57 protein-coding genes are annotated in these 54,982 nt (G+C 72.3%); 30 read left to right on the forward strand and 27 right to left on the reverse strand.

The annotated features are described in order from the left end of the window. Positions 1-126 precede the first annotated feature (126 nt). Both folE and ACIQ1J_RS06730 read left to right on the forward strand, forming a co-directional pair. Positions 127-732: a GTP cyclohydrolase I FolE gene (folE, locus tag ACIQ1J_RS06725; protein WP_403554673.1), complete on the forward strand. Its 606-nt coding sequence runs from the start codon at positions 127-129 to the stop codon at positions 730-732. Positions 733-880: 148 nt separating this feature from the next. Beyond that, positions 881-1,156 (forward strand): hypothetical protein, encoded by a 276-nt coding sequence (locus ACIQ1J_RS06730; RefSeq protein ID WP_403554675.1) that lies wholly within the window; start codon positions 881-883, stop codon positions 1,154-1,156. A gap of 10 nt (positions 1,157-1,166) precedes the next feature. Here ACIQ1J_RS06730 and ACIQ1J_RS06735 read toward each other — a convergent pair whose 3' ends face one another. The 6 genes from ACIQ1J_RS06735 to ACIQ1J_RS06760 form a co-directional block, all read right to left on the reverse strand. Beyond that, positions 1,167-1,655 (reverse strand): DUF3180 domain-containing protein, encoded by a 489-nt coding sequence (locus ACIQ1J_RS06735; RefSeq protein WP_210962629.1) that lies wholly within the window; start codon positions 1,653-1,655, stop codon positions 1,167-1,169. Between the two features lie 59 nt (positions 1,656-1,714). After that, on the reverse strand, positions 1,715-2,326 hold the full coding sequence (folK, locus tag ACIQ1J_RS06740; RefSeq protein WP_403554677.1) for a 2-amino-4-hydroxy-6-hydroxymethyldihydropteridine diphosphokinase: 612 nt from the start codon (positions 2,324-2,326) through the stop codon (positions 1,715-1,717). Next, entirely contained in the window at positions 2,323-2,682 is a 360-nt protein-coding gene (folB, locus tag ACIQ1J_RS06745; RefSeq protein WP_310871989.1) for a dihydroneopterin aldolase, read from the reverse strand. Before folB ends, folK begins: the two co-directional genes overlap by 4 nt. Before the next feature lie 236 nt (positions 2,683-2,918). Next, positions 2,919-3,413 (reverse strand): nuclear transport factor 2 family protein, encoded by a 495-nt coding sequence (locus tag ACIQ1J_RS06750; protein WP_403554679.1) that lies wholly within the window; start codon positions 3,411-3,413, stop codon positions 2,919-2,921. Beyond that, positions 3,410-4,300, reverse strand: a complete 891-nt coding sequence (folP, locus tag ACIQ1J_RS06755; RefSeq protein WP_403554680.1) for a dihydropteroate synthase — start codon at positions 4,298-4,300, stop codon at positions 3,410-3,412. The genes ACIQ1J_RS06750 and folP overlap by 4 nt, the downstream gene beginning before the upstream one ends. An 86-nt stretch (positions 4,301-4,386) precedes the next feature. After that, entirely contained in the window at positions 4,387-6,198 is a 1,812-nt protein-coding gene (locus ACIQ1J_RS06760; protein ID WP_403554682.1) for a phosphatidylglycerol lysyltransferase domain-containing protein, read from the reverse strand. A gap of 217 nt (positions 6,199-6,415) precedes the next feature. Between ACIQ1J_RS06760 and ACIQ1J_RS06765 the strand changes: the two genes are divergently transcribed. Next, the gene (locus ACIQ1J_RS06765) at positions 6,416-7,594 is read left to right on the forward strand and encodes an alpha/beta hydrolase (RefSeq protein WP_403554684.1); all 1,179 of its coding nucleotides are present in this window, start codon (positions 6,416-6,418) and stop codon (positions 7,592-7,594) included. A gap of 113 nt (positions 7,595-7,707) precedes the next feature. Then, entirely contained in the window at positions 7,708-8,967 is a 1,260-nt protein-coding gene (locus ACIQ1J_RS06770; protein WP_403554686.1) for a hypothetical protein, read from the forward strand. A gap of 27 nt (positions 8,968-8,994) precedes the next feature. Here ACIQ1J_RS06770 and ACIQ1J_RS06775 read toward each other — a convergent pair whose 3' ends face one another. Together ACIQ1J_RS06775 and ACIQ1J_RS06780 are read right to left on the reverse strand one after the other, a co-directional pair. Next, a complete protein-coding gene (locus tag ACIQ1J_RS06775) occupies positions 8,995-10,326 on the reverse strand; it encodes a PH domain-containing protein (protein ID WP_403554833.1) in 1,332 nt (443 codons plus the stop codon). 128 nt (positions 10,327-10,454) lie between these two features. Beyond that, positions 10,455-10,985 (reverse strand): PH domain-containing protein, encoded by a 531-nt coding sequence (locus ACIQ1J_RS06780; RefSeq protein ID WP_210962637.1) that lies wholly within the window; start codon positions 10,983-10,985, stop codon positions 10,455-10,457. Positions 10,986-11,016: 31 nt separating this feature from the next. On the opposite strand from ACIQ1J_RS06780, the gene ACIQ1J_RS06785 reads away from it, so the two are divergent. Continuing rightward, positions 11,017-12,168, forward strand: coding sequence for an NADH-quinone oxidoreductase subunit D (locus tag ACIQ1J_RS06785; protein WP_403554688.1), 1,152 nt, complete (start codon positions 11,017-11,019; stop codon positions 12,166-12,168). Here the strand turns inward: ACIQ1J_RS06785 and ACIQ1J_RS06790 are convergent. Continuing rightward, a complete protein-coding gene (locus ACIQ1J_RS06790; protein ID WP_403554690.1) occupies positions 12,133-13,224 on the reverse strand; it encodes an SAM-dependent methyltransferase in 1,092 nt (363 codons plus the stop codon). The genes ACIQ1J_RS06785 and ACIQ1J_RS06790 overlap by 36 nt on opposite strands. A 118-nt stretch (positions 13,225-13,342) precedes the next feature. Here ACIQ1J_RS06790 and ACIQ1J_RS06795 point away from each other — a divergent pair, with 118 nt between their 5' ends. Beyond that, on the forward strand, positions 13,343-14,545 hold the full coding sequence (locus ACIQ1J_RS06795) for a sensor histidine kinase (RefSeq protein ID WP_403554692.1): 1,203 nt from the start codon (positions 13,343-13,345) through the stop codon (positions 14,543-14,545). 69 nt (positions 14,546-14,614) lie between these two features. Continuing rightward, entirely contained in the window at positions 14,615-15,289 is a 675-nt protein-coding gene (locus tag ACIQ1J_RS06800; RefSeq protein ID WP_403554694.1) for a response regulator, read from the forward strand. A gap of 84 nt (positions 15,290-15,373) precedes the next feature. Here the strand turns inward: ACIQ1J_RS06800 and ACIQ1J_RS06805 are convergent, their stop codons facing one another. Continuing rightward, on the reverse strand, positions 15,374-16,480 hold the full coding sequence (locus ACIQ1J_RS06805) for a DUF5937 family protein (protein WP_403554696.1): 1,107 nt from the start codon (positions 16,478-16,480) through the stop codon (positions 15,374-15,376). A 410-nt stretch (positions 16,481-16,890) separates the two neighbouring features. Continuing rightward, on the reverse strand, positions 16,891-18,087 hold the full coding sequence (locus ACIQ1J_RS06810; RefSeq protein ID WP_403554698.1) for a threonine aldolase family protein: 1,197 nt from the start codon (positions 18,085-18,087) through the stop codon (positions 16,891-16,893). 211 nt (positions 18,088-18,298) lie between these two features. Between ACIQ1J_RS06810 and ACIQ1J_RS06815 the strand changes: the two genes are divergently transcribed. The 10 genes from ACIQ1J_RS06815 (at position 18,299) to ACIQ1J_RS06860 (ending at position 26,778) form a co-directional block, all read left to right on the forward strand. Beyond that, the gene (locus tag ACIQ1J_RS06815; protein WP_403554700.1) at positions 18,299-19,435 is read left to right on the forward strand and encodes a Rossmann-like and DUF2520 domain-containing protein; all 1,137 of its coding nucleotides are present in this window, start codon (positions 18,299-18,301) and stop codon (positions 19,433-19,435) included. Next, a complete protein-coding gene (gene panC / locus ACIQ1J_RS06820; protein ID WP_403554702.1) occupies positions 19,432-20,442 on the forward strand; it encodes a pantoate--beta-alanine ligase in 1,011 nt (336 codons plus the stop codon). The genes ACIQ1J_RS06815 and panC overlap by 4 nt, the downstream gene beginning before the upstream one ends. Continuing rightward, entirely contained in the window at positions 20,439-22,172 is a 1,734-nt protein-coding gene (locus ACIQ1J_RS06825) for an L-aspartate oxidase (protein ID WP_403554704.1), read from the forward strand. The genes panC and ACIQ1J_RS06825 overlap by 4 nt, the downstream gene beginning before the upstream one ends. A gap of 5 nt (positions 22,173-22,177) precedes the next feature. Further along, positions 22,178-23,158, forward strand: a complete 981-nt coding sequence (gene nadC, locus ACIQ1J_RS06830) for a carboxylating nicotinate-nucleotide diphosphorylase (RefSeq protein WP_210962669.1) — start codon at positions 22,178-22,180, stop codon at positions 23,156-23,158. Between the two features lie 4 nt (positions 23,159-23,162). Then, a complete protein-coding gene (locus ACIQ1J_RS06835) occupies positions 23,163-23,960 on the forward strand; it encodes a type III pantothenate kinase (protein WP_121748364.1) in 798 nt (265 codons plus the stop codon). Positions 23,961-24,297: 337 nt separating this feature from the next. Next, entirely contained in the window at positions 24,298-24,903 is a 606-nt protein-coding gene (locus tag ACIQ1J_RS06840; RefSeq protein ID WP_403554706.1) for a hypothetical protein, read from the forward strand. A gap of 23 nt (positions 24,904-24,926) precedes the next feature. Beyond that, positions 24,927-25,106 carry a hypothetical protein gene (locus tag ACIQ1J_RS06845; protein WP_279564289.1) on the forward strand — a complete coding sequence of 60 codons (180 nt, stop codon included), beginning with the start codon at positions 24,927-24,929 and terminating at the stop codon, positions 25,104-25,106. 130 nt (positions 25,107-25,236) lie between these two features. Further along, positions 25,237-25,647 (forward strand): BlaI/MecI/CopY family transcriptional regulator, encoded by a 411-nt coding sequence (locus tag ACIQ1J_RS06850; RefSeq protein WP_193776423.1) that lies wholly within the window; start codon positions 25,237-25,239, stop codon positions 25,645-25,647. Positions 25,648-25,656: 9 nt separating this feature from the next. Then, complete coding sequence (locus ACIQ1J_RS06855) at positions 25,657-26,166, forward strand: amino-acid N-acetyltransferase (protein WP_121748368.1); 510 nt, start codon at positions 25,657-25,659, stop codon at positions 26,164-26,166. Positions 26,167-26,442: 276 nt separating this feature from the next. Beyond that, positions 26,443-26,778, forward strand: a complete 336-nt coding sequence (locus ACIQ1J_RS06860) for an Lsr2 family protein (RefSeq protein ID WP_210962649.1) — start codon at positions 26,443-26,445, stop codon at positions 26,776-26,778. A 38-nt stretch (positions 26,779-26,816) separates the two neighbouring features. Here the strand turns inward: ACIQ1J_RS06860 and ACIQ1J_RS06865 are convergent, their stop codons facing one another. After that, complete coding sequence (locus ACIQ1J_RS06865) at positions 26,817-27,560, reverse strand: SCO3374 family protein (RefSeq protein WP_403554710.1); 744 nt, start codon at positions 27,558-27,560, stop codon at positions 26,817-26,819. A gap of 430 nt (positions 27,561-27,990) precedes the next feature. Between ACIQ1J_RS06865 and ACIQ1J_RS06870 the strand changes: the two genes are divergently transcribed. Continuing rightward, positions 27,991-30,516, forward strand: coding sequence for an ATP-dependent Clp protease ATP-binding subunit (locus ACIQ1J_RS06870; RefSeq protein ID WP_210962650.1), 2,526 nt, complete (start codon positions 27,991-27,993; stop codon positions 30,514-30,516). 86 nt (positions 30,517-30,602) lie between these two features. On the opposite strand, the gene ACIQ1J_RS06875 is transcribed toward ACIQ1J_RS06870, so the two are convergent. The 3 genes from ACIQ1J_RS06875 to ACIQ1J_RS06885 all read right to left on the reverse strand — a co-directional run bounded on the left by ACIQ1J_RS06875 (position 30,603) and on the right by ACIQ1J_RS06885 (position 31,916). Beyond that, a complete protein-coding gene (locus ACIQ1J_RS06875) occupies positions 30,603-30,794 on the reverse strand; it encodes a hypothetical protein (protein ID WP_403554841.1) in 192 nt (63 codons plus the stop codon). Then, on the reverse strand, positions 30,791-31,003 hold the full coding sequence (locus tag ACIQ1J_RS06880; RefSeq protein WP_403554843.1) for a hypothetical protein: 213 nt from the start codon (positions 31,001-31,003) through the stop codon (positions 30,791-30,793). The genes ACIQ1J_RS06875 and ACIQ1J_RS06880 overlap by 4 nt, the downstream gene beginning before the upstream one ends. A gap of 259 nt (positions 31,004-31,262) precedes the next feature. Continuing rightward, complete coding sequence (locus tag ACIQ1J_RS06885) at positions 31,263-31,916, reverse strand: HAD family acid phosphatase (RefSeq protein ID WP_403554712.1); 654 nt, start codon at positions 31,914-31,916, stop codon at positions 31,263-31,265. Positions 31,917-32,514: 598 nt separating this feature from the next. Between ACIQ1J_RS06885 and ACIQ1J_RS06890 the strand changes: the two genes are divergently transcribed. Together ACIQ1J_RS06890 and ACIQ1J_RS06895 are read left to right on the forward strand one after the other, a co-directional pair. Beyond that, a complete protein-coding gene (locus tag ACIQ1J_RS06890; RefSeq protein WP_403554714.1) occupies positions 32,515-32,700 on the forward strand; it encodes a hypothetical protein in 186 nt (61 codons plus the stop codon). 398 nt (positions 32,701-33,098) lie between these two features. Further along, positions 33,099-33,767 (forward strand): M23 family metallopeptidase, encoded by a 669-nt coding sequence (locus ACIQ1J_RS06895; RefSeq protein ID WP_403554716.1) that lies wholly within the window; start codon positions 33,099-33,101, stop codon positions 33,765-33,767. 9 nt (positions 33,768-33,776) lie between these two features. Here ACIQ1J_RS06895 and ACIQ1J_RS06900 read toward each other — a convergent pair whose 3' ends face one another. Then, positions 33,777-34,376: a TetR/AcrR family transcriptional regulator gene (locus ACIQ1J_RS06900; RefSeq protein WP_403554718.1), complete on the reverse strand. Its 600-nt coding sequence runs from the start codon at positions 34,374-34,376 to the stop codon at positions 33,777-33,779. 148 nt (positions 34,377-34,524) lie between these two features. Between ACIQ1J_RS06900 and ACIQ1J_RS06905 the strand changes: the two genes are divergently transcribed. Continuing rightward, positions 34,525-36,156, forward strand: a complete 1,632-nt coding sequence (locus ACIQ1J_RS06905; protein ID WP_403554720.1) for an MDR family MFS transporter — start codon at positions 34,525-34,527, stop codon at positions 36,154-36,156. Positions 36,157-36,341: 185 nt separating this feature from the next. Continuing rightward, on the forward strand, positions 36,342-36,827 hold the full coding sequence (locus tag ACIQ1J_RS06910) for a hypothetical protein (protein WP_403554722.1): 486 nt from the start codon (positions 36,342-36,344) through the stop codon (positions 36,825-36,827). Positions 36,828-36,835: 8 nt separating this feature from the next. Here the strand turns inward: ACIQ1J_RS06910 and ACIQ1J_RS06915 are convergent, their stop codons facing one another. Then, complete coding sequence (locus tag ACIQ1J_RS06915; RefSeq protein WP_403554724.1) at positions 36,836-37,213, reverse strand: ATP-binding protein; 378 nt, start codon at positions 37,211-37,213, stop codon at positions 36,836-36,838. Positions 37,214-37,371: 158 nt separating this feature from the next. On the opposite strand from ACIQ1J_RS06915, the gene ACIQ1J_RS06920 reads away from it, so the two are divergent. Together ACIQ1J_RS06920 and ACIQ1J_RS06925 are read left to right on the forward strand one after the other, a co-directional pair. Beyond that, a complete protein-coding gene (locus ACIQ1J_RS06920) occupies positions 37,372-38,211 on the forward strand; it encodes a helix-turn-helix domain-containing protein (RefSeq protein WP_403554726.1) in 840 nt (279 codons plus the stop codon). Then, the gene (locus ACIQ1J_RS06925) at positions 38,180-38,449 is read left to right on the forward strand and encodes a DUF397 domain-containing protein (protein ID WP_403554728.1); all 270 of its coding nucleotides are present in this window, start codon (positions 38,180-38,182) and stop codon (positions 38,447-38,449) included. The genes ACIQ1J_RS06920 and ACIQ1J_RS06925 overlap by 32 nt, the downstream gene beginning before the upstream one ends. Positions 38,450-38,547: 98 nt before the next feature. Here the strand turns inward: ACIQ1J_RS06925 and ACIQ1J_RS06930 are convergent, their stop codons facing one another. Beyond that, a complete protein-coding gene (locus ACIQ1J_RS06930) occupies positions 38,548-39,018 on the reverse strand; it encodes a hypothetical protein (RefSeq protein WP_403554730.1) in 471 nt (156 codons plus the stop codon). A gap of 110 nt (positions 39,019-39,128) precedes the next feature. On the opposite strand from ACIQ1J_RS06930, the gene ACIQ1J_RS06935 reads away from it, so the two are divergent. Together ACIQ1J_RS06935 and ACIQ1J_RS06940 are read left to right on the forward strand one after the other, a co-directional pair. Then, a complete protein-coding gene (locus tag ACIQ1J_RS06935; protein ID WP_403554732.1) occupies positions 39,129-39,539 on the forward strand; it encodes a helix-turn-helix transcriptional regulator in 411 nt (136 codons plus the stop codon). 73 nt (positions 39,540-39,612) lie between these two features. Then, positions 39,613-40,059 carry a VOC family protein gene (locus ACIQ1J_RS06940; protein ID WP_403554734.1) on the forward strand — a complete coding sequence of 149 codons (447 nt, stop codon included), beginning with the start codon at positions 39,613-39,615 and terminating at the stop codon, positions 40,057-40,059. Positions 40,060-40,089: 30 nt separating this feature from the next. On the opposite strand, the gene cseC is transcribed toward ACIQ1J_RS06940, so the two are convergent. From cseC to ACIQ1J_RS06965, 5 genes are all read right to left on the reverse strand, one after another. Next, positions 40,090-41,445 (reverse strand): two-component system sensor histidine kinase CseC, encoded by a 1,356-nt coding sequence (gene cseC, locus ACIQ1J_RS06945; protein ID WP_403554736.1) that lies wholly within the window; start codon positions 41,443-41,445, stop codon positions 40,090-40,092. A 24-nt stretch (positions 41,446-41,469) separates the two neighbouring features. Then, a complete protein-coding gene (gene cseB, locus ACIQ1J_RS06950) occupies positions 41,470-42,174 on the reverse strand; it encodes a two-component system response regulator CseB (protein WP_210964507.1) in 705 nt (234 codons plus the stop codon). A 220-nt stretch (positions 42,175-42,394) separates the two neighbouring features. Then, positions 42,395-43,066 (reverse strand): hypothetical protein, encoded by a 672-nt coding sequence (locus tag ACIQ1J_RS06955; protein ID WP_403554738.1) that lies wholly within the window; start codon positions 43,064-43,066, stop codon positions 42,395-42,397. Continuing rightward, a complete protein-coding gene (locus tag ACIQ1J_RS06960) occupies positions 43,054-43,593 on the reverse strand; it encodes a SigE family RNA polymerase sigma factor (protein ID WP_210964505.1) in 540 nt (179 codons plus the stop codon). Before ACIQ1J_RS06960 ends, ACIQ1J_RS06955 begins: the two co-directional genes overlap by 13 nt. A gap of 270 nt (positions 43,594-43,863) precedes the next feature. Continuing rightward, positions 43,864-44,880: an A/G-specific adenine glycosylase gene (locus ACIQ1J_RS06965; RefSeq protein WP_403554740.1), complete on the reverse strand. Its 1,017-nt coding sequence runs from the start codon at positions 44,878-44,880 to the stop codon at positions 43,864-43,866. Positions 44,881-44,998: 118 nt separating this feature from the next. Between ACIQ1J_RS06965 and ACIQ1J_RS06970 the strand changes: the two genes are divergently transcribed. After that, entirely contained in the window at positions 44,999-46,657 is a 1,659-nt protein-coding gene (locus ACIQ1J_RS06970) for a histidine kinase (RefSeq protein ID WP_403554742.1), read from the forward strand. Further along, positions 46,654-47,325, forward strand: coding sequence for a response regulator (locus ACIQ1J_RS06975; protein WP_403554744.1), 672 nt, complete (start codon positions 46,654-46,656; stop codon positions 47,323-47,325). The genes ACIQ1J_RS06970 and ACIQ1J_RS06975 overlap by 4 nt, the downstream gene beginning before the upstream one ends. A 126-nt stretch (positions 47,326-47,451) precedes the next feature. On the opposite strand, the gene ACIQ1J_RS06980 is transcribed toward ACIQ1J_RS06975, so the two are convergent. Continuing rightward, positions 47,452-48,102 carry a phosphatase PAP2 family protein gene (locus ACIQ1J_RS06980; RefSeq protein WP_403554746.1) on the reverse strand — a complete coding sequence of 217 codons (651 nt, stop codon included), beginning with the start codon at positions 48,100-48,102 and terminating at the stop codon, positions 47,452-47,454. A gap of 174 nt (positions 48,103-48,276) precedes the next feature. On the opposite strand from ACIQ1J_RS06980, the gene ACIQ1J_RS06985 reads away from it, so the two are divergent. Further along, on the forward strand, positions 48,277-49,122 hold the full coding sequence (locus ACIQ1J_RS06985) for a hypothetical protein (RefSeq protein WP_403554748.1): 846 nt from the start codon (positions 48,277-48,279) through the stop codon (positions 49,120-49,122). Positions 49,123-49,248: 126 nt separating this feature from the next. Here ACIQ1J_RS06985 and disA read toward each other — a convergent pair whose 3' ends face one another. Beyond that, positions 49,249-50,373 carry a DNA integrity scanning diadenylate cyclase DisA gene (gene disA / locus ACIQ1J_RS06990; protein ID WP_403554750.1) on the reverse strand — a complete coding sequence of 375 codons (1,125 nt, stop codon included), beginning with the start codon at positions 50,371-50,373 and terminating at the stop codon, positions 49,249-49,251. Positions 50,374-50,454: 81 nt separating this feature from the next. Beyond that, positions 50,455-51,864, reverse strand: a complete 1,410-nt coding sequence (radA, locus tag ACIQ1J_RS06995) for a DNA repair protein RadA (protein WP_403554752.1) — start codon at positions 51,862-51,864, stop codon at positions 50,455-50,457. Positions 51,865-52,257: 393 nt separating this feature from the next. On the opposite strand from radA, the gene ACIQ1J_RS07000 reads away from it, so the two are divergent. After that, a complete protein-coding gene (locus ACIQ1J_RS07000; protein WP_403554754.1) occupies positions 52,258-54,066 on the forward strand; it encodes a hypothetical protein in 1,809 nt (602 codons plus the stop codon). Between the two features lie 103 nt (positions 54,067-54,169). On the opposite strand, the gene ACIQ1J_RS07005 is transcribed toward ACIQ1J_RS07000, so the two are convergent. After that, a complete protein-coding gene (locus tag ACIQ1J_RS07005; RefSeq protein WP_210964498.1) occupies positions 54,170-54,982 on the reverse strand; it encodes a hypothetical protein in 813 nt (270 codons plus the stop codon).

Raw genomic sequence — 54,982 nt, forward strand, 5'->3', positions numbered from 1 at the left:
GAGCCGGCCCCGGCTCCGGAACGAGCCCCGGAGGAACGCCCGGAGAGCTGACCCAGCCACTCCCGGCAGCCCCACCAGGCCCGGAATGTATGCCGACTGCAGTACAGGACAGGAACGAGGCACCAGATGACCGACCCCGTGACGCTGGACGGCGAGGGCCAGATCGGCGAGTTCGACGAGAAGCGGGCCGAGAACGCCGTACGCGAACTGCTGATCGCGGTCGGCGAGGACCCGGACCGCGAGGGTCTCAGGGAGACGCCGGCGCGCGTGGCGCGGGCGTATCGGGAACTCCTGGCGGGACATACGCAGGAGCCCGAGGAAGTACTGACCACGTCGTTCGACATCGGGCATGACGAGATGGTCCTGGTAAAAGACATCGAAATCGTCAGTCTGTGCGAGCATCACATGCTGCCGTTTCATGGTGTAGCCCACATTGGGTACATTCCGGCAGAGAGCGGCAAGATCACAGGTCTGTCGAAGCTGGCGCGGCTGGTTGAGGTCTTCGCCCGTCGTCTGCAGGTGCAGGAACGACTCACCACGCAGGTCGCCGACTCGCTCATGCGGATCCTCGAGGCCCGTGGCGTAATCGTCGTCATCGAGGCCGAGCACATGTGCATGTCGGTGCGCGGGGTTCGTAAGCCGGGTGCCAAGACCACGACGTCGGCGGTGCGCGGTCAGCTTCGGGATGCTACGACCCGAGCCGAGGCAATGAGCCTGATACTGGCACGTTGACGCGATTGTCAGTGATGCCCGGTACCGTCCTTGATCAGTGAGTTGATCGCTGGTCAAGGGGGCTCGCGGTGGGGTACGGACTGCCCGGCAAGCAGACGGTGAACGCTGTCGAGGGGCGCTTACAGGCGCGGAACGTCCAATTGCGCGGATGGGACCGTCGGAGCTGGCGCAGGGGGTGGGTGCACGGTTCACTCCGCGGGTCAACGGACTGGCCTCACATCTGGTCGTGGTCGACAGTTGGACCTCGCGAGACACGTTCAAAGCCGAGCGGCGCCCCCTGCAACTCCGAGAGTCCTGCTGGATCCGGGTCCACGAGGTGCGGTTGCGGACCTCCGTGAGCAAGCCGTTCACCCTCTACAGCCACCGCCTCGGCCCACATCCCGGATTCCTGGTCAACGGAGACCTGGTCCGACAGCCCTGGTAAGCCGTACATGTCACACGGTCGGCGCCGCCCCGGTGCCGTCGTGTTCGTCATCCTCCGGAAGCTTGCAGACGCGCTCCAGGAAGATCGCGGCCGCTATCACGCCGATGCCCGCCACGACCGAGAAGCCGGCGTAGATGGCCTGGTCGCGGCGGGCCGGGATGTCGAGGTACTCCAGCAGGAATACGCCCATGCCGCCGTACATACCGGCGACGAGGGCGGCCACCAGGGCGCTGGCCTGGCCGAAGACGACCGCACGGGCCGCCATCATCGGGTCGACGCCCTTGGCGTCCGGGACACGGTCCCGCTGGGCCTTCAGACGGGCGCGGATCGACAGGGCCGTCGCCAGCAGGATCACGGCGATCAGCGCGAGTACGACGGGGGCGGCCAGGGGGACGCTCGGCAGAGTCCCGATCGAGTTCCACAGACGGGCGCCCGCCCAGGACAGAATCCCGGCCACGACGAACACGCCGGCCAGCACCCTGATGCGCAACTCTTCCACGGTGTCCCGGTGTCCCTTCGGTTCCCCTGCGTGGCGTCCGACCCTGTCGACCTTAACGACTACTCGGGCAGCCGGAGTTCCAGGTCGGCGCGGGGCGCGATGCCGTCCCTGGTGACGGAGGCCAGGAGGTCGGCGACCGGGCCGTGTCCCGGCAGCTGGGCCCCGGGGTCCACGTCGTGCCAGGGGGCGAGCACGAAAGCGCGTTCGTGGGCGCGCGGGTGGGGCAGGGTCAGGTGCGGGTCGTCGGAGACGACCTCGGCGTAGGCGACGATGTCGACGTCGAGGGTGCGCGGGCCCCAGCGCTCGTCGCGGACGCGGTGGAAGGCCTCCTCCACGGCGTGCGCCCGCTCCAGCAGGGAGGACGGGGGCAGGGTGGTCTTGAGGATCACGACCGCGTTGAAGTACGACGGCTGGCTGTCGGGGTCGACGCCCCACGGCTCCGTCTCGTACACCGGCGAGACCCCTTTGACCCGCACGCCCGGGGTGTCCTCCAGCGCGTCGATGGCGCCCTGGAGGGTCTCCAGGCGGTTGCCGAGGTTGGCGCCGAGGGCGATCACCGCGCGCTTGGGGTTGGACAGCGTGGTGTCGGCGGCGTCGACCTGCTCGATGACGGAGGCGGGCACCGGCTGTACGGTCGGGTCGCTGGGACCCCTGGTGAAGGGGGTGCTCATACACGGCTCCGGATGATGGTGACGGTCACGTCGTTGAAGGGAACGGTGATCGGAGCGTCCGGCTTGTGGACGCAGACCTCGACCTCCTCGACCCCTTCGTGTTTCAGGCAGACCTGGGCGATGCGCTCGGCGAGCGTCTCGACCAGGTTGACGGGCTCGCCCTCGACCACGGCCACGACCTCCTCGGCCACGATGCCGTAGTGCACGGTCTTCGCCAGGTCGTCGTCGGCCGCGGCCGGTCGGGTGTCCAGGCCCAGGACGATGTCCACGAGGAAGGTCTGGCCGTCCTCGCGCTCCTTGGGGAACACACCGTGGTGCCCGCGGGCCTTGAGGCCGCGCAGCGCGACACGATCCACGCGAATCACTCCTGCAGTCGTCGGTCTCGGCCGGTGCGCACCGCGTGCGGGCGGTACGCCGACCTCAGTCGAATCTACCCGCGGGCACCGGCAGTGCCGGGCCACGGGGGCGTGGGGCCGGGTGGAGGCCAGGAGGTTTCACCGTGCGTTTGCCCTGGCGGTCCCGGTGGATCACGGGTTGGTAGCCGCCCATACCCGCCGGTCCGTGATTCCAACCACTTCTTGGTTCCCCCGGGTCAGGAAGGTGTCTCCTCGCCCTCCGTCCCGGCCATCACGGGGGAGGCGTGGTGCGACCAGAGTTTCCAGCCGGAGGGCGTGCGCCGGAACGCGTTGGTGGCGACCACGAGCTGGCCCACGAGTGGGCCGAGCTCGTCGCCGCCCTCGGGGGCGGGGCCGCCGCTGAGGATGTTCTCGGTGCAGGTCACCAGGGCGGTGTCGCCGGTCACGGAGACGTGCACGTCGGTGAGGAAGAACTGGATGTAGTCGGTGTTCGCCATGATCAGCGCGTAGGAGCGCAGCACCTCGCCGCGGCCGGTGAGCACCGGCCAGCCGGGGTGCACGCAGGAGACCACGCCGGCGTCGGCCGGGTCGTGGTACGACTCGTCGACGCCCAGGTCGGACGGGGTGAGCCAGAACTCGGACACCTTCTCGAAATCGCCCTGCTCCAGCGCTTCGTAGAAGGCGGTGTTGGCGGCCTCGACCTGCTCCACGTCGATGTGCGGCGCGTTCACCGGGCTCCTTCCGGGCCTCTGCCCGCCGTCCGGGCCCCTTCGACGGCGCGCGCGACCCGTACGGCGTCGGCGGTGGCGCGTACCTCGTGCACGCGTACGGCCCACGCGCCGGCGTGCGCCGCGAGGGCGGACACGGCGGCGGTGGCCGCGTCGCGCTCGCGCGCGGGCGGCGGGGAGGCCCCCGGTCCGGCGAGGACCCGGCCGAGGAAACGCTTGCGGGAAGCGGCGACGAGCAGCGGGCGGCCCAGGCCGTGGAGGCGGTCGAGGTGGGCCAGCAGCACCAGGTCGTGCTCGGCGTCCTTGGAGAAGCCGAGCCCCGGGTCGACGACGACGCGGTCGGGCGAGACGCCGCCCTCGACGACCGCCGCCACGCGCGCGTGCAGCTCGTCCACGACCTCGGCGACGACGTCCTCGTAGCTGCCCCTGACGTTGCCGCCCGCCAGGAGGCCGCGCCAGTGCATGACGACGAAGGGGGCGTCGGCGTCGGCGACGACCGGGATCATCCGGGGGTCGGCGAGGCCGCCGCTGACGTCGTTGACCAGGGCGGCGCCCGCCGCGAGGGCCTGCTCGGCGACCGAGGCGCGCATCGTGTCGACGGAGATCGTGACGCCCTCGGAGGCCAGGCCGCGCACGACCGGGACCACGCGCCTGAGCTCCTCGTCCTCGTCGACGCGGGTCGCGCCGGGACGGGTGGACTCGCCGCCGACGTCCACCAGGTCGGCACCCTCGGCGACCAGGTCGAGGCCGTGCTTGATGGCGGCCGTGGTGTCGAAGAAGCGGCCGCCGTCGGAGAAGGAGTCGGGGGTGACGTTGACGACCCCCATGACCGCGCAGCGGTCCCATGCGGTCAGTCCCGCCAGGTGGCGGCGGCCGGTCTGCTTGCTCATGTGTTCAGCGTAGGCCCCGCAGGTGGCGGTCTTCCCGCGCGGTCCGGCCGTGCGGGGCGGGGCACCGCTTTCCGCACGTGGATCCCTCACGCCGCCCGTGCGCCCTGCTCCGCCACCCGGTGGGCGCACGGGCGGCGCGTGGTGGTGCGGCGGCGCAGGAAGCGGGGCAGGGGCGGGGCGAGGGTGACGAAGCCCTCGGCCTGCATGGCGGCGAAGCCGATCCGGGGCAGGTCGGCGGAGGCGCGGTACACCACGAAACGGGGTTCCCACCGGGGGCGGAACTTGGCGTTGAACCTGTACAGGGACTCGATCTGGAACCACCGGGAGAGGAACACCAGCAGTCCGCGCCAGGCCCGCAGCACCGGCCCCGCGCCGATCTTCTCGCCCCGGGCGAGTGCCGCGCGGAACATGGCGAAGTTCAGCGAGACCCGCGCGATCCCGAGCTTCGGCGCGGCCTGGAGCGCGGCCACGATCAGCAGCTCGTTCATGCCGGGGTCGGCCGAGCGGTCGCGGCGCATCAGGTCGAGCGACACCCCGTCGGTGCCCCACGGCACGAAGTGCAGGATCGCCTTCAGGTCGCCGTACTCGCCGGGCTCGGCCTCCTGCTTGTGCGCGGTGGCTATCAGGCAGTCCCCGTCGGAGGGGTCGCCGATGCGGCCCAGCGCCATGGAGAAGCCCCGCTCGGTGTCGGTGCCGCGCCAGTCGTCGGCGGCGCGGCGGACTCGGTCCAGTTCCGCGCCGCCGAGGTCAGCCACGCGCCGTACCCGGGTCTCGTAACCGGCGCGCTCGATGCGCTTGACCATCTGGCGCACATTGCGCATCGCGCGGCCGGCCAGGGAGAAATCCGCGACGTCCACCACCGCCTCGTCGCCCAGTTCGAGGGCGTCCAGCCCGGTCTCGCGGGTCCACACCTCGCCGCCGGTCTCGGAGCAGCCCATGACGGCGGGCGTCCAGGAGTGGGCGCGGGCCTCGTCCATGAAGCGTTCGATGGCGCCGGGCCAGGCCTCGACGTCGCCGATCGGGTCGCCGCTGGCCAGCATCACGCCGGAGACGACGCGGTACGTCACCGCCGCCTTGCCGCTGGGGGAGAAGACGACGGCCTTGTCCCGGCGCAGCGCGAAGTGGCCGAGGGAGTCGCGGCCGCCGTGCCTGGCCAGCAGGGCCCGCAGGCGGGCCTCGTCGTCCTCGGTGAGGCGGGCGGCGGGGTGTTCGGGGCGGAAGGCCAGGTAGCTGGTGGTGATGGCGGTGAGCAGGCCGAGGGCGCCCAGGGAGAACGCGACCGTCCAGGAGGTGTCGCCCCGGTAGTCGACCGGGCCCTCGACGCCGAACAGGCCGTACAGCACGTGGGTGAGGCGGTCGGCCAGGCTCGGGTCGCCGACCATGCGGTGCGGGTGGGCGTTGACGACGACGAGGCCGAGGACGAGGGAACCGGCGCCCATGAGTACGAAGTTGGCGAGCGCCCGCCACCGGCTGCGCGGGTCGGGCAGCGCCGCGAACTGATCCCGGTGCCGCAGCAGGGGCAGGAGCAGTGCGAGGGAGATCAGCATTCCGATGACGGAGTGCCGGTAGGTGAACTGCGCGACGGCGCCGAGCGGCAGCAGGGCCACGGCGGCCCGCCACGCCCGGCGTTTACGGCGCTTGAGTCCGTGGGCGAGCAGCAGCAACAGCACTCCGGCACTGAGCGAGAGTGCCGCCGCGAACGGGCCGAACGCGCCGGGCAGTACCTCGGCGAGGGCGTGCATGCGGCTGTGCCGGAACCGCGGGAAGACGCCGGCGGCGATGTCCAGCAGGCCCACGAGCGCGCAGGCGCGGCCGACGAGGAGGGGCACGGTCTCCGGGCGGGGGCCGCGCAGCACCCGGCGCACGCTCGTGGGCTTCGTCGGAACCCCACCCGACATTTCCTCATCTGTCCTGACAGACATCGCACCCGTAGTTCTGCGAGAGACCGTGGATCCGGGCCCGATTCGGGCATCCGGCGACATTGCGCCCTCTAGGACGGTGTCTTGCCGGGAGAGGTTCACTCCCGACTTCACAAACCCCGGAGGGTGCGCGGGGGTGGCGGTCCGGGCGGACGGCCCGAACGGACGCATGGAAAGCGCAGGCAGGTAGCAACGCATGGGTCTCACGAGCAACAAGGTGCTGGCGCTGGCGGTCCTGTCCGGCGTGCTGCTGTTCGCCGGCACGGTGTGGCTGTGGCCGCGGCTGGCCCGGCGTACCTGGCGGACAGTCCTCGGGCGGGTGGGACTGCTGTTCGCCACCCAGCTGGCGGTCTTCGCCGCGGTGGGGCTGGTGGCCAACCAGTCCTTCGGGTTCTACGGCAGCTGGGCCGACCTGTTCGGCCGGGAGGACGGCCGGGGCGTGGTCGTCGACCACTCGGCCGACGAAGCCGGCGGCCCGCTTCAGGTCGTCGGCGACCGGCGGGTCGGCCGGGCGGGCGGGGCGTGGCCGGAGGCCGGCGGCCTGATCCAGGAGATACGGGTCGTCGGCCGTACGACGCGGATCGCGTCGCCCGCGTACGTGTACCTGCCGCCGGAGTACTTCCAGGCGCGGCACCGCGCCCGTACGTTCCCCGCGGCCGTCGTCCTGACCGGCTATCCGGGGACCGCGTCGGCGCTGGTGGACAAGCTCCACTACCCGCGTACGGCGTTCGACCTGGCCGAGGCGGGCCGGATGCGGCCGATGATCCTGGTGATGCTGCGGCCCACGGTGGCGCCGCCGCGCGACACGGAGTGCGTGGACGTCCCGGGCGGCCCGCAGACGGAGTCGTTCTTCGCCAAGGACCTGCCCGAGGCCGTGAGGTCCCACTACCGCGTGGACCGCGGGCCGGGCGGCTGGGGTGTCGTCGGCAACTCGACCGGCGGCTACTGCGCCCTGAAGCTCGCCATGCACCATCCCGAGGTGTACGGCGCGGGGGCCGGGCTCTCCGCCTACTACGACGCGCCCAGCGATCCCACCACGGGGGACCTCTTCCAGGGCGACAGGGGACGGAAGAACCGGGCCGACCTGTGGTGGTACCTCAAGAACATGCCCGCGCCCGACACTTCACTGCTCGTCACCAGCAGCAGGTCCGGCGAGACGAACTACAAGGACACGCTGGAGTTCATTGAGCGGGTGAAGGACAGGAAGCCGACGCGGATCTCGTCGATCATCCTGGAAAGCGGCGGGCACAACTTCAATACGTGGCGGCGCGAGATTCCCGCGACCCTGGAGTGGCTCGGCGAGCGGCTCGACGGGGGGCCGACGGACGGCCCGTCGGGCGGTGACGTGCGAACGCCGGAAATGATCTTGAAGTAATTCGCCCGCCGTCGGGCATGTGGATTCCTGATGCCGTGTGAAAGCGTCGGAGATGGCTGTGTTTTTACGGGGCGGGGCGCCAAGATTCGCCTACGCGCGGTAAGTTTCTGGCCATGCCACGTGGACGTCACCGCCATTCCCCGCCCCTGCACAGGCTGCTTCCTCCGTCGGCGATCGCCGGCGTCTCCGTCGTCTGTGCCGTCGGCCCATGGGTGTTCAGCGAAGCGATGGTCGTGCGCTTGCTGGCCGCGGCCGCCGCGGTGACGGCCGTCGTCGGTGCGGTCGTCATGCGTCACTGGGACGCGCAGGCCGGCAGGCGCGTCGCCGACCTCACGCGCGCGCGTGCGAGCGACGAGTGGCGTTACGAGGAACGGGTCGCCGAACTGGAGTCCGACCTGGAGGAGTCGCGCGAGCTGCGCGTGAAGCTGGAGCACCGGCTGCGGGCGAAGCGCACGGAGCTGGCGGGACTGCGCAACGAGCACGCCGCCCTGCTGCGGCGCTACGCCACGGCGGAGACCGAGCGGGCCACCGCGCTGGAAGGCCGCCGCCTGCTGGAGACAGAGGCCGTGCCGCAGGCGCCCGCGCTGCCGGCGGCACGGTCGGCGCCGGTGGAGGAGACGCCCGCCGAGGACACCGCGGCCACCGAGGAGGCCACCGAGGAGGCCACCGAGGCGGTCGAGGAGGCCCCCGCCGTGTTCTCTCCCGAGGGTTCCCGGCTGTTCCTGCGGGCGAACGCGGCGCTGGCGCGCTTCGACGAGGGCCGGCCGGCCGCCGCCCCGGACGGTGGCGACCGCGACGGCGGCGGTGACTCCGACGGCGGCGACGACGGGGACGGCGGCGGCAACGGCGGCGGCGAGAGCGCGGAGGCGGCCGAGGCCGCGCGGGAGGACGAGGCACAGGGGCAGCCCGAGGCGGTCGACGGGCACGAGCGCACCGTCGCCGCCTCCCCGACCACTCAGCCCGATGAGCCCGGCCGGTCCGACCAGTCCGACCAGCCCGACGAGCGGCCCGCGCAGCCCAACCAGGCCACCCGGCGGACCGCCGGCCACTTCACGGTGCCGACCGCGGTGGCCGTCGCACCGGCGACTCCCGCGCGGCGTCCGGCGGTCGAGGGCGGCTTCGACTTCTTCGGCACGAAGAACGCCGAGTCCGAGGACGGGACGTCGTCGTCCGAGGCCCTGGAGGCCGTCCAGAACGAGGACCTCGCCGACGTGGTCGGCCAGGAGGCCCTCGCCCTGCACAAGGCCGAGACGGAGGCCGCCTTCAAGCCGGCCGGCGAGGAGTCCCGCGGTGTGGGCCAGGTGATCGACCTGACGGCCCACGACGAGACCGAGCAGATCGACGTACAGCAGCTGCGCAGCGCGGTGTCCTGACGCCGCCTCGTCAGAGCCGGTGGGGTCTCAGGCCATCCACCGGTCCGGCAGTGCGTCCCGCCGCCCGGTACGGGAGCGTTCCGCCTGCGCCCGGAGCAGCCGTGCCGCCTCGTCGGCGTCGCGCAGTCGCGCGGTCACGGTCTTGTTCGCGCCCGTGTCCACCCGCACGTCGGCCAGGCGCAGCGCCCGCTGCCACGGCCCCTGCGTGAGCCGGACGCTCTGCACCTTGGCGTGCGGCACCAGCGCCAGGCTGCGGCGCAGCAGTCCGTACCGGGCGGCGAAGACCGCGTCGGTGACGGCGAGTCCGTAGCCGCGCCACCACAGCGGCCGGCAGCGCGCGGCCCGCCGGGGTGCGCGCGACAGCATCGCGTCCGTCGGCACGGTCACGCCGGGCAGCACGCGCGCGACGACCGACTCGGCGATCTCGCGCGGGGCGACCGGCACCAGCACGGAGTTCGACGACCCGGCCACGTCCAGCTCCACCCGTACCCAGCCGCGCCGCCGCCACAGCACCGGCTCCACGATCCGCACCGTCTGCACCCGGCCCGGCGGAACGGTCTCGTGGGCGCGGTCCAGCAGCCCGTGGTCGAGGCGGAGCCCGTCCGGGGACTCGGCCACCGTCCAGTCGTACTCCCCGACGAACCGGCCCGCGCTGCTCGCACCCGCGGCGCCCAGCAGGGGCAGGGCGGTCGCCAGCACCGTCCACAGGTTGTGGGTGGCCAGCCACAGCAGTGTCGGCACGACGACGGCGGCGATCAGCGTGCCCCAGGTCGCGCCGGTCAGCAGCAGTGAGACGGCGAGGACGCCGGGCGGCACGCGCAGCAGTTGCCGGGAGGGTGCCTCGCCGACCTCGTGCGCGGTCTCGGGCGCGAGGCCGGCCGCGCGTGCGAGCAGCTCGGCCCGCAGCGCGCGTGCCTCGTCGGCGCCCAGGAAGGCCAGTTCGTCCTTCTTGCCGGTGCCTATGACATCGAGTTTCAGCTTGGCGACCCCCGCGATACGGGCGAGCAGTGGCTGGGTGACGTCGACGGCCTGGATCCGTTCGAGCCGGATGTGCGCGGTGCGCCGGAACACCAGTCCGGTACGGATGCGCAGCTCGGCGTCGGTCACCGCGAAGTGGGTGAACCACCAGGTCAGGAAGCCGTACAGGGCTGCGGCCGGGATCAGTACGGCGAGCCCGATCAGGAGCGTGGTCGTGGTCAGCCGGGACAGCTGGCGCTGCGCCTGGTCGGGGTCGTGCACGGCCCAACCGACGACCACGGCGACCGGCGCCCAGGCCCGCCGCAACGGTGTGACGGGGTGCAGGCGCCGCTCGACGACACCGTTCCCGCGGCCGGGGGCGCCGCTCTCGTCCCCGCCCAAGCGGCCCTCGGCCTTGCTCACGTCCGCGCCGGCGCCCGAGCGGTCCTCGGCCCCGGCCGCGGCGTCTGCGGCCCCCGGTGGTGGGCCCTTCCGCGCCTCCGGCCGGCCCTTCTCCGCCCCGGGCGTCGTCACAGCCCCGCCGATCGGGCCTCGCCCAGCTCGGTGAGCCGGTCGCGGAGGCGTTCCGCCTCGGCCGGGTCGAGGCCCGGGATGGTCGCGTCGGTCGCCGCGGCGGCCGTGTGGAGCTGCACACTGGCCAGGCCGAAGTGGCGCTCGACCGGGCCCGAGGTCACCTCGACCAGCTGCATCCGCCCGTACGGGACGACGGTCTCCTCCCACCACAGCACGCCCCGGCCGATCAGCAGGTCGTCGGCGCGCTCGGCGTAACGCCAGGAGCGCCAGTTGCGCTCCAGCATCACCCAGCCCCACGCCAGCAGGGCCGCCGGCAGCAGTGCCAGGGCCGCCCAGAAGGGGCCCAGGAACAGCCCGGGCAGCAGACCCGCGGCGAGCGTCAGCAGTCCCAGCCACACCACCAGCAACAGTCGCCGCATGCGTAGCAGCCCCGGCGGCAGGCCGGTCCACACCGGCTGGTCCCGCACCGGCTCCGTCGGCTCCGTCGCCCCCGCCGTGCCCGTGTCGTCAGGGCTCCCCGTCTCCATGGGGCAAGCGTACGTAGGGGACACTGTGCGCATGACTCCTACGACGGAGACCACGGTCGGTATCGGCGGTGCCGGGGAGAGCACCGACATGGTGCTCAACATCGGGCCCCAGCATCCGTCCACGCACGGCGTGCTGCGGCTGCGGCTCGTCCTGGACGGTGAGCGCATCACGAGCGCGGAGCCCGTGATCGGCTATATGCACCGCGGCGCGGAGAAGCTGTTCGAGGCCCGCGACTACCGTCAGATCATCGTGCTCGCCAACCGCCACGACTGGCTGTCGGCGTTCTCCAACGAGCTGGGCGTGGTCCTCGCCGTGGAGCGGATGCTCGGCATGGAGGTCCCCACGCGCGCGGTGTGGACGCGGACCCTCCTCGCGGAGCTGAACCGGGTGCTCAACCACCTGATGTTCCTCGGGTCGTACCCACTGGAGCTGGGCGGCATCACCCCGGTCTTCTACGCCTTCCGGGAGCGGGAGGTCCTCCAGAACGTGATGGAGGAGGTCTCCGGCGGTCGCATGCACTACATGTTCAACCGCGTCGGCGGCCTCAAGGAGGACCTGCCGGCGGGCTGGCACACGCGCGCGCGTGCCGCCGTCGCCGCCGTGCGCTCCCGCATGGACGTCTTCGACGACCTGGTGCTCGGCAACGAGATCTTCCGGGGGCGTACGCGCGGGGTGGGCGCCCTGTCGCCCGAGGCCGTGCACGCCTACGGCGTCAGCGGCCCGGTCGCCCGCGCCTCCGGCGTCGACTTCGACCTGCGCCGCGACGAGCCGTACCTCGCCTACGGCGAACTCCAGGACACCCTGAAGGTCGTCACCCGCACCGACGGCGACTGCCTCGCCCGCTTCGAGTGCCTCCTGGAGCAGACCCACAACGCCCTCGACCTCGCCGACGCCTGCCTGGACCGCCTGGCCGAGCTCGCGCCCGGGCCGATCAACCAGCGGCTCCCGAAGGTGCTGAAGGCGCCCGAGGGCCACACGTACGCGTGGACCGAGAACCCGCTCGGCATCAACGGCTACTACCTGGTCAGCAAGGGCGAGAAGACCCCGTACCGGCTGAAGCTGCGCTCGGCCTCGTACAACAACATCCAGGCGCTGGCGGAGCTGTTGCCCGGGACGCTGGTCGCGGACATGGTGGCGATCCTCGGGTCACTCTTCTTCGTGGTCGGCGACATCGACAAGTAGCGCGGCGGCGTCGAGAGACCCCACCGGCTGGAGCAGCCACACGAAGTCGCCCAGTCCGCCGCGCGCCAGCAGTTCCGCCGCCTCCGAGGCGCCCGCGAGGGCGCGTACGTAGGCCGCCGGGTCGGTGGAGGCCAACGCGAGCGGGGGGCGTGCGCCCGTGACACCCAGGGCGCGCAGGGCATCGCGCTGGGGGCGCAGCAGAGCAGCTGGGGGCGTGCGCCCCGGAACGCACGTCGCCGCGTGGGCCGCCGCGCACGCGTCCAGCGCGACATGCGCGGTGATGTCGCACGACCCGTCCGGCACCGGCGGCGTCTGGCGCCCCTCCCGGAAGCCGGTGAGCGTCCCGAACGGCGGGCGGGCGTCCCTGGTGTGCGCGTAGTCGGCGGCCACGGCCAGCCCGCCGTCCAGGGCCGCCACGGCGGACGCCCAGGCGGAGTCCCGGGGGAGCCCGATCTCGGCCCGCAGCCCCTCCCGCGGTCCTTCGTCACCGGCCGGCGGCCACCACCGCGCCAGCCACTCGGCCTCCGCCCCGTCCACCGGCTCCCCGAGCCGTTCGGCTCCGTCGTCCCGCACGAGCACCCGCCGCGCCACGCCCGCGGAGTCCACCTCCGCCACCTCCACCGGGACGTTGTCCAGCCACTCGTTGGCGAACAGCAGTCCCGTCACCCCACCGCCCGGCGGCTCGGCGAGCCACTCGATCCGGTGGTCCAGCCCCTCGGGGCGGCCGGCCACCTCGACGGCGTACGCGCGCGTGCGGGCGGCCACCTCGGCGGGCAGCGCGGCGAGCACCCCGGTGACCAACTCGCCCCGCCCGGCCGCTATGTCCACGAAGTCCAGCGACGAGGGCCGCCCCAGCGCCTCGTCGACCCGGCACAGCAGCCGCGCCACGGCCCCGGCGAACAGCGGCGACGCGTGCACGGACGTCCGGAAGTGCCCGGCGGGCCCCTCGGATCCGCGGTAGAAACCGGCCGGTCCGTAGAGGGCGTCCTGCGTCGCTTCCCTCCAGCCCCGCCAGTCGCGCCGCGCCCCTGAAGCCCCTCTGATCCCTGGTGTCACACGGCCAGGCTAGGCGCACAGGAGAGCGGAGCCTCCACCTTGCGGAGTATGCGCGGGCGATGCGGATCGGCCCTCCGGTTGACCCCTGCACCTATCTCCCTTCCCTACGCTGGGTCACGTGCAGCGCCTCTACGATTTCCTCCGCAGACACCCGATCGGGGTCGACTGCTTCTGGGCCCTCGTCCTGCTCGGGATCTCCGTCATGTCCGTGGCTCCCCAGGAGGAGGCCCGGGGGACGGACATGACGGCGCTGACCGTCCCCTTCGTCCTGCTGCTGTGCGTGGTGATCGCGCTGCGCAGGCTGATGCCGGAGAAGATGCTGCTGCTGGCCGTCGCGCTGGGTCTGGGGCAGCTCGCGCTGGACGTGTCGACCATGCCGGCCGACTTCGCCCTCCTGGTGATCGTCTACACCGTGGCCGCGACCGGCGCCCGCTGGGCCTCCCGGACCGCGCTGGCCGTGGGGCTGTGCGCCGCCCCCGTCGCCCAGCTCCGCTGGCCGATGGAGGACGCGGGCATGGGCAGCAACATCGCCATAACGGTTTTCCAGGCGGTGCCCTTCGCCCTCGCCTGGGTGCTCGGCGACTCCATCCGCACCCGCCGCGCCTACTTCGCGCAGTTGGAGGAACGGGCCGCACGGCTGGAGAAGGAGCGCGAGGCGCAGGCCAAGGTCGCGGTCGCCGCCGAACGCGCCCGGATCGCGCGCGAGCTGCACGACGTCGTGGCGCACAACGTCTCCGTGATGGTGGTGCAGGCCGACGGCGCCGCATACGTGCTGGACGCCGCCCCCGACCAGGCGAGGAAGGCGCTGGAGACCATCTCCTCCACCGGCCGACAGGCCCTCGCGGAGATGCGCCGCCTGCTCGGCGTGCTGCGCACCGGTGAGCACCAGGAGGCCGGCGAGTACGTCCCGCAGCCCGACGTCCAGCAGATCGAGGACCTCGTGGAGGAATGCCGCAGCTCCGGGCTGCCCGTCGACTTCAAGGTGGAGGGCACTGCGCGCCGGCTGCCCAGCGGCCTCGAGCTCACCGCGTACCGCATCGTGCAGGAGGCGCTGACCAACACGCGCAAGCACGGCGGTCCCAACGCGGGCGCGAGCGTGCGCCTGGTCTACTTCGACGACGGGCTCGGGCTGCTCATCGAGGACGACGGCAAGGGCGCCCCGCACGAGCTGTACGAGGAGGGCGGCTTCGACGGCCAGGGTCACGGACTGATCGGCATGCGCGAGCGGGTCGGCATGGTCGGCGGCACCCTGGACGCCGGGCCGAGACAGGGCGGAGGGTTCCGCATCAGCGTGCTGCTGCCGCTGAAACCGGCACACTGACACCCGCGCCCATACGCACGTACCGCGTTTACACCTGTAAGCCTGCAAGCCTGTAAGGAAGAGGCGCCGATGGCGATCCGCGTAATGCTCGTCGACGACCAGGTGCTGCTGCGCACCGGGTTCCGGATGGTGCTGGCGGCCCAGCCGGACATGGAGGTCGTCGCGGAGGCGGGCGACGGCGTCGAGGCCCTCCAGGTGCTGCGTTCGACGGCCGTGGACGTCGTCCTGATGGACGTCCGCATGCCCAAGCTCGACGGCGTCGAGACCACCAGCCGGATCTGCGTGGACCCGGCCGCGCCGAAGGTGCTCATCCTGACCACCTTCGACCTCGACGAGTACGCGTTCTCGGCGCTGAAGGCGGGCGCCTCCGGCTTCATGCTCAAGGACGTGCCGCCGGGCGAGCTGCTCGCCGCCATCCGCTCCGTGCACAGCGGCGACGCGGTGGTCGCCCCCTCGACCACGCGCCGGCTCCTGGACCGGTTCGCGCCGATGCTGCCGGCCACCGGTCAGGAGCCCCGGCACAAGGAACTCCAGCGGCTCACCGGGCGGGAGCGCGAGGTGATGGTGCTGGTCGCGCAAGGTCTGTCCAACGGGGAGATCGCGGCCCGGCTCGTGCTGTCGGAGGCGACCGTGAAGACGCACGTGGGCCGCATCCTGACCAAGCTGGGCCTGCGGGACCGGGTGCAGGTGGTGGTCCTCGCCTACGAGACCGGGCTGGTGCGTGCAGGCAGGGGGCAGGGCTGACGGGGGCGAGGCGCTGACGGGGGCAGGGCTGGCGGGGGCGGGGCTGACGCCCCCGCGGCGGGCGCCCGACCGGCCGCGCGGCGGCTACCGGAGTATGCCCTCCAGGAAGTCGCTGCCCAGCCGGGCCACCACCGTCACGTCCAGTTGGTGCAGGACGTACCGCCCGCGGCGGCGGGTGGTGATCAGGCCGGCCTTCTTCAGCACGCCCAGGTGCCGGGATATCTCCGGGGCCGTCACGCCGTGCGCCTGCGCCAGCTCGCTCGTGGTGTACGCGCTGCGGGCCAGATGGCGGCAGATCCGCATCCGGACCGGGTGGGACAGCGCGGTCATCCGCAGCGTGAGCTGCTCGACCGACGGCGGCGAGGCCGGCTCGGGGGAGCCGACGGGGTAGTGCAGCACCGGCTGCCAGCCGTGCCGGTGCAGGACCATCAGATGCGGCCAGCCCAGACTCGTCGGGACGAGGAGGAGCCCGCCGTCCGCCGTCGCCGAACGGCCGTCGCCCAGCTTGTCGACCGTGATCCGCGCGGCGCTCTCGTCCAGCGTGACCGCCGGGGACACGGCGGCCAGCGCCTCGGTGAGGCCCTTGCGGTGCAGCAGGTCCGTCTTGTGGCGGGCGTCCGCCGCCAGCTGGTGGCGCAGCCGCGACCACGCCTCCGCGAAGAACGCCTCGTCGCAGTCCTGCGCGAACTGCCGCAGCCAGCGGCGGATCAGCGGCGGATCGGCCAGCAGCCGCTCGCTGAAGCGCAGCTGTTGCGGTCCGCGCGCGGCGGCCAGGTCCAGAGCGCGCCGGCGCGCCTCGGCGTCCGCGAGCGCGGAGGGCCCACCGCTGCTGTACGGCAGGGCGCAGGTGAACTCCAGTGCCGCGTCCACGAACTGATCGTCGGACAGCTTGTCGAGCAGGTCCAGGTCCTCGGCGAGGGTGGCGCCGGGCAGCGTGCTGCGGCCCGGCACGCCGGCGAACGGCATGAACAGGTCCGAGAAAGTCGTCCGCCACAGGAAGTCGGCCTCGCACATCCGGTCGGCCAGATGGGAGTCGAGCCGGGCGGTCACCCCCGTCGCCCAGCCCTGCAGGCCCGGGTGGTGCCCCGGCTCGGACAGCGCGTGCAGCGCCATGCCCAGCTCGGCCAGGGGCGAGGGCACGACGGCGATCCTCTCCGGCCGCAGCCCCGCGATGTCGATGCGCACGCTCATGCCCTCATGGTGCACCCCGCCACCGACAACGCCGCCGTCGATTGACCGCCGCCGTCAATCGGCGCGACCGCGGAGCCGTGCCGGAGCAGTCTGGAGTCACCGGGGCAGCCGCGGGGCCCGCCCCTCTTCCACTCACTCAGTACGTCCTCCCGGAAGGCGATTCCCATGAGCATCACGCAGCAGCACCTCCTCGACGCCTACCGTGCCCGGCAGCTCGGCGAGCCCGCGCCACCCGCGCCCGGCACCCACGACCGGCGGGTAGTGCGCGAGTGGCGCGACCGCCGCCGGTTCCGGGCCGTGCTCGCCGGCCGCCCGGCGCACGGCCGCGTGCCCTGCGCCGGTGGTGGTCCCTGTTGCCGCGGGCTCTCGGCTGACGCGGGCGGCCGCCGGGCGCGCCGCCGCGCCGCCGTTCAGCCCGTCAGCCGGGCCACGAAGTCGGCGACCGCCGCCTGCACCTCGTCGGCCGTCCAGTCCAGGCCCGCCGCGTCCACCCCGACCTCGGTGGCGGCGAGTCCCGGTCCGGGCGTGTCCCAGCCCCGGGAGAAGAGCAGGGTCCCCGTCTCCTCGCCCTGCCGCACCGCGGCCTCGCCGACCACATCGGCGTCGTACGGCAGCCAGACCTGGAACTCGTGGGTGTGCGGTTCCTCGGGGTGCACCCGCGCCCACGGCAGTCCTGCCGCCGTGAAGCCCTCCCGCAGCGCGGCGGCCACCACGCGCGCGTGGGCCACGTACTCCGGCAGCCGGGGCAGCTCGCGCTCCAGGCCGGCCAGGGCCGACAGCACCGTGGGGAACTGCTGGAACACCGCGCCGCCGTACCGGTGCCGCCAGGCCTTCGCCTCCTCGATCAGCGTCCGGGGGCCGGCCAGGGCGGCGCCGCCGTAGCCCTTGAGGGACTTGTAGAACGAGACGTACACGCTGTCCGCGAGACCCGCGATCTCCTCCAGTGGGCGGCCGAAGTGGACGGTGGACTCCCACAGCCGGGCCCCGTCGAAGTGGACCACCGCGTCGCGCTCCCGCGCGGCATCGACGACCTCGGTGAGCTCCTCCCAGGTGGGCAGCACGAAACCGGCCTCCCTGAGCGGCAGCTCCAGCATCAGCGCCCCGAACGGCTCGTCGAAGTCGCGCACCTCGTCGGCGGTCGGCAGCCGGGGCTCGCTGGTCACCCGCACCGGGCGCAGCCCGCTGACCCGGCTGAAGGCGTCGCGCTCGTGCATCTCGGGATGGCTGAGCCCGTGCAGGGCGACGACCGGGTCGCCGGTGCGGCCGGCCCAGCAGCGCAGGGCCACCTGCTGGGCCATGGTGCCGGTCGGGAAGAAGGCGGCGGCCTCGGTGCCGAGCAGGGCGGCGACCTTCTCCTCCAGGGCCTCCACGATGCCGTTGCCGTAGATGTCGGACGGCTCGTCGAGGTCGTACAGCTCGGCCGCCCCGTCCAGCAGGGCGAGCCGCTCGCGCAGGGTGGTCGTGAACCCCGGGCCGACGAGTGTGCGCCGGGCGCCGCGATGGGCGGCCACGCGCCGCTCCCGGAGCCGCGCGCCGCGGTCCTCCGCCGGTTTCGCCGCCTCGGTCGATTCCGTAGGTTCCGCTTGTCCTGCTGCCGTACCAGTCATCCCGGGATCATGCCGCGCGGACGTCGGCGCGGGCACCCCGGTTTCCCACGGGTTCCGTCACGCGTTTCCACGCGCGCGTGAGTGTGTGCCCCGTCGTCGCACGGAAACCCACAGCCTGTGGACGACCGGACGCCCCCCGGACCAATCGCGTTAACATGACGAGAAATCGTCCGGTACCCCGAGCGGACTGGAACGGGAAGGCCGCCGTCGCGTGAACACAACCCCACAGCCAGACCCCAGGGACCGCCCCGCGCGTCTCACCGTAGGCGTCGTCGGCGCCGGACGCGTGGGCCCCGCGCTCGCCGCGTCCCTCCAGCTCGCCGGGCACCGCCCGGTGGCCGTCTCCGGTGTCTCCGACGCCTCCAGACGGCGTGCCGCCGCGCTCCTGCCCGACGTGCCGCTCATGCGGCCCGCGGAGGTCCTCCAGCGCGCCGAGCTGGTCCTGCTGACGGTCCCCGACGACGCCCTGCCCGGCCTGGTGACCGGGCTCGCCGAGACCGGCGCGGTGCGGCCGGGCCAGCTGCTCGCGCACACCTCCGGGCGGTACGGCGCGAGGGTCCTGGATCCCGCGCTGCGGGCGGGCGCCCTGCCGCTGGCCCTGCACCCTGCGATGACCTTCACCGGCACCCCCGTGGACGTCCAGCGCCTGGCCGGCTGTTCCTTCGGCGTCACCGCGCCCGAGGAACTGCGGCTGGCCGCCGAGGCCCTGGTCATCGAGATGGGCGGCGAGCCGGAGTGGATCGCCGAGGACAAGCGCCCGCTGTACCACGCCGCGCTCGCCCTGGGCGCCAACCATCTGGTCACCCTGGTCGCCCAGTCCATGGAGCTGTTGCGCACGGCCGGCGTCGAGGCCCCCGACCGGATGCTCGGCCCGCTGCTGGGCGCCTCCCTCGACAACGCCCTGCGCTCCGGCGACGCGGCCCTCACCGGCCCCGTCGCGCGTGGGGACGCGGGCACGGTCGCCGCGCACATCGTGGAACTGCGCGCACACGCCCCGCAGGCCGTCGCCGGCTACCTGGCCATGGCCCGCGCGACCGCCGACCGGGCCCTGGACCACGGTCTGCTGAAAGCCGAACTGGCCGAGGACCTGCTGGGGGTGCTCGCCGACGGCACGGACGGCGGCAACGGCACGGACGGCGGCGACCGCCCGGCCCCGGAAGACCGCACGGACGGCACCGACGGCACCGACCGCATCGCCGGCACGGACGGCGGCGACCGCCCGGCCCCGGAAGACCGCACGGACGGCATCGCCGGCACCGACGGCACCGACCGCGTCGCCGGCACGGACGGCAGCGACAACGGTGACGGCACCGACGGCACCGACGGCACCGGGGGAGACGACCGATGACCACCACCCCGCCGGCTCTGCTGCGCACCGCCGACGAGCTGCACGCGCGCGTGCGGCACGGCCGCCGGGCCGTCGTGATGACCATGGGCGCCCTGCACGAGGGCCACGCCACCCTGGTCCGCACGGCCCGCGACCTCGTCGGCCCGGACGGCGAGGTCGTCGTCACCGTCTTCGTCAACCCGCTGCAGTTCGGCGCCGGCGAGGATCTCGACCGCTACCCGCGCGCCCTGGACGCCGACCTGGGGATCGCCGGGCGGGCGGGCGCGGACGCCGTCTTCGCCCCCGCCGTCGACGAGGTCTACCCGGGCGGCGAACCCCAGGTGCGCGTCACAGCCGGCCCCATGGGCGAACGCCTGGAGGGCGCCTCCCGCCCCGGCCACTTCGACGGCATGCTCACCGTCGTCGCCAAGCTGCTCCACCTCACCCGCCCCGACCTGGCCCTCTACGGCCAGAAGGACGCCCAGCAGCTCGCCCTGATCCGCCGCATGGTCCGCGACCTGAACTTCGGCGTGGAGATCGTCGGCGTCCCCACCGTGCGGGAGGAGGACGGCCTGGCCCTGTCCAGCCGCAACCGCTACTTGTCGACCCGGGAGCGCCGCACCGCCCTCGCACTCTCCCAGGCCCTGTTCGCCGGCCTCGACCGGCACGCGGCCCAGGAGGCGCTGCGCGCGCGTGCCCGCGAGGTGCCCGCCACCCACGCGCGCGCCGAGGCGCTCAGCGCCCTGGGCGAGTCCCGTGCGGCGGCCGACGCCCACGCCGTCGCCACGTCCGCTCCCGACAGCGCCGCGGCCGTCCGGGCCGCCGCCCGCCTGGTGCTGGACGACGCGGCCCGCGCCGATCCGCCGCTGGAGCTGGACTACCTCGCCCTGGTCGACCCGTCCGACTTCACCGAGATCGGCGACGACCACACCGGCGAGGCCGTCCTCGCCGTCGCCGCCCGGGTCGGCGCGACCCGGCTGATCGACAACGTCCCCCTCACCTTCGGTACCTTCGGAGCCGCCTCGTGACCAGCACAGGCATACGACTGCACGCACCCGCACCCGGCTGGGCCATCGCCGCGGACGTGGTGGTCGTCGGCTCCGGCGTCGCCGGCCTGACCGCCGCCCTGCGCTGCGAGGCGGCCGGTCTGCGCACGGTCGTCGTCACCAAGGCCCGCCTCGACGACGGGTCCACCCGCTGGGCCCAGGGCGGCATCGCGGCGGCCCTCGGCGAGGGCGACACCCCCGAGCAGCACCTGGACGACACCCTGGTCGCCGGCGCGGGGCTGTGCGACCAGGAGGCGGTCCGCATCCTGGTCACCGAGGGCCCCGACGCGGTACGGCGGCTCATCGAGACCGGCGCGCACTTCGACGAGTCCGCCGAGGGCGGCCTGGCCCTCACCCGCGAGGGCGGCCACCACCGACGCCGCATCGCCCACGCGGGTGGCGACGCAACGGGCGCGGAGATCTCCCGCGCCCTGGTCGGGGCGGTACGCGCGCGTGGGATGCGCACGATCGAGAACGCCCTCGTCCTGGACCTCCTCACGGACGCGGACGGCCGCACCGCCGGCGTCACCCTGCACGTCATGGGCGAGGGCCAGCACGACGGCGTCGGAGCGGTGCACGCCCCCGCCGTCGTCCTCGCCACCGGCGGCATGGGCCAGGTCTTCTCGGCGACGACGAACCCGTCCGTCTCCACGGGCGACGGCGTCGCGCTCGCCCTCCGCGCGGGCGCCGAGGTGAGCGACCTCGAATTCGTCCAGTTCCACCCCACCGTCCTCTTCCTCGGTCCGGACGCCGAGGGACAGCAGCCCCTGGTCTCGGAGGCGGTACGGGGCGAGGGCGCCCACCTGGTGGACGCCGACGGCGTGCGCTTCATGCGGGGGCAGCACGAACTGGCGGAACTCGCCCCCCGGGACATCGTCGCCAAGGGCATCACGCGCCGTATGCAGGAGCGGGACGCCGAGCACATGTACCTGGACGCGCGCCACTTCGGCGCGGAGATGTGGGAGCACCGCTTTCCCACGATCCTCGCCGCCTGCCGCGCCCACGGCATCGATCCGGTCACCGAGCCGATCCCGGTGGCCCCGGCCGCCCACTACGCCTCCGGCGGCGTCCGCACCGACGCCCGCGGCCGTACGACGGTCCCCGGCCTGTACGCGTGCGGCGAGGTCGCCTGCACGGGTGTGCACGGCGCCAACCGCCTGGCCTCCAACTCACTCCTGGAGGGCCTGGTCTACGCCGAGCGCATCGCCGCGGACATAGCCGCCGGCCACGCGGACGACACCCTCCGCGCGCGCGTACCCGCACCCCTCCAACAGCCCGCGAACCCGGCGCACCCGCTCCTCCCGCCCGAGTCCCGCCTGACCATCCAGCGGATCATGACCGCCGGCGCCGGCGTCCTGCGCTCGGCCGGCTCGCTCACGCGGGCGGCGGACCAGCTGCTCCACCTCCACACCGAGGCCCGCGAAGCCCTGCACGAGAACGGCAAGACGTCCGAGCCGGGCGTGGACACCTGGGAGGCCACCAATCTCCTCTGCGTGGCCCGCGTCCTGGTGGCCGCGGCGGCGCGGCGCGAGGAGACCCGCGGCTGCCACTGGCGCGAGGACCACGCGGACCGCGACGACCCGACGTGGCGCCGCCACATCGTCGTACGCCTGAACCCGGACCGGTCCCTCGCCGTGCACACCACGGACACGCCAGAATTCCCCCCGACCACCCACGGCCCCCAGCCGGCGCAGCGTCCCCAGGAGCAGTGACAGCAGTGAACACCCCCGACCTTCCCCTCGCCTCCACCGGAGGCTGCGGCGACGGCTGCGCCTGCGGCGCGGACACCGACGAAGACGCCTTCATGGAGTGCGGCCTCGACCCCGCGCTCGCGGCCCTGATGCTGGACTCCGGCCTGGACCCCGTGGAGGTCGAGGACCTCGCGAACCTCGCCATCCAGGAGGACCTGGCGGGCGGCGTGGACGTGACGACGGTCGCGACCATCCCCGAGGACGCAGTGGCCACCGCCGACTTCACCGCGCGTGAGGCGGGAGTGGTGGCCGGTCTCCGGGTCGCCGAGGCGGTGATGTCGGTCGTCTGCACGGACGAGTTCGAGGTGGAACGCCACGTCGAGGACGGCGACCGCGTGGAAGCCGGCCAGAAGCTCCTCTCCGTCACCACCCGCACCCGCGACCTCCTCACCGCCGAGCGCAGCGCGCTGAACCTCCTGTGCCGCCTGTCGGGCATCGCCACGGCCACGCGCGCGTGGGCGGACGTCCTGGACGGCACGAAGGCGAAGGTCCGGGACACCCGCAAGACGACCCCCGGGCTGCGCTCCCTCGAGAAGTTCGCGGTCCGCTGCGGCGGCGGCGTCAACCACCGCATGTCCCTCTCGGACGCCGCCCTGGTCAAGGACAACCACGTGGTGGCCGCCGGCGGCGTGGCAGCGGCCTTCCGGGCCGTCCGCGAGCGCTTCCCCGACGTCCCCATCGAGGTCGAGGTCGACACCCTGCACCAGCTCCGCGAGGTCGTGGACGCCGGCGCGGACCTGATCCTCCTGGACAACTTCACCCCGGACGAGTGCGAGGAAGCGGTGGCCCTGGTCGCCGGCCGGGCCGCCCTGGAGGCCTCGGGGCGCCTGACCCTCACCAACGCCAAGGCGTACGCGGCCACGGGTGTCGACTACCTCGCCGTGGGCGCCCTCACCCACAGCTCCCCGATCCTGGACATCGGCCTGGACCTGCGAGCGGCGGAGTAGAGCCATGCTGCTGACGATCGACGTAGGCAACACGCACACCGTCCTGGGTCTCTTCGACGGCGAGGACATCGTCGAACACTGGCGCATCTCCACGGATTCGCGCCGCACCGCCGACGAGCTGGCGGTCCTCCTCCAGGGCCTGATGGGCATGCACCCGCTGCTCGGCGACGAGCTGGGCGACGGCATCGACGGCATCGCCATCTGCGCGACGGTCCCCTCGGTCCTGCACGAACTGCGCGAGGTCACCCGCCGCTACTACGGCGACGTCCCCGCGGTCCTCGTCGAACCGGGCGTGAAGACGGGCGTCCCGATCCTCACCGACCACCCCAAGGAGGTCGGCGCCGACCGCATCATCAACGCGGTCGCGGCCGTCGAGCTCTACGGCGGCCCGGCGATCGTCGTGGACTTCGGCACGGCGACGACGTTCGACGCGGTCAGCGCGCGCGGGGAGTACATCGGCGGGGTCATCGCCCCGGGTATCGAGATCTCGGTCGAGGCGCTCGGCGTCAAGGGCGCCCAGCTCCGCAAGATCGAGGTGGCCCGGCCGCGGAGCGTGATCGGCAAGAACACGGTCGAGGCGATGCAGTCCGGCATCGTGTACGGCTTCGCCGGCCAGGTCGACGGGGTGGTCAACCGCATGGCCCGCGAGCTGGCCGACGACCCCGACGAGGTCACGGTCATCGCGACGGGCGGGCTGGCGCCGATGGTCCTCGGCGAGTCCTCGGTCATCGACGAACACGAGCCGTGGCTGACGCTGATGGGGCTCCGCCTGGTGTACGAGCGGAACGTGTCCCGCATGTAGCTGTCGGCGTGGGTATGGGCGCGGGTGCGGGCCGGGGTGGGCGTCGCGGCCCGGCGCTGTGGGGCCGGGGTGGGCGTCGCGGCCCGGTGCCGCGGGGTGCCTCCCTCTCTCGGCGCGCCGCGGGGTGCCTCCCCCTCTCGGCTCCGCTCGAACGGGAGGTGCCGCCACCGCTCACCCCCTGCCGCCCCGGGAAGCACCTCCCAGGAGCGGCACGCACTGGAGGAGGCACGACTGCCCGCGGCCGGGAGGTGAGGGGCGGTATCCGCATACGAGTGGCCGCCCACGCCACACCCGCACCCTATGCCGAGTTTGTCTGATTAGCGCGTATCGTCGCCGCATGCCCACGCCCTACGGATCCCGCGGCGGTATGGCGTTCGGTGCTCAGGAGCTGCGTGTGCTCCGGCGCGCCCTCGCCCTCGCCCTGAACCCCAGCCCCGTCTCGGCGGAGGAGGCCCAGGACTGCCTCCGCCTCGCAGAGTCGCTCGACGAGGCGATGCGGGAGAGCGCCAGGCTGCGCGCCTTCCTGGTGGCCGACCTCGCCCGGTACCGCGCCGCGCTCCCCGGCACCGTCACCGGTTACCTCGCGCTCCTGGACGAGGCGCTGGGCGCCGGGCACCGCCCGGACGCGGACGACCTCGCCGCCCTCGGAGCCCTGCGCGGCAACCCCGCTGCGGCCGCTCTCCTGGCCCGCTGCGGGCCGAAGGCGGCCACGGTGACCCGCGCGGCCACAGTCGTCCTCCCGGCCGCTCGTACCCGCCTCCACGCTCTCCCCGGCGGTCGGCAGCCCGACAAGGAACCCGCGCGGAAGCCCGCCCAGAAACCGGCCCCCCGCCCCGCCCCGGCCGCCCCGAAGCGCCCCGTCCCCACCCCGGGCGAGGTCTTCCCGCGCCGCAGGCCGGCCCCGCCCGCCCCCGGCTCCCGGCACCACCTCGTGGCCGGGTGACACGGCCTGGCTACCCTGGCTCCATGGACTACGTCTCCGCGCTCCTGCCCCCGGCCGTCATGGCCGTGTTCTTCATCGGCGTGATCAGGGTGATCGTGAAGACCCAGGGTGGCGCCAACAAGGCCAAGGAGGACGCGGCCGTCGACGCCGCCCTCGCGCGAGCGGAGGGCGCCCGTCAGGCGCCCGCCCACCCCGAGGCCTGACCGAGCCCCGCACCCGCGCACGGCTCCCCGCACCCATCGCGAGGAGTCGTGCGCCCTTTTTGTGCTCATTTGCTCGCAAAATCGCACGTCCGGCACGCCGTCGCCCGGATCTCCCACTATCGTTCAGAGCGTGCCTCGCCCATTGGGAGAACTCGAAGACGCGGTCATGACGAGGGTGTGGAAGTGGAACCGCCCCGTGACCGTTCGGGAAGTCCTGGAAGACCTGCAACAGGAACGGTCCATCGCGTACACCACGGTGATGACCGTTTTGGACAATCTCCATCAGAAGGGCTGGGTGCGCCGCGAGGCGGAAGGCCGGGCCTATCGATATGAGGCGGTCTCCACCCGTGCCGCCTACGCCGCCGCGCTGATGAACGACGCTTGGTCCCAGAGCGACAACCCCACCGCCGCCCTCATCGCCTTCTTCGGCATGATGAGCGAGGAACAGCGCGAGGCGCTCAGAGACGCCATCCGCATCGTGCAGGGGCCGGAAACCCCCGCGCCCAACCCCGGCTCGGTACCGGACGCGGGCGAGCGATAGCGTCCCCACATGTCAAAAGCCATCACCGTCCGGCGGGCCCGCACCAGCGATGTCCCCGACGTGCGCCGGCTCCTCGACACGTACGTCCGTGACCGCATCCTGCTCGACAAAGCGATGGTGACGCTTTACGAGAGCATCCAGGAGTTCTGGGTCGCGGAACGGGACGACAACGCCGAGGTGGTCGGCTGCGGCGCCCTGCACGTGATGTGGGAAGACCTCGCGGAAGTACGCACTCTCGCGGTGAAGCCGGGCCTGAAGGGCTACGGCGTCGGTCACCGGCTGCTGGAGAAGTTGGTGGAGACGGCACGCTGGCTCGGTGTTCGCCGCGTATTCTGCCTGACCTTCGAAGTGGACTTCTTCGGCAAGCACGGCTTCGTGGAGATCGGGGAGACACCCGTCGACACCGATGTCTACGCGGAGCTGCTGCGTTCCTATGACGAGGGCGTAGCGGAGTTCCTGGGTCTCGAACGAGTGAAACCGAACACCTTGGGCAACAGCCGGATGCTTCTGCATCTGTGATCGTCGGGCAACGGCGGGCATCCGTAGCTCTTCCCAGTCCTTCGCAGCCCTTCGCCAGGTTTATTCCACCGACGGACCGTTCGCGGGTTCCCTATGTCCGAAACGCGCATCTTCTCGACCCGGAGGCGAGCTGCCGGTCTCCGTCGAGGGTTTGTGTTTTTCCGGCAAAAGCGGTTTGCTTTCCGACGTACTGCAGTACTGCATATAACAAGGGACGGCGATACGGCGGACGCCGGCGGATCTCCGGCCCTCAAGTTATCGATGAAAGGAAATCCGGTGGCACAGAAGGTTCAGGTCCTTCTTGTCGATGACCTCGACGGTGGCGAGGCAGACGAGACCGTGACGTTCGCGCTGGACGGCAAGACGTACGAGATCGATCTCACCACCGCCAATGCGGACAAGCTCCGTGGGCTTCTCGATCCCTACCTGAAGGGCGGCCGGCGTACCGGGGGCCGTGCCTCGGGCGGACGCGGCAAGGCACGTGCCTCTTCCGGCGGCAGCCAGGACACCGCGGCGATCCGCGCGTGGGCGAAGGAGAACGGCTACGAGGTCAACGACCGCGGCCGTGTTCCCGCGACGATTCGCGAGGCGTACGAGCAGGCCAACGGCTGATCACCCGGCCCGCGCCACGGACTCCGCCCCGAACGCCCTCAGAACGTCGCCCGCTGGAACGGGGAGACCGGGAGGGACGGGGAGGACGGCGAGGGCACGGAGAGTCGGACCCGGTGGCACTGAGTCGCCAGCGTCTGGACCAGTCGCGCGAGATCGGGGGCGGCTCCGGCGCCCCGAACGGCCGACAGTGCCGGCAGCGAGGCGTCGACCCCGCACCCCGGCTCCGGGGCGCGCAGCCAGACGGCGGTGCCCTGCAGGCCGTCGCGACCCGGGGGACGCGGCGGCAGGCCGGTCGAGCCCGGTTCGGGGGCCAGGGGCGCCTCCATGAGGCCGCCCGCGCCGACCGCCATCAGGTCGAGCGGCAGCGAGCCCCACTCCAGCCACTCCAGCAGCCCGGGCATCTCCTCCGCGCCGCCCGCCGCCACGAGCAGCAGCATCCGCTCGCCCCGGACGGCCACCGGAAAGCCGGGCCCCCGCGGGGCCGGGCCGGGCCGCCGGAGCAGCCCGAGCCGTTCCAGTGCCGCGAGGCCCGCCTCGGCCGGGACGTCCAGTACGTCGAAGCGGACGCCCACGCGGAGCCGTACCGGGGCCCCGGGCACCGTCGGCCAGCCGAGGGCGCTCTCGTACCACCCCCGCACCCGCTCCCACGTGCCACCCGCGTCGAGCGGCCGGCGGGGGAACGGCACCGAGGGGGCGGCGGGTGCCGACGGTGCGGAGGAAAGGACAGAGGCTGTCGTCCGGGCCGGGGGGACCGGAGGAACCGGGGGCGGGGCGCCGACCATGCCAAGTGCAACAGCCGAAAGAGCGCTCAGGTTACGCTGGGTGGCAAGCTGAATGCGCTGAGTGCCGGAAGAGGGGGCGTGCGGGGGTGCGGGGAGGCGCAAGGTTGTTCGCCCGTAGCGGAGGGAACCGGGGGGCGCGGCATGGAGTGCCAGTCCCAGCGGGTAAGACATCCCTAGTGGGAGGGGGCGACACGCAGATTGGGCCGTCTCACGTTCGCCATCGGCGTACTGGCGAGTGGGGTAAGTGCCTGGCCTGCGGGAACATCGTCTCGCACCATCGGGTTGTGGCAGATGTCGGCGTCAGGGGTCAGGAGGCCATCGACGGTGTCGGCAGTTGGAATGAGCGGTCCCCGCTTGCGGGACTAAGCTGCGGAAGGACAGGGAGGGGAAGTTCCCCTTACTGCCTGACCGCTCTGAGGAGCGATTAACGATGTTCGAGAGGTTCACCGACCGCGCGCGGCGGGTTGTCGTCCTGGCTCAGGAAGAAGCCCGGATGCTCAACCACAACTACATCGGCACCGAGCACATCCTCCTGGGCCTGATCCACGAGGGTGAGGGTGTCGCCGCCAAGGCCCTTGAGAGCCTCGGGATTTCGCTCGAGGCGGTCCGCCAGCAGGTGGAGGAGATCATCGGCCAGGGCCAGCAGGCCCCGTCCGGCCACATTCCCTTCACTCCCCGTGCCAAGAAGGTTCTGGAGCTGTCGCTCCGCGAGGCCCTCCAGCTGGGCCACAACTACATCGGCACGGAGCACATCCTGCTCGGCCTGATCCGTGAGGGCGAGGGCGTCGCCGCCCAGGTCCTGGTCAAGCTGGGCGCAGATCTGAACCGGGTGCGGCAGCAGGTCATCCAGCTGCTCTCCGGTTACCAGGGCAAGGAGACCGCCACCGCCGGCGGTCCTGCGGAGGGCACGCCCTCCACGTCCCTGGTCCTCGACCAGTTCGGCCGGAACCTCACCCAGGCCGCTCGTGAGTCCAAGCTCGACCCGGTCATCGGGCGCGAGAAGGAGATCGAGCGGGTCATGCAGGTGCTGTCCCGCCGTACCAAGAACAACCCGGTGCTGATCGGTGAGCCCGGCGTCGGCAAGACCGCCGTCGTCGAGGGCCTCGCGCAGGCCATCGTCAAGGGCGAGGTGCCCGAGACCCTCAAGGACAAGCACCTCTACACCCTGGACCTCGGCGCGCTGGTCGCCGGCTCCCGCTACCGCGGTGACTTCGAGGAGCGCCTGAAGAAGGTGCTCAAGGAGATCCGCACCCGCGGCGACATCATCCTGTTCATCGACGAGCTGCACACGCTGGTCGGTGCGGGTGCCGCCGAGGGCGCCATCGACGCCGCGAGCATCCTCAAGCCGATGCTGGCCCGCGGTGAGCTGCAGACCATCGGTGCGACCACGCTGGACGAGTACCGAAAGCACCTGGAGAAGGACGCGGCCCTCGAGCGCCGCTTCCAGCCGATCCAGGTCGCGGAGCCGTCGCTGCCGCACACGATCGAGATCCTCAAGGGCCTGCGGGACCGTTACGAGGCCCACCACCGCGTCTCCATCACGGACGAGGCCCTGGTCCAGGCGGCGACGCTCGCCGACCGCTACATCTCGGACCGCTTCCTGCCGGACAAGGCGATCGACCTGATCGACGAGGCCGGCTCCCGGATGCGCATCCGCCGGATGACCGCGCCGCCGGACCTGCGCGAGTTCGACGAGAAGATCGCCGGCGTCCGCCGCGACAAGGAGTCCGCGATCGACTCGCAGGACTTCGAGAAGGCCGCCTCCCTGCGCGACAAGGAGAAGCAGCTCCTCGCCGCCAAGGCCAAGCGGGAGAAGGAGTGGAAGGCCGGCGACATGGACGTCGTCGCCGAGGTCGACGGCGAGCTGATCGCCGAGGTCCTCGCGACCGCCACCGGCATCCCGGTCTTCAAGCTCACGGAGGAGGAGTCCTCGCGTCTGCTGCGCATGGAGGACGAGCTCCACAAGCGGGTCATCGGCCAGGTCGACGCCGTCAAGGCGCTGTCCAAGGCGATCCGCCGTACCCGTGCCGGTCTGAAGGACCCGAAGCGTCCCGGTGGCTCGTTCATCTTCGCCGGTCCGTCCGGTGTCGGTAAGACCGAGCTGTCCAAGGCGCTCGCGGAGTTCCTCTTCGGTGACGAGGACGCGCTGATCTCCCTCGACATGTCGGAGTTCAGCGAGAAGCACACGGTCTCCCGTCTCTTCGGTTCGCCCCCCGGTTACGTGGGCTACGAGGAGGGCGGTCAGCTGACGGAGAAGGTGCGCCGCAAGCCGTTCTCGGTCGTCCTCTTCGACGAGGTCGAGAAGGCCCACCCGGACATCTTCAACTCGCTGCTGCAGATCCTGGAGGACGGTCGCCTGACCGACTCCCAGGGCCGGGTCGTGGACTTCAAGAACACGGTCATCATCATGACGACCAACCTCGGCACCCGGGACATCTCCAAGGGCTTCAACCTCGGCTTCGCGGCCTCGGGTGACAAGAAGACCAACTACGAGCGCATGAAGAACAAGGTCCAGGACGAGCTGAAGCAGCACTTCCGGCCCGAGTTCCTCAACCGCGTCGACGACGTGGTCGTCTTCCCGCAGCTGAGCCAGGAGGACATCCTGCGGATCGTCGACCTGATGATCGACAAGGTCGACGAGCGCCTCAAGGACCGGGACATGGGCATCGAGCTCTCCCAGTCCGCCAAGGAGCTGCTGTCCCAGAAGGGCTACGACCCGGTGCTGGGCGCGCGTCCGCTGCGTCGCACGATCCAGCGCGAGGTCGAGGACACGCTGTCGGAGAAGATCCTCTTCGGCGAGCTGCGCCCCGGCCACATCGTGGTCGTGGACACCGAGGGCGAGGGCGACGCCAAGATCTTCACCTTCCGGGGTGAGGAGAAGTCGGCGCTCCCCGACGTCCCGCCGATCGAGCAGGCGGCCGGCGGCGCCGGGCCGAACCTGAGCAAGGAGGCGTAGCCCTCCGGGGGTGAGCCGGGAAAGGGGCTGCTTCGGGACTTCCGTCCCGGGGCGGCCCCTTTCGCTGCCCCTTTCGCTGTGCCGTGTCAGCGTTCGTCCAGGGTGATTTCTGCGTCCGGGAAGAGGGCGGCGAAGGGCGCGATGTCGAAGCGGGCGCCGGGGGCGGTCTGGAGGACGACGTTGCGCACGTCGGGCACCAGGGCAGGGACGGACGACACGTCCTCGTGCCCTTCCAGGGCCGCGAAGCTCAGGTCGACGACGCCGGGGAGAACCGTCATCGCCCGAGGCCGCCCGGCAGGAGCGACGCGTTCAGATAAAGGGCTGTGAGCAGCGGCAGCCGGGCGATCTCCGCCCAATCCTCCGCGTCGAGTGAAAGGGCGGGGCCCAGGCTGAGGTACTTCAAGGTCTGCCAGTGGGACAGACCGCGAAGACCGGTGTTGTCGATGGCCGCGAGCCCGAGAAAGAGGAACTCGAACGGCGCGGCCAAGGGGAGGGCGTCCGTCAGCCGGCTGCCCGGAAGGCTCCTGTGTGAGGGACAGGAAGTGGAGCGAGTCCAGCTCGCGCAGACCGGACAGATCGGCCCGGGTCAGCCGGACCGGCCTGTCGACCAGTCCGGCGCCGGGGCCGCCCGTCGCGAAGAGCTTCTTCACCAGCGGGGCGACCAGGCTGGACGCCAACTTCCCGCCGAGTACCGCCGGTTCCATGCGCCACCCCCGTGGTGATCGACGGGGGGAGCCTGTCGAGTGTCAGGACAGCTGGCCGTCGTAGTCCGGGAGTTTGAAGGTCTTCTCGGCGTGGCCGCCCGACAGGTCGGTGGTGCTGTTGCCGATGTTCGCGATGATCGTGTAGCCCTTCGACTCGATCTCGGCGCGCTGTTCGGTCTTGTACTCGGCGACGTCCCGGAACAGGTCGAGGAAGCCGCGGACGTACAGACCGGAGGACTCGTAACCGGCGTGGTCGAGGTTCCACTCGGTGGGCGCCTCGATGATGCCCGGGCGGGCGGTCACGAAGAACAGGGCGACGCCGTGCTCCTGGGCGTACCGGGCGGTCTCCAGGACCGGCCGGTTGGCGGGCTGCGGGTAGCTGAAGCCGAAGTCGGTCTCCAGGGAGGTGTTGTCGATGTCGAGGACGATCGCCTGCTTCTCGCCGGGGCGGGCGTCGGCGATCCGCTCCTTCAGGTAGGGCAGCGCCGTGTCCATCACGGCCTTGCAGTCCCGCTGCCAGGTGTCGTAGCCGACGTCCGCGGTGGCGGCCGCGACGGCTGCGGTCGCGGAACCGCTCGTGACGGTCGCGGAACCGCTCGTGACGGTCGCGGCCTCCACGGGGGTGGCGAGGGCGACGAGGGCTGCCGCGGAGACCGCGCTCACCGATGTGCGGCGCAGCCAGGGGCGTCTGTTCATGGGGGGTCCTCTCACGTCCGTACGCGCTGCTGTTTGTCGAGTGCATGCTCGGTGCTGAGGATGGCGTGAGAGGAACCGTAGGGTTACTGAACGGTAAGTCGCTAGGGCCGTGCAGGAGATGACGGGAATCCGGCCCGGGCTCAGGGCGTGGAGCGCGGGTCACCTCGATTGAGCCGGGCAGGCGCTTCGCACCGCGGACGCCGCGGACCGGTGTGGTGCGTACGCGTCGTAGTCGGGTGTGCGTCGCCGGCGGGGCCGGGTCGGCGTCGTCGACATCGGACAAGGTGAGCGACACGGAGCGAGGGAACACCTCGACGAACGAACTCAGTTGCACCCCACCCGAGGGGAGTGCTGCCGGAGCCGGCGTCACCGCGCAGCGGTACCCGGTCGTGACCGGCCAGGGCCTGCTCGACGGGCTCGCGGGCCGTCGGCGGGGCACCGTCTCAGGCTGCCCGGGTGACGAGGAGCCGGGCCGCGAACCTCGTGGGCGCCGCCCCGGGCCGCCCGGCAGGCTCAGATACGCCGTGTCCTCGGCGGTGTGTGAGGGGGTGCTCTCGATCAGGAGGTCGGTACGGCTCACCAGATCGTCCAGGCTGCGGTGCTGCTCGCCGAGAGCGCGGGCGACGAACGCCGAGCGCCGGCGCGGCTCCTTCCCGCCCCGGAAGGACACGAGCGCCGACAGCCGCACCGGCCCGTCGACCAGTCCGGCGCCCGGGGCCTCTCCCGCACGAACAGCTTCTTCACCAGCGGGCCGACCGTGCTCGCCGTGAGCCTGGTTCCGTAGGTCGCCGGCCCACATCCCAGCCCGCCTCAAGCCGCGCGTAAGGCCGCGCCGGCGTAGTCCCCGTCACATTCACCGGTCCCTCGATCCTGCCCGCCGGTGATGTGCCGCACAGGGCTTTCAGCCTGTACTACCAGGAATAGTGGAAGCCGCAAGAACTACGAAAACGGACATATCTGTGCGCCGCGATGACGGGTGCGCGGGGCTTTGAGCTGGTTTTGTCCAGAATGGGGGCTCTGTCAAGAGTCAGGAAGTATCGCGCTGAAGTACTAAATAACGTCGTAGGTCACACCTTTGTGCGGTTCGGGGGTGCCGGGTTACCAATGTTGAAGCCCGCCCGGTGAGCGCCTCCGCGTCCCGCCGGAGAGGCTTTCCTCTGCACCCGTCCCCATGAGGTTCGAATGTTTCCGCGTGTCACGTCCCGCTCTTCCCGTACGACCATCCGCACCCGCGCCGCGGTGATGGCCGCAGGCCTCGGAGCCTCGGTCGCGCTGGGAGCCGGGGTCGCGGCCGCCACCGGCACCACGGCGGCTTCCAGCACCTCCACCGCCGCGAGCGCCGTCGAGGCCCAGGCCGCGGCGCAGGCCAAGGCGGCGAAGGCCGACGCGAAGACCGTCGCCGCCAAGAAGGCGGCCCCCGAGAAGAAGGCCGCCTCCTGGGTGGACCCGGTCAAGAAGTACAAGCTGACCGCGAGCTTCGCCCAGAACGGCGGCATGTGGGCCGCCAAGCACAGCGGCCAGGACTTCGCCGTGCCGATCGGCACCAACGTCGTCGCCGCGCACGGCGGCACCGTCGTCAAGGCCGGTGGCAACGGCGCCGGTGACGGCCCCGCCTACGGCAACGCGATCGTGATCAAGCACGGCAACGGCACGTACTCCCAGTACGCGCACCTGTCCAAGGTCAACGTGAAGGCCGGCCAGATCGTGAAGACCGGCCAGTCCATCGCCAAGTCCGGCAACACCGGCAACTCCAGCGGTCCGCACCTGCACTTCGAGATCCGTACGACCCCGAACTACGGCTCGGCCGTCGACCCGGTCTCCTTCCTGCGCGCCAAGGGCGTGACCGTCTGAGGGGCAGGGCTACGCGCCTGATGAACCCCGGTGTGCCTGGGTGACCAGATCGGTGGCGACCTCGAGAACAGCCGCGCGCTGTTCCTCGGGGTCGCCTTCGAGGTCGCTGAGGACGAACATCCCGGCGTGCAGCGTGAACAGCGCACTGACACAGCGGACCTGGTCGACCAGGTCCGCTTCCGGGTCGATGAGGCTGTCGCGCAGGCCGAGCATGCGGGTCTTGAACATCTCGCCGATGCGCAGGTCCCGCACCGTCGCCTGGTTCTCCTGCATGAAGCGGAACAGCGGCGCCGCGCCCGCCAGCGCCTCGCTGTAGCGGCGGATGATCTCCTGCTTGGCCTCCAGGGTGTGCGGCTGCTCACGCGCCCACGCGATCAGGTCCTCCATGGGCCGTGAGAGATCCTCGAAGATGCTGACGAGGATCTCTTCCTTGGTCTTGAAGTGGTAGTAGAGCGCGGCCTTGGTGACGTCCAGGATCTCGGCGATCTCGCGCAGCGAGGTCTTCTCGTACCCCTGTTCGGCGAAGAGTTCGAGCGCCACGTCCTGGATGCGCTGGCGGGTGTTCCCGCGGCGTCGCTGCTGCTTGGTGCCGTCCATCGTGCCGCCCATCCTCCTACGCACCTCCTGCTCCGCGCACTTTCCGAAAACTTACTTGACGACCGGCTAGTTGCGCGTCTACCTTCCCGAGTGTAGTCAACTTGCCGGTCGGCAAGTAAGTAGGCGAGTGGAGCAGCGAGCGGCTGGGGGAGTGGGAGCGATGGCGGACACACCAGGAGCGGGCGCGGACGCGCCGGGAGTGCAAGCCGGCGAGGCCGGCGGCAAGCAGCCGAGGAGCGTACGGGTCGTTCTGCTCGCGCTCATGATCGCGATGATGCTCGCGATGCTCGACAACATGATCATCGGCACCGCGATGCCGACGATCGTGGGCGAACTGGGCGGCCTGGAGCACCTGTCCTGGGTGGTCACCGCCTACACCCTCGCGACCGCGGCCTCCACTCCGCTCTGGGGCAAGATCGGCGACATGTACGGGCGCAAGGGCTCGTTCATGACGTCGATCGTGATCTTCCTGATCGGCTCGGCGCTCAGCGGCATGGCCCAGGACATGGGCCAGCTCATCGGCTTCCGCGCCGTCCAGGGCCTCGGCGCCGGCGGTCTGATGGTCGGCGTCATGGCCATCATCGGCGACCTGATACCGCCGCGGGAGCGCGGCAAGTACCAGGGCATGATGGCCGGCGTCATGGCGCTGGCGATGATCGGCGGACCGCTGGTCGGCGGCACCATCACCGACCACTGGGGCTGGCGCTGGTCCTTCTACATCAACATCCCGCTCGGCGCGGTCGCGCTGGTCGCCGTCAGCGCCGTACTGCACCTGCCGAAGAAGCGCAGCCAGGCGCGCATCGACTACCTGGGCGCCGCGCTGCTGACCGTCGGCATCACCGCCATCGTGCTCGTCACCACCTGGGGCGGCACCGAGTACGCCTGGACCTCCGCGCGGATCATGGAACTGATCGGCATCGGCGTCACCGCGCTGGTCGGGTTCGTGTTCTGGCAGACCCGGGCCGCCGAGCCGATCATGCCGCTGCACATCTTCCGCAGCCGCAACTTCGCGCTGATGTCCCTCATCGGATTCATCGTCGGTTTCGTGATGTTCGGCGCCACCCTCTTCCTGCCGCTGTACCAGCAGGCGGTGCAGGGCGCGTCCGCCACCAACTCCGGGCTGCTGCTCCTGCCGATGCTGGGCGCGATGCTCGTCACGTCGATAGTCGCGGGGCGAGTGACGACCAGCACCGGCCGCTACAAGGTCTTCCCGGTGGTCGGCGGCGCCCTGATGACCGTCGGGCTGTACCTGTTGTCGCTGATGGACACCGACACCAGCCGCCTCACCTCCGGGGTGTACATGGCCGTCGTCGGTCTCGGCATGGGCTGCCTGATGCAGATCACCATGCTGGTGGCGCAGAACAGCGTGGAGATGAAGGACATGGGCGTCGCGTCCTCCTCCACCACCCTCTTCCGCACCCTCGGCTCCTCCTTCGGCGTGGCGATCATGGGCGCCCTGTTCAACCACCGGGTCCAGGACGTCATGGCGGAGAAGGCCGGGGCGCTGGGCTCCGAGGTCACCGAGCAGTCGGCGCAGCTGGACGCGGCGAGTCTGGCCCAGCTGCCGGAGGCGGCGCGCGTGGCGTACCAGGACGCGGTCTCCTCCGGCACCCACGGCGCGTTCCTGCTCGGCGCCCTGGTGGCGGTGGTCGCCCTGGTCGCGGCGGTCTTCGTCAAGGAGGTCCCGCTGAAGGGGGCGGGCCCGAAGGCGGCCGACGCCCCGGCCGACGGCGACGGCCACGGCGACGGTGACACGGCCGCGGCGAAGGCGCCGGTGACCGAAGCGGTGTGACGCCCGCCTGTCACCAGGGCCTCCGGGTGGTTCCGGCTACCCGGAGGCGGTCCACCAGCTCGGTGATCGCCCACTGAAAGCGCGGCCGGCCCGGTGGCTAGGGTGGTGGCTGCGGAGGCGCCGCGAGGGCGGAAACCGGAGGGCGTGGCATGGCCGGAAACAGCGGAAGAGGCGGCGGAAGCCCGTTGCGACGAGCGGAGCTGACCGGCGCCGCCGGGACCGCCGTCCTTCCGGTCGCCGCGGTCGTCCTGGCGGGCGTGGAAGCCTCGTTGCCCTGGTGGGCGGTGGCCGGTCCGGCCGTGCTGACGGCCGGACTCGCGGGCTGGGCCGGGGCGCGGGTCGGCCGGCGGCGCGCCGTGCGCCGCGCGGCCCTGGAACCGGGCGAGAAGGTCCTCGGTACCTACACCGTCCGGCCTCCCCACCGCGAGCACACACCGCCCGCGGCGCACGAGGGCCCGCAGTACCAGCTCCTGGTGACCAGCCACGGCCTGCAACTGTGGGAGCGTTCCGCACTCCTGTGGCGCCACCCGTGGCCGGAGCTGCGCGTACTCGTCGACGGCCCGCGTCTGCGCGTCCACCACGAGGGACGCGAGGCCGGGAACATGCTGCTGGAACCGGCGGGGGCCGCCCAGGAGGTACGCCTCGCCGCCGCACGGCACGCGGCCGGCTGAGCGCTCGGTCACGGACGCGGCGTCGGCGGAGCCGCTCGGCTGACGCATTCGAACCACACCGTCTTGCCCCGCCCGTCGGCATACGGTGCGACACCCCACCGTTCGGTCACGGCCGCGACGATCACGAGTCCGCGCCCGCCGTCGCCCAGCGTGTCGGCAACCGCCGGAACGGGCAGTTCCGGGCAGCTGTCGGCGACCTCCACGCGTACTCCGCCGGGGTGCAGCAGGAAGCACACGCGGCAGCGGCGGCCGGGCACGTGCCGTACGACGTTGGCGACCAGTTCGGTGAGCGCCAGCTCGGCGGCGTCGGCCACGTCGGACAGGCCCGAGCGGACGAGGTAGAGCCGCAGGACGCGGCGCAGGTGCCGGGCCGAGTGCGCTCCCATGGCGAACTCGGCGTGGTACTGACTTGCAACGTCCGTCTCTTGCGGACCGGTTACGTGATTCACGCCACAAGGCTGCGACGCACTGCATACGCTCGGCTACGCACGGAAACGAACGCCGCGAGGTGTTGCCGTCCGCAGTCCCGGAGTGAGGTGCCGCAGTGGCCAACATCCAGTCCCTCGACCCGACCGCTTCCCCACTCGACTACTACGGCTGGGAACTGCGCCGCCAGCGCGAAGCGCACGGCCTCCGGCAGGGCCAGCTCGGCGAGATCATCTTCTGCACCGGATCACTGGTCGGCCAGATCGAGACCACGAAGAAGGTTCCGACGCGGGACTTCTCCGAGCGGGTGGACGCCGCGCTGGGCACGGACGGTTTGTTCTCCCGGCTGGTCGGGCTGGTGCTGCGCAGCCAACTCCCCACGTGGTTTCAGCCGTACGCGGAGATGGAGGCGAAGGCGGCGTACATCTCGACGTACCAGGCGCAGTTGGTCTACGGGCTGTTGCAGACGGAGGGGTACGCGCGGGCGGTGCTCGACGTGGAGCACCTGGGCAACGTGGACGAGATGGTGGCCGCCCGGATGGAACGCCAGCGCATCCTCCAGCGTGACCAGCCGCCGGCTCTATGGGTCGTCCTGGACGAGGCCGCCCTGCTCCGGGAGATCGGCGGACGGGACGTCATGCGCAGACAACTGGCCCACCTGTTGGCCTTCGCGGCCGACCCCTGGGTCCAGATCCAGGTCCTGCCGCTTGCCACAGGCCAACACACGGGCATGATGGGTACGTTCACTCTCTTGCGGTTCGATGCCGATCCCGACCTCTTCTACATGGACGGTTACGACCGTGGGCACATGACCGCCTCACCAGAGGTGATCAAGGAACGCTCATTCGGCTACGCTCGACTGCAAGCCTCAGCCCTCTCTCCCGAGGACTCGGTGAGACTGATCACCCGCGTGATGGAGGAACGCTATGCGGCCCCGCACTGCAAAGAGCAACGTTGAGTGGCGCAAGTCAAGTTACAGCGGAAGCAACGGCGGCGAATGCGTGGAGTGCACCGTCACCGGTGGTGCCGCCTGGCGTACGTCCTCGTACAGTGGCCCCAGCGGCGGCGACTGCGTGTCGGTCGCCCACAACTGCCCCACCGGTGCCGTCCCCGTGCGCGACAGCAAGAACACGGCCGGGCCGGTCGTCACCGTCGGGGCCGGGGCCTGGCAGGCGTTCGTCCACGCCCTGCGCTAGCTGCCGCCCATAACCCGAGCACAACACCCCCAACTGTCATCGGGCCGCTCATTTGAGCCGCTCGATGACAGTTGCCCGCAATATGCTCACGTTCGCCACTACTCCCCCCGGTCCGCCTGCCGGGCAAGGAACTCCTCGAACACCGCCTTCTGCTTCGGGTCCATGAAGCCCTGGCGGACATTGCGGGCCGTCTCCTCCAGCCAGTGCGCCTCGCCCGGGTCCAGGAGCTCGGCGACCACCACGCCGTCGCGGACGACCGCCGTGCGCCCTCCCACGCGGCGGCGGTAGAGCGTGAATGCGCCGTACTCCGCCGGATGAGCCGACTCCGGCTCCTCCTTCTCCTCCGCCTCGGCCCGGTCGGCGGCGACCCTCGGCGGGTAGGCGGTGGGAGACCGGTGCTCCCACAGAGCCGGCGTCGCCGCGGTCACGAGCACCGCGTGTTCCGAAGGCCCGCCCTCCCACACGAACGTGACCGTGATCGGCTCACCGACGGCCTCGGCCAACCCGAGCACCCGCTCCACCTCGTCGTTGACCGGGTAACTCACCTCTGCGTCGATCCGTATCCCCATGGCGTCCAAGGCTATGGACGGCCTCTGACACCGCCCGTGCCTCCACCGGCCGCTGTCAGTGGCCCGTGCCTCCACCGGCCGCTGTCAGTGGCCCGTGCCACCATCGGCGTATGGACAAGCTGCGGCAGTTGCGGTTGGCGAAGGACGCCATGGACCGTGACTGGGCCGACCCGGCGCTCGATCTCGACGCCGTGGCCGCGCACGCCGGGTACTCCCGGTATCACTTCCTGCGCGCCTTCAAGGAGGCGTACGGCGAGACACCGGGCCAGTACCTCACCCGCCGCCGCATCGAGCGCGCCGAGGACATGCTGCGCACCGCCGGCCTGTCCGTGACCGAAATCTGCCACCTGGTCGGCTTCAGCAGCCTGGGCACCTTCTCCACCCGGTTCAAGGCGTGGACCGGACTGACCCCGAGCGAGTACCGGACGAAGCACATGGGCCGGGGCACCGCCCTCATACCCGGCTGCTACGTCATGCACTGGGCCGGTGGAGTGCGGCGCAATTCCGGAGAAGCGGACTGAGACCCCCGCTGCCTACCGTGGCAGGGCGAGCGGGAACGGCCGCCGAAGAAGCGCGAACAAGCAGGAGCACGCCATGATCAAGGGTCTCGCCATCTCGACCGTCTGGGTCCTCGACCAGGACCGGGCCAGGAAGTTCTACACCGAGAAGCTGGGCCTGGAGGTCCGCACCGACATGACCATGGGCGAGGGCGGCATGCGCTGGCTGACCGTCGGCTCCCCGAACCAGCCCGACGTCGAACTGACGCTGATGGTCCCGTCCGGCCCCTCGATGGACCCCGAGTCCGCCGGGATGATCAAGAAGCTGGTCGCCAAGGGCGCACTCGGTGCCGGCGTGCTGACCACCGACGACATCCACGGCGACTACAAGAAGCTCAAGGACCGGGGGGTCGAGTTCCTCCAGGAGCCGCAGGAGCGCCCGTACGGCACGGAGGCCCTTTTCCGCGACGACTCCGGCAACTGGTTCTCCTTCACCCAGCCCCGCGAGGGCGGCCTCGGCATGGACCAGGACTTCGCCTGCTGAGCGGCTGAGCGGCTGAGCAGCCGAGCGGGGCTAAGACCGGCCCGGGGAGCCGCTGTGGGTCCGGTCCGGCAGCATCGGGTAGCTCCCGGTGTTCGTCGGCGCGTGCTCCGGCAGCCACAGCACGGCGACCGCGCCCTCGGCCGGTACGTGCTCCGGGGCGCCGGCGGGCCGTACGTTGCGGAAGGTGAGCCGGGCGCCCAGGACCCGCGCCTGACCGGCCGCGATGGTCAGGCCCAGCCCGTGCCCGCGGCCCGCCCGGTCCGTGCTGCCGGTGCGGAAGCGGCTCGGGCCCTCGGCGAGGAGGGCCTCGGGGAAGCCCGGCCCGTGGTCGCGGACCCGGATCACCCGGCCCTCGACGCTGACCTCGACGGGGGGCCGGCCGTGCCGGGCCGCGTTGGCGAGCAGGTTGATCAGCACGCGCTCCAGGCGTCGCGGGTCGGTGGTGACCTCCGACTCGTGGATCACCCGCACCTCCACGTCCGGGTCCTTGGCCGCCACCCGCCGGGACACGAAGTCGCCCAGCATGATGTCCTGCAACTCGGCCCGCTCCGAGGCCCCGTCGAGCCGGGCCACCTCCAGGACGTCCTCGACGAGCGTCCGCATCGCCTTCGCGCGGTCGAGGACCAGCTCGGTCGGGCGGCCCGGTGGCAGCAGCTCGGCGGCGGTGAGCAGGCCGGTCACCGGGGTGCGCAGCTCGTGCGCGATGTCCGCGGTGACCCGGCGCTCGGCATCCAGCCGCTTCTGCAAGGCGTCCGCCATCGCGTCCACGGCGCTCGCGAGATCGTCGGTCTCGTCCCGGACCACCCCGCCGATGGCGTCCCGCACGCGGACGTCCGGCTCGCCGTTGGCGACCCGGTGCGCGGCGGTGGCGGCCTTGCGCAGCCGGCGCGACAGCTGGCCGCCGATGAGCACGCCGAGCGCGCTGCCGGCGAGGACGACCGCGATGGAGCCGATGACCAGGGCCTGGTCGAGGTCCGTGAGGATGTCCGCGCTGCGGTCGGTGAACCCGGAGTGCAGGGACATCACGTGCCCGTCCTTGAGCGGCACGGCGGCCCAGATGTCCGTCACCCCGTCGGCCCGCTCGGTGACGTACGTCGCCCGCCGCCCGTTCTCGACCTTGCGGCGCAGCTCCGCGGGCAGCTCGGGGTCGTCGATCTTGGCGTTCGGGAAGTTCTGCCGTCCGGACAGCTCGTAGTTGCGCTGGGCGATCAGGACCCGGTCGTCCGCGAGGTCACGCGCGTTGTCCAGCATCGACACCCGGGCCGCGTTGTGCACGACCAGGCTCAGCGCCACCGCCACCAGCGCGCCGACCAGCGCGATGGCCGCGCTGAGCTTCCAGCGCAGCCCGGTACGGATGCTCAGCCTCGTACGGAAGAACCCCCGCATGTCCCTGTATCCCCGAATCCCCGCTCAGGCCTTCAGCTTGTAGCCGAAGCCGCGGACCGTCTCGATACGGTCCTGGCCGATCTTGGTGCGCAGTCGCTGCACATGGACGTCGACGACGCGCGTGTCACCGCCCCAGCCGTAGTCCCACACGCGCTCCAGGAGCTTGTCGCGCGAGAGCACCGTGCCCGGCGCGGAGGAGAACTCCAGCAGCAGCCGCATCTCGGTCGGGGTGAGCGCCACCGGCCGCCCGGCCCGGCGCACCTCCATGCCGTCGGTGTCGACCTCCAGCTCGCCGAAGGCGAGCACGCCCCCGGTGTCGGCGGCGGCCCCCGCGTCCCCCCGGTCGCCGCCGCCCGCGTGCCCGAAGCGGCGCAGCACCGCGCGGATCCGGGCCACCAGTACGGCCCCGTCGAACGGCTTGGTGACGTAGTCGTCGGCGCCGGCCTCCAGCCCCAGTACGACGTCGATGGAGTCCGCCCGCGCGGACAGCATGATCACCGGCACGGTGGACTCGTCCCGGATGCGGCGGCACAGGCTGACGCCGTCCAGGCCGGGGACCATGACGTCGAGGAGGGCGATGTCGGGGCGGTCGGCCCGGAACGCCTCCAGGCCCGACAGCCCGTCGGGCATCGCGGTGACCGCGAAGCCGTCCCGCTCCAGGGCGAGCTGGGTGGCCTCGCGGATGACGTCGTCGTCCTCGACGAACAGGACGTGGGTCTGGTCTGCCATCCGGGTGCTCTCAGTCCTCGTGTGCGGTCACTCGGTAGACGCGGGGGGCGTGCGCCGCGTTCATTCCTCCGCCGGTGTTCGTTTCCCCGCGGGGGTTCGCGTCTTTGCCGGTGTTCATCTCTCCGCCGGTGTCCATGTCTCCATCGGGGCCCTCATGTCTCCATCGGTCCGGCCGGCCCGATCGGTTCACGCGGCTCGGCCGCTTCTCCCGCCGTGCGCGTCAGCTGTCCGGTTCCGGGGCCGGGGTCGGCACGTTCCCGGCGACGTTGCTGTAGTCGTTGTGGGTGCGGAACTCCTCGGTGAACCGGCCCGAGGCCCAGCGGTACGTGATCACGTTCTCGCCGGACGGGCTGGACACCGGGTCGCCCTTCTCGTACACCTGCTTGGTCACCACCAGGTCGCCGCGGTCGATCTCCGCGTAGACCGGCGGCTCCTCGGCCTTGAACACATTCTGGTACGCGCCGTCCTCCTCGCGGTACACGTAACTGCCCACACCGACCGCGTCACCGCACGTCAGCACGTTGACGACGACGTCCTCGGCCGGTCCCGACCCTCCGGTCAGCTCCCCGTACGACACGTCGACGGGGTACTCGTCGGCGACGCACGGCTTCAGCTCGCGCTTGACCTCCGCGGAGACCTTGGGGTCGGCCTTGACGAGCCGGACCGCGTCCACGCGGTCGGGAGCCTTGGAGGGGGAGGCCGTGGGCGAGGAGGAGGCGGCGCCCGCCACCGCGTCCGCGTGGGCCGGCCCCTCGTCACGGGCGCCGGTGCCGCCCGCGCCGCAGCCGGAGAGGGCAAGGCCGAGGGCGGCGAGTACGGCCACCGCCGTACTCGCCGCCTGTGTACTCCTCCGGGCATCCCCGGGTGATCGACCGACGGTCAGGCCGCGCAACGCTCCCGCTCCTCACGCTCCAGCGCCCGTGCGTCCAGATCGCGGGCGACCAGCTCCTCGCGGAGCCGGGCGAGCGCCCGGTGCAGCGTGCTCTTGACCGTTCCCGCCGACATGCCGAGGGCGGCGGCGGTCTCCTCCGTGGACATCTGCTCCCAGTGTCGCAGCACCACGACGCTGCGCTGCTTCGGGGCGAGCACCTTCATGACGTCCATCAGCAGGGCGCGGTCCGCGTGCTGATCGGTGGAGTCGTCCACGCACGACTCCGGGAGCTGCTCGGTCGGCACTTCCTCCAGCTTCCGCGCCCGCCACCACTCGGTACGCGTGTTGATCATCACCCGGCGCAGGTAGGCGTCCGCCAGCCGCTTGTCCTCGATGGTCTCCCAGCGGCGGTACGTGCGCACCAGCGCGGTCTGCAGCAGATCCTGGGCGTCCACGGGATCCGGGACCAGGCGCCGGGCGCTGCGCAGCAGCGCGTCCTGCCGGGTCCGGACGTACTCCTCGAACTCGAGCACCTCGCCCATGGTCAACCGCCTTCCGATCCGTAGCCCTGCTCTGCCTGCGGGGCACGGAAACGAAGGTAGGGAAGCGTTGTCACGGCGCTGTGCGAAGCAGCCTGCGGGGGGCCCTCGGCTGTCCGTCGGTTGTGTAACGGAAGAAGGAACCGGCTGAATCGGCACACCACTCGGGGCGGGTAATGGCCTATTGGCCCGATATGCGACCTGTCGCAGAGGCCCACGCCACCGCTCTGCCCACCGTTCTGCCCACCGCTCCGCCCACCGCTGTGATCCGGCTGTACGTCAGCTCAGCGGCAGCCGGTACAGCCCGTCCGCCAGCGGCTCCACCAGACCGTCGGCGACGAGGCCGTCCAGGGCCCGTGCGCGCTGGACCGGTTCGTGCCACACCTGGTCGAGGGCCGCCTGCGGCACCGGCCCGGGCGCCTCCCGCAGCACCGCGAGCAGCCGGCCGCGCACCTGCCGGTCGGTACCCGCGTACGTCTGGCCGCGCCGTGGCGGCCCGTCGTGCGCGGGCTTGCCGGCCAGCCGCCAGGCGCACCGGTCGGCGATCGGGCAGCGGTGGCACGACTCGTTCTTCGCCGTGCAGACGAGCGCGCCCAGTTCCATGGAGGCGGCGGCCCAGCGGGCGGCGCTCGCCTCGCCGTCCGGCAGCAGCGCACGCGCCAGTTTCCGCTCGGCGGCGGTGGTGGCGTTCGGCGGGTACTGCGCACCGGTGACCGCCCGGGCGAACACCCGGCGGACGTTGGTGTCCAGTACGGCGTGCCGCTGGCCGTAGGCGAAGGAGGCGACCGCGGCTGCCGTGTACTCGCCGATGCCGGGCAGCGCCAGCAGCTGGGCGTGGTCCGCCGGTACGTCGCCGCCGTGCCGTTCCGTTATGGCCGCGGCGGCGCCGTGCAGGCGCAGGGCGCGACGCGGGTAGCCGAGCCGGCCCCAGGCGCGGACGGCCTCGCCGGGAGCCTCCGCGGCGAGGTCGGCGGGGCGCGGCCAGCGGGCCAGCCACTGCTCGTAGACGGGCAGGACGCGGCTCACCGGCGTCTGCTGGAGCATGAACTCACTGACCATCACGCCCCACGCGCCGGCCTCCGGGCGCCGCCACGGCAGATCGCGGGCGTGCTCGTCGAACCAGTCGATGACGGGGGCGTGCAGCAGCACACCGGACGCGGCCCGCTCACCGGCCGGGACGGCGGCGGGCGCCGCGGCACCGGCGGTGGCGTAGGCCGGGGTCGCCGCGGTGGCGGAGGCCGGGGGCGCGGCGGGGTCGGAGGGGCCGTTGTGCGAGGGCTTCGTGGGCGCAGTCATGACCCTCCGATCCTGCCACGGGAGGACCACCGCACGGGCGCACCGCCACCCGGTATCGGCCACGACCCCTGACGATCGACAGGGGCGCCGGCCCGCCGCCCGCTTGTAGCGTCGGCCCGTGAACGTAACCCGCCCGGCCGACGACGCCGGGGCCGGCGGCGGGCGCGTCGGCGAAGGCGTCGGGCCCACCCGCCTCGCCGTCCTCGGCGGCGGCGCCCTCCTGTGGGCCGCCCTCGCCCTCCCCGTGGTCACCGCGGACCGGCTCGGGATGAACGAGCCGCGGCCCCTCTGGCAGCAGCTGACCGGCCTGGGAGTGCTCTCCGTGGCCGTCGCGCTCTCCCGGCGGCAGCCGCTCGCCGCCTTCGGACTGGCGGCGGGCCTGAGCCTCGCCGCGACCCCGGCTCTGTTCAGCGTCTCCTACGGCCCCGCCCTCGGCGTCTTCGCCCTGCTGCTCGGCCTGCGCGTGCGGCGGCCGCGCACCGCGGTGGCCGGCTTCGTCGGTGCCGGCGTCGTCGGTACGGCGCGGATCGCGCTGGTCGGAGTCGACCCGGTGCCCGAGTGGCTGGTCCTGACCGGCACGCTGCTCTTCGGCTGCGTCTTCCCCTGGCTCGGCGGACGCTACTGGCGGCAGAGCCGGGCGCTCGCCGAGGCCGGCTGGCTCAGGGCCGCCCGGCTGGAGGACGAACAGCGGCACGCCGAGGAACGGGCCAGACTGCGCGAACGGGCCAGGATCGCGCAGGACATGCACGACTCCCTCGGCCACGAACTGAGCCTGCTCGCCCTGCGCGCCGCGGCCCTCCAGGTCGCACCGGGCCTCGCCGCCGACCACCGTGCCGCCGCGGCCGACCTGCGCGTCGCCGCCGCCGACGCCACCGACCACCTGCACCGCATCATCGGCGTACTGCGCGAGGTGTCCGTCCACGACGAACCCGCCCCGCTGACCCCGGCGGGCGAGAGCGTCGAGGACCTCGTCGCCCGCGCCGCCGAATCGGGGCTCCCCGTCCGCTGGGAACCGCGGGACGCCACCACCGCCCCGGCCGCGGACCCCGGCGGCATCACGGATCGCCTGCTGCACCGGGTGGCGCGCGAGGCCCTGACCAACGCGGCCCGGCACGCACCGGGCGCCCCCGTCGTCGTAGCGGTCACCGGGCAGGCCCGCGGCACGACGGTCACCGTCACCAACGGACCGGCCGCCCAGGAGGTGTCCTCTTCGTCGGGCGGTTCGGGCCTGCTCGGGCTGCGCGCCGCGGTCGCCTCGGTCGGTGGCGACTTCGACGCGGGCCCGCACGAGGACGGCTTCCGGGTCCGGGCGTACGTTCCCGCCCAGCGGACCCCCGCCCCGGCGCCGGCCCCGGCCCCCTCGGCGCCCTTCGCCCGCGCCCGCCGCCGCGTCGCCCTCGGCCTGGGCGCCGCCGCCGGTGCGGGCGTCGTCCTGGTCGGCGCCGCCTTCGGCTGGTACGCGTACACCGAGACGCACTCGGTGCTCAGCCCCGCCGCGTACGCGGAACTGCGCCTGGGCACGCCGCACGACACGGTCGCCCCCGCACTGCCGGACCGCGCGGTCAACGACCCGCCCGTCGAGCGCGCCCCCGCGCCCCCGAAGGACGCCGACTGCCGCTACTACCGGTCGAGCGGCGAACTCCTCGTCTCCGTCGACCACTTCCGGCTCTGCTTCGACGGGGAGGGGCGCCTGGCCGCCAAGGACGTCATCCCCCGCGCCGGACCGTCCGGCGAGGGACGCGAGCCCTACGAGCGACACGAGGAGTCCGCACGGTGATCCGGGTACTGCTGGCCGACGACGAGGCGATGGTGCGGGCCGGCGTGCGCGCCATCCTGGCGAGCGGCGGGGAGAGCGAGGTCGTCGCCGAGGCGGGGGACGGCCGCGAGGCGGTCGAACTGGCCCGTGCCCACCGCCCGGACGTCGCCCTGCTGGACATCCGTATGCCCCGCCTGGACGGACTCGCGGCCGCGCGGGAGATCGTACGGACCGTCCCCGGCACGGCCGTTGCCATGCTGACCACCTTCTCCGAACAGTCCTACGTGGCCCAGGCCCTGACCGGCGGCGCCACCGGCTTCCTGCTCAAGTCCGGGGACCCGTACGAACTGATGGCGGGCGTACGGGCCGTGGCCGAGGGCGCCGCCTTCCTGTCCCCGAAGGTCGCCCGGTACGTCGTCGAGGACCTCGGCAGGGGCGGTGGTGGCGGCCGGCTCGCCCGCGAGGAACACGCCCGCGTGCGTGTGACGCGCCTCAGCCCGCGCGAACGCGAGGTGCTCGGCCTCGTCGGCGCCGGCCTGTCCAACCCGGAGATCGCCGCCCGGCTGCACCTCGTCGAGGGCACGGTGAAGGCGTACGTGAGCGCGGTCCTGGACCGGCTGGAGGTACGCAACCGGGTCCAGGCCGCGATCGTCGCGTACGAGGCGGGACTGGTCGAGACGGACACCTGAACGCCTGCGCGCCCAACGCCTGCGCGCCTCAACGCCTGCGCACCGCAGCGCCGCCGGTGGGCCCCAACGCCTGCGCGCCCAACGCCTGCGCGCCTCAACGCCTGCGCGCCTCAGCGCCTGCGCGCCTCAGCGCCGCCGGTGTGAGGTGGCGTACGCGGTGGCGGTGACGGCGGCCGGGCCCGGCCCGGTCAGCCACCGCACCGCGGGCGCCGACGACGCGCGCATCGCCTCGGCCGGCCGCGTCGCCGGACGCCTGCCCAGGAGTACGGCCGTGGCGGCGACGACGGCGCCGAGCAGCAGCCCGGCGGCGACGTCGTGCGGGTAGTGCACGCCGACGAAGACCCGGGAGAGGGCCATCAACAGGGCGAGCGGGGCCGTGATCCAGATGACCACCCGCCGGACCAGGGCCAGTGCGACGGCCGAAGCGCCGGCTATCGTCGCGTGGTTGCTCGGGAAGGACCAGTCGCCGGTCGGCGGGCACGCGGACAGGGACGGCACCGCTTCGGCGACCGCCCGGCACGGACGTTCCTGTGCGAGACCGGACTTGAGCAGCTCACTGCACACATACGCCACACCCGTGGCCACGGGTGCGAGGACCGCTGTCGCGAACGCGTGCGGGCTGGCGCGGCGCGACCGCCACCAGGCGACGACGAACAGCGCGCCGAACACCAGGATTCCCGCCTCCGTCCACACCTCCGCCGCGTGCTGGACCCATGTCGGGGTGTCGTGGGCGAAGTCGGTGATGTCGCGGTACAGCTCGTCGTCCTCGAAGGTCATGCTCACGGACGGTAGGCGGCCGGGCGATTCGGTCACACCCTGCGATCGACACGTGCGGCACCTGACGATCGGCAGGGGCCCGGGGCGGTCTCCGGAATGATGATCCGTAAAAGTTGCGGGCCTGAACGGCGGGTGGGACAAGGGAACGCGCCGATCTCTCGTACAGTTTGCGCCGTGGGATCTCTGCGCAATCCGGTCGGGCCGCTTCCCTCCTCCATCTACTGGCGACGGAGGGCCGTACTGCTGTCCCTGTTCGCCCTGATGGCGCTGCTGATCACGTGGATCGTGGTCGCCGGCGGCGGTGGCGGGGGCAAAGGCCGCGAGGACGGCGCCGACGGCAAGAATCCGGCGCCTTCGATCACTCCGGGGCCCTCGGGTTCCGGGCCGGCGATCAGTGAGGCGCCGGGTGGGCGCGACGAGTCGGGGAGCGGGGACTCCAGCGGTTCGGGTTCGGGCTCCGGCCCGGGGTCCGGCGGTGACGGGTCCGGTTCCGGCGGCGGTGAGTCCGCGGGCGGCGACGGGGCCGGCGGGCCGGGCGGTGCCGGCGGAGGCGGTTCCGCGGGCGGGGCGGCGACCGGCGTCGGCACGGGTGACGCGCTGCCGGGTGGCTCCACCCTGCCCAACTGCACCCCGGGCGCGGTGAAGTTGAGCCTGCGCAGTGTCCGCAACAACTACACGCCCGGTCAGACCCCCACCTTCGAACTGACCGCGCGGAACACCTCCGACAGCGACTGCAAGGTCGATCTCGGCCCGAAGCACGCGGTGTTGACGATCACGCCGGCCGAGGGCGAGGACGTCTACTGGTCCTCCGACGACTGCGTCGAGGGCGCGGGGAGTCTGCGGTACCGGGTGGCCGCCGGCAGCGGCATCGCCTACACCGTGAAGTGGGACCGCAAGCCGAGCGCCCCCGAGTGCGGGACGCCTCCGGCGGGGTCGGCCAAGGCGGGAACGTACCTGGTGGAGGTCAAGGCGGCCGGGTTCGAGAAGGTGCGGACGTCGTTCGTGCTCAAGAGCGACTGAGCCCCTGACACGGGCCCGGCCCCTGACACGGGCCCGGCCCCTGACGCGGGCCCGGCTGACGCGGGCCCGGTGCCGGCGCGGCGCGCGGCGGGGCCGGCCCCGCCGCGCCGATTCGGCCGGCACTCCTCAGACGTACCGCTCCAGGATCGACGACTCCGCCAGCCGCGACAGACCCTCCCGCACGCTGCGCGCCCGTGCCTCGCCGACGCCGTCCACCGTCTGGAGGTCGTCCACGCTGGCGGCGAGCAGCTTCTGCAGGCCGCCGAAGTGCTCCACCAGCCGGTCGATGATTGCGCCGGGCAGCCGCGGGACCTTCGCCAGCAGCCGGAAGCCGCGCGGCGACACCGCCGAGTCCAGGGTCTCCGGAGAGCCGGTGTAGCCCAACGCGCGGGCCACCGTGGACAGTTCGAGCAGCTCGGCGTGGCCGAGCTTGTCCAGCTCGGCGAGCGCCTCCTCGACCGTACGGGCGCGTTTGGCGGTCGGCTCGGGCACGTAGTCCCGCACGACCAGCTCGCGCTCGGGCTCCACGCCGGCGATCAACTCGTCCAGCTGGAGCGCCAGCAGCCGTCCGTCCGTGCCCAGCTCCACCACGTACTCGGCGATCTCGGTCGCGATGCGGCGCACCATCTCCAGACGCTGGGCGACCGCGGAGACGTCCCGGACGGTGACCAGGTCCTCGATCTCCAGCGCCGACAGCGTGCCCGCGACCTCGTCGAGGCGGAGCTTGTAGCGCTCCAGGGTCGCCAGGGCCTGGTTGGCACGGGACAGGATCGCCGCGGAGTCCTCCAGCACACGCCGCTGGCCGTCGACGTAGAGCGCGATCAGCCGCATCGACTGCGACACGGAGACGACGGGGAAGCCGACCTGCTTGCTGACCCGGTCCGCCGTACGGTGCCGGGTGCCGGTCTCCTCCGTGGGGATGGTCGGGTCCGGAAGCAGCTGCACGCCGGCCCGCAGGATCTTGGACAGGTCCGAGGACAGCACGATGCCGCCGTCGAGCTTGCACAGCTCGCGCAGCCGGGTCGCGGTGAACTCGACGTCCAGTACGAAACCGCCGGTACACATCGACTCGACGGTCTTGTCGGAGCCCAGCACCATCAGGCCGCCGGTGTTGCCGCGAAGGACCCGTTCCAGGCCGTCCCGAAGGAGCGTGCCGGGCGCCACCGCGCTCAGCGAGGCGCGCATCAGGCCATCGGCACCGGCACTCCCACCGGACTTTCCGGGAGCTGCTGCCCGGTCGTTGGCTGCCACTGCACTCCTCCGGTCGCAGGTTCTTCAGGTGCTCCCCTGTCGCACACTCGGTCGTACGGACGGGCGAGACCAGGGCAAAGTCTACCGGCGGTCCTCGTCCTCCCGTGGGGCCTCTCGCCGACGCGAGCGCGGAAGCACCCGCAGGGCTTCCCCTATGTCCGCGACTTCCAGGACCTTCATGCCGTCGGGGACCCTGCCGGGGTCGGTCGGCACCAGGGCGTGCGTGAAGCCCAGGCGGTGCGCCTCGGAAAGCCTGCGCTGCACGCCGGTGACCCGTCTCACCTCACCGGCGAGGCCGACCTCGCCGATCGCGACGAGATTCTTGGGCAGCGGGGTGTCGCTGGCGGCCGAGGCGAGGGCGAGCGCGACGGCCAGGTCGGCGGCCGGCTCGGAAAGCTTCACACCGCCGACCGTCGCGGAGTAGATGTCCCTTTTGCCCAGGGCGCTGATGCGACCGCGCTGCTCCAGGACGGCCAGCATCATGGACACGCGGGACGTCTCCAGTCCGGAGGTGGTGCGTCGCGGGGACGGGATCTGGGAGTCGACCGTGAGCGCCTGTACCTCGGCGACCAGCGGGCGGCGCCCCTCCAGGGTGACGGTCAGGCAGGTGCCGGGTACGGGCTCCGCGCGGCGGGTGAGGAAGAGTCCGCTGGGGTCGGTCAGGCCGGTGATGCCCTCGTCGTGCAGCTCGAAGCAGCCGACCTCGTCGGTGGTGCCGTACCGGTTCTTGACACCGCGGACCAGCCGCAGGCGGGCGTGCCGGTCGCCCTCGAAATGAAGCACGACGTCCACGAGGTGCTCCAGCAGCCGCGGACCGGCGATGGCCCCGTCCTTCGTGACGTGACCCACCAGCAGGGTGGACATGCCGCGGTCCTTGGAGGCGCGGATCAGCGCGCCCGCCACCTCCCGCACCTGCGCCATGCCGCCGGGGGCGCCGTCGATCTCGGGGGAGGCGACCGTCTGCACGGAGTCCAGGATCAGCAGGGAGGGCTTGACCGCGTCCAGATGCCCCAGCACGGCCGCGAGGTCGGTCTCGGCGGCGAGGTACAGATGGTCGTCGATCGCCTTGATGCGGTCGGCGCGCAGCCGCACCTGGCTCGCCGACTCCTCACCCGTGACATAGAGGGTCTTGTGCTGCTCGCTCGCCGACTTGGCCGCCACGTCGAGCAGCAGGGTGGACTTGCCGACGCCGGGCTCACCCGCGACGAGCACCACGGCGCCGGGCACCAGTCCGCCGCCGAGCACCCGGTCCAGTTCGGGCACGCCGGTCGGACGGGCGGTCGCCTGGCGGCCGTCGACCTGGCCGATGGGCAGCGCGGAAGTGGTGACGCGCCCCGGCGTCGTCGTACGGACCGCGGGCGCGCCGTACTCCTCGACCGTGCCCCAGGCCTGGCATTCGGGGCAGCGGCCCAGCCACTTGGCCGTCTGCCAGCCGCACTCGGTGCAGCGGTAGGACGGCCGTTCCTTGGTGGACTTCGCACGGGCAGCCATGCACGAACCGTAACCGCCCCCACCGACAACCCGTGCCGCCCCCACTCGCAACCCGTGCCCCCACTCGCAACCCGTGGCGCTCGCACTTGGGATCCGTGGTGCTCGCACTTGGGATCCGTGGTGCTCGCACTTGGGATCCGTGGTGCTCGCACTCGGGGCCCGTGGTGCTCGCACTCGGGGCCCGTGCCGCCCCCACTCGGGACCCGTGCCGCCGCCTCGGCCCGCGCGGAACGAACGGATCGTCTCAGGCACCCGAACGGACCACCCGCACCCTGAACCGGGCACGGAGCAGCAGCTTCCTGTCCCCTTATGAGGGATCGTTTCACCCGTACGGATTAAAAGGACCCAATGCGCCAGTTCGCGCCACCCATAGCCCCCTACGGTCGCCGGGTGATGAGGAGCAGTCCGGAGACCACGACCCGCACGACCGGCGCACACCGGGCGCACCGGGAAGCGCGTGACCGCACCGCGGCGCGCACGCTGGCGCAGCGGCCGCCCGCGCGCTACGACGCGTATCTGGACGGCCTGTTCACGTACTGCCTGTCCGTGCTCTGCGACCACGACGCCGCGACCGAGGCGCTGGGTGACGTCCTGGCGCTCGCCGAGCGCCGCGGCCACCGCGGTCCGGAAGCCGCCGGGGACCGCAGGGCGTGGATGTACGCGCTGGCCCGCTGGGCCTGCCTGCGCAAGCTGGCCGAGGCCAAGCAGAAACGTCAGAGCAGCCACGCGGCGGGCCGCCCCCACTCCGTCCGGCAGCGCACCGCCCAGCGGCAGCCCGCGCCCCTGTCGCCGCCCACCGCGCACGACGTACGCGACGTACGCGACGGCACAGATGCACGCGACGGCAACGACGAGGCACAGCAGCGCCACCGCCGCGAACTCGCCCTCCTGGCCTGGCCGGAGGCCGCCGGCACCACCCCGGAGCAACGCGAGGCCCTCGAACTGGCCGTGCGCCACCGCCTCGCCGCCCACGAGGTCGCCGCCGTCCTCGCCATGGACCTGGCCGCCGCCCGTGAACTGCTCGCCTCCGCCGCCTGCGAGGTCGAGCGCACCCGCGCCGCCCTCGCCGTCGTCGAGACCGGCAGCTGCCCGGGCGTCGCCCGCCTCACCGGCGACAACCAGTACGTACTGAGCGCCGCCCTGCGCCGCGAGCTGGTCCGGCACGTCGACGACTGCCCGCGCTGCCGCCGTACCGCCGAGCACGCGATCCCGGGCCGCTGGCCCGGCACCAGCGTCACGCCCGCCGAGCTGCCCGTCCTGGAGGCACCCCGCGCGGCGCTGCACGTCGCCATGGCGCACCTCCCACGCGCGCGGAGCGCCGGACCCCGCTTCGACCGGCGCGGCTTCCCGATGGACCCCAAGGACCGTGCGGCCCGGCGCGACCGCCTGCGCGCGCGTGCCGTCACCACGACCGTCGTGGCCACCGTCGTCGCCGCCCCCGTGCTCGCCCTGTGGGCGGCCTACCGCGGCACCCCGGTCGTCGAGGGCGAGGGCGGCCGCTCGGCCAGCACCAGCGAGGCGCAGGGGCCGGAGGGCCTGGACGGCGAGTCCGCGGGCGAAGGCCACGGCTACGAGAACGCGGGCAACGCGAGCACCACCCCCGGCACCCGCTTCGGCAGGAACGGCAAGGCCGACGTCTCCGTGGAGGTCGTCAGCGTCTCCGGCGCGGGCGAGCAGGGCGCCGGCCACCTGGACGTCACGGCCGGCCACGACGGCGACACCACGCTCGTCACCCTGACCGCGACCGGCGACGCCCCGGTGCGCTGGTCCGCGTCCACCGGCGCCTCCTGGCTGTACCTGAGCCAGTCGTCGGGCACCCTCGGCCCCGGCCAGACGCTGACGATCAAGGTGTACGTCGACCACCTGCGGGAACCGTCCGGCCACTGGAGCGCACGGGTGGCCGTCTCACCCGCCGGCGCCGTCGTCTCCATCGAGGGCTACGGCACCGCGCCCAGCCCTCCCCGCCCGGGCCCGCGCCCCAGTACCCCCGACGACTCGCCACCTCCGTCCGACCCCGGCCCGGACCCGGGTCCGTCCCCGTCGACCTCGGCGCCTCCCGACCCGACACCCACGGACGACCCGTCGCCCACGTCGCCCGACCCGGACCCGACACCCACCGACGACCCGTCGCCCACCGGCGGCACGGGCGGCTCGTCCCCGCCACCCGGCGAGGACGGCGACCCGAGCCCGTCCACCTCGTAGAGCACGTCTCAGGACGCCTCACAGGACGGCATCCAGCGAACCGGCATCCAGTGAACCGGGCTCAGCGAACCGCATCCAGCGAACCGGGCTCAGCGAACCGGGCTCAGCGAACCGGGTCCGCCGGATGCGGTGCCACCAGGGGCAACTGCGAGGCCAGGCGCTCCTCGCACAGCTCGACCAGCCGGTCGTAGCCCGCCTTGCCCATCAGCTCGATCAGCTCCGGCCGGTACGAGACGTACACCGGGTCTCCCGCGCCGTGCGCCGAGGTCGCCGAGGTGCACCACCAGTGCAGGTCGTGCCCGCCCGGGCCCCAGCCGCGCCGGTCGTACTCACCGATGGACACCTGCAGCACGCGGGTGTCGTCGGGCCGGTCGATCCACTCGTACGTCCGCCGGACCGGAAGCTGCCAGCACACGTCCGGCTTGGTCTCCAGCGGTTCCCGGCCCTCCTTCAGGGCCAGGATGTGCAGCGAGCAGCCCGCGCCCCCGGCGAAGCCGGGCCGGTTCTGGAAGATGCACGAGCCCTGGAAGGGCCGGGTCTGCCGGGAACCCTCGTCGTCCTCGGAGATCCAGCCGTCCCGCGTGCCCTCGGCGTGGTGCTGCCAGACGTCCGGAGTGAGCCGCGCCACGTGCTCGGCGACCCGCTTCTCGTCGTCCTCGTCGGAGAAGTGGGCGCCCAGCGAGCAGCACCCGTCGTCCGCGCGGCCCGCCTGGATGCCCTGGCAGCCGCTCCCGAAGATGCAGTTCCAGCGGGAGGTCAGCCATGTCAGATCGCACCGGAAGACCTGCTCGTCGTCCGCCGGATCCGGAAACTCCACCCACGCGCGCGCGAAGTCGAGACCCTTCTCGTCGCCCATTTTGCGCTTCTTTTCCTTCTTGGCCGACTTTTCGTCCTTCGCCTTTTTCGTCTTTGGCAC

Origin of the sequence: Streptomyces sp. NPDC097107 (assembly GCF_044762405.1) — a bacterium.
In the GTDB taxonomy this organism is placed as follows: domain Bacteria; phylum Actinomycetota; class Actinomycetes; order Streptomycetales; family Streptomycetaceae; genus Streptomyces; species Streptomyces thinghirensis.

Excerpts from the sequence above, each read along its gene's own strand:
- folE (WP_403554673.1), top strand. The coding sequence starts at position 127 with ATGACCGACCCCGTGACGCTGGACGGCGAGGGCCAGATCGGCGAGTTC.
- ACIQ1J_RS06730 (WP_403554675.1), top strand. The coding sequence starts at position 881 with ATGGGACCGTCGGAGCTGGCGCAGGGGGTGGGTGCACGGTTCACTCCG.
- folK (WP_403554677.1), bottom strand. The coding sequence starts at position 2,326 with ATGAGCACCCCCTTCACCAGGGGTCCCAGCGACCCGACCGTACAGCCG.
- folP (WP_403554680.1), bottom strand. The coding sequence starts at position 4,300 with ATGAGCAAGCAGACCGGCCGCCGCCACCTGGCGGGACTGACCGCATGG.
- ACIQ1J_RS06760 (WP_403554682.1), bottom strand. The coding sequence starts at position 6,198 with ATGTCGGGTGGGGTTCCGACGAAGCCCACGAGCGTGCGCCGGGTGCTG.
- ACIQ1J_RS06765 (WP_403554684.1), top strand. The coding sequence starts at position 6,416 with ATGGGTCTCACGAGCAACAAGGTGCTGGCGCTGGCGGTCCTGTCCGGC.
- ACIQ1J_RS06770 (WP_403554686.1), top strand. The coding sequence starts at position 7,708 with ATGCCACGTGGACGTCACCGCCATTCCCCGCCCCTGCACAGGCTGCTT.
- ACIQ1J_RS06780 (WP_210962637.1), bottom strand. The coding sequence starts at position 10,985 with ATGGAGACGGGGAGCCCTGACGACACGGGCACGGCGGGGGCGACGGAG.
- ACIQ1J_RS06785 (WP_403554688.1), top strand. The coding sequence starts at position 11,017 with ATGACTCCTACGACGGAGACCACGGTCGGTATCGGCGGTGCCGGGGAG.
- ACIQ1J_RS06800 (WP_403554694.1), top strand. The coding sequence starts at position 14,615 with ATGGCGATCCGCGTAATGCTCGTCGACGACCAGGTGCTGCTGCGCACC.
- ACIQ1J_RS06805 (WP_403554696.1), bottom strand. The coding sequence starts at position 16,480 with ATGAGCGTGCGCATCGACATCGCGGGGCTGCGGCCGGAGAGGATCGCC.
- ACIQ1J_RS06810 (WP_403554698.1), bottom strand. The coding sequence starts at position 18,087 with ATGACTGGTACGGCAGCAGGACAAGCGGAACCTACGGAATCGACCGAG.
- panC (WP_403554702.1), top strand. The coding sequence starts at position 19,432 with ATGACCACCACCCCGCCGGCTCTGCTGCGCACCGCCGACGAGCTGCAC.
- ACIQ1J_RS06835 (WP_121748364.1), top strand. The coding sequence starts at position 23,163 with ATGCTGCTGACGATCGACGTAGGCAACACGCACACCGTCCTGGGTCTC.
- ACIQ1J_RS06840 (WP_403554706.1), top strand. The coding sequence starts at position 24,298 with ATGCCCACGCCCTACGGATCCCGCGGCGGTATGGCGTTCGGTGCTCAG.
- ACIQ1J_RS06845 (WP_279564289.1), top strand. The coding sequence starts at position 24,927 with ATGGACTACGTCTCCGCGCTCCTGCCCCCGGCCGTCATGGCCGTGTTC.
- ACIQ1J_RS06855 (WP_121748368.1), top strand. The coding sequence starts at position 25,657 with ATGTCAAAAGCCATCACCGTCCGGCGGGCCCGCACCAGCGATGTCCCC.
- ACIQ1J_RS06865 (WP_403554710.1), bottom strand. The coding sequence starts at position 27,560 with ATGGTCGGCGCCCCGCCCCCGGTTCCTCCGGTCCCCCCGGCCCGGACG.
- ACIQ1J_RS06870 (WP_210962650.1), top strand. The coding sequence starts at position 27,991 with ATGTTCGAGAGGTTCACCGACCGCGCGCGGCGGGTTGTCGTCCTGGCT.
- ACIQ1J_RS06875 (WP_403554841.1), bottom strand. The coding sequence starts at position 30,794 with ATGACGGTTCTCCCCGGCGTCGTCGACCTGAGCTTCGCGGCCCTGGAA.
- ACIQ1J_RS06885 (WP_403554712.1), bottom strand. The coding sequence starts at position 31,916 with ATGAACAGACGCCCCTGGCTGCGCCGCACATCGGTGAGCGCGGTCTCC.
- ACIQ1J_RS06895 (WP_403554716.1), top strand. The coding sequence starts at position 33,099 with ATGTTTCCGCGTGTCACGTCCCGCTCTTCCCGTACGACCATCCGCACC.
- ACIQ1J_RS06900 (WP_403554718.1), bottom strand. The coding sequence starts at position 34,376 with ATGGGCGGCACGATGGACGGCACCAAGCAGCAGCGACGCCGCGGGAAC.
- ACIQ1J_RS06905 (WP_403554720.1), top strand. The coding sequence starts at position 34,525 with ATGGCGGACACACCAGGAGCGGGCGCGGACGCGCCGGGAGTGCAAGCC.
- ACIQ1J_RS06915 (WP_403554724.1), bottom strand. The coding sequence starts at position 37,213 with ATGGGAGCGCACTCGGCCCGGCACCTGCGCCGCGTCCTGCGGCTCTAC.
- ACIQ1J_RS06925 (WP_403554728.1), top strand. The coding sequence starts at position 38,180 with ATGCGGCCCCGCACTGCAAAGAGCAACGTTGAGTGGCGCAAGTCAAGT.
- ACIQ1J_RS06930 (WP_403554730.1), bottom strand. The coding sequence starts at position 39,018 with ATGGGGATACGGATCGACGCAGAGGTGAGTTACCCGGTCAACGACGAG.
- ACIQ1J_RS06935 (WP_403554732.1), top strand. The coding sequence starts at position 39,129 with ATGGACAAGCTGCGGCAGTTGCGGTTGGCGAAGGACGCCATGGACCGT.
- ACIQ1J_RS06940 (WP_403554734.1), top strand. The coding sequence starts at position 39,613 with ATGATCAAGGGTCTCGCCATCTCGACCGTCTGGGTCCTCGACCAGGAC.
- cseC (WP_403554736.1), bottom strand. The coding sequence starts at position 41,445 with ATGCGGGGGTTCTTCCGTACGAGGCTGAGCATCCGTACCGGGCTGCGC.
- cseB (WP_210964507.1), bottom strand. The coding sequence starts at position 42,174 with ATGGCAGACCAGACCCACGTCCTGTTCGTCGAGGACGACGACGTCATC.
- ACIQ1J_RS06965 (WP_403554740.1), bottom strand. The coding sequence starts at position 44,880 with ATGACTGCGCCCACGAAGCCCTCGCACAACGGCCCCTCCGACCCCGCC.
- ACIQ1J_RS06980 (WP_403554746.1), bottom strand. The coding sequence starts at position 48,102 with ATGACCTTCGAGGACGACGAGCTGTACCGCGACATCACCGACTTCGCC.
- radA (WP_403554752.1), bottom strand. The coding sequence starts at position 51,864 with ATGGCTGCCCGTGCGAAGTCCACCAAGGAACGGCCGTCCTACCGCTGC.
- ACIQ1J_RS07000 (WP_403554754.1), top strand. The coding sequence starts at position 52,258 with ATGAGGAGCAGTCCGGAGACCACGACCCGCACGACCGGCGCACACCGG.